The organism is Bradyrhizobium sp. SEMIA (genome assembly GCF_014844175.1).
Taxonomy (GTDB): domain Bacteria; phylum Pseudomonadota; class Alphaproteobacteria; order Rhizobiales; family Xanthobacteraceae; genus Bradyrhizobium; species Bradyrhizobium arachidis.
Genome location: NZ_CP046601.1, coordinates 5,053,105 through 5,110,775, shown reverse-complemented (window position 1 = coordinate 5,110,775; position 57,671 = coordinate 5,053,105). Strand labels below are relative to the sequence as shown.

The 57,671-nt window shown below is 64.8% G+C and carries 46 protein-coding genes and 3 pseudogenes (1 of these 49 running past the window's edge); 12 read left to right on the top strand and 37 right to left on the bottom strand.

Annotation, left to right across the window (positions count from 1 at the left end; genetic code table 11):
• Nucleotides 1–381, top strand: the 3' portion of a protein-coding gene (hpnH, locus tag FOM02_RS24900; protein WP_027558703.1) for an adenosyl-hopene transferase HpnH. 780 nt of this gene lie to the left of the window's left edge; the window shows 381 of its 1,161 coding nt (coding positions 781–1,161); its start codon lies off the left edge, out of view; it ends in the stop codon at nucleotides 379–381.
• A gap of 129 nt (nucleotides 382–510) precedes the next feature.
• On the opposite strand, the gene FOM02_RS24895 is transcribed toward hpnH, so the two are convergent.
• The 5 genes from FOM02_RS24895 to FOM02_RS24875 form a co-directional block, all read right to left on the bottom strand.
• On the bottom strand, nucleotides 511–780 hold the full coding sequence (locus tag FOM02_RS24895) for a hypothetical protein (protein ID WP_027558702.1): 270 nt from the start codon (nucleotides 778–780) through the stop codon (nucleotides 511–513).
• Between the two features lie 566 nt (nucleotides 781–1,346).
• The gene (locus tag FOM02_RS24890) at nucleotides 1,347–2,696 is read right to left on the bottom strand and encodes a carbohydrate porin (protein ID WP_027558701.1); all 1,350 of its coding nucleotides are present in this window, start codon (nucleotides 2,694–2,696) and stop codon (nucleotides 1,347–1,349) included.
• 148 nt (nucleotides 2,697–2,844) lie between these two features.
• Nucleotides 2,845–3,903, bottom strand: a complete 1,059-nt coding sequence (locus FOM02_RS24885; RefSeq protein WP_027558700.1) for an ABC transporter permease — start codon at nucleotides 3,901–3,903, stop codon at nucleotides 2,845–2,847.
• Entirely contained in the window at nucleotides 3,900–5,426 is a 1,527-nt protein-coding gene (locus FOM02_RS24880; RefSeq protein WP_027558699.1) for a sugar ABC transporter ATP-binding protein, read from the bottom strand. Before FOM02_RS24880 ends, FOM02_RS24885 begins: the two co-directional genes overlap by 4 nt.
• A gap of 60 nt (nucleotides 5,427–5,486) precedes the next feature.
• Nucleotides 5,487–6,449: a sugar-binding protein gene (locus FOM02_RS24875; protein WP_084334242.1), complete on the bottom strand. Its 963-nt coding sequence runs from the start codon at nucleotides 6,447–6,449 to the stop codon at nucleotides 5,487–5,489.
• Between the two features lie 257 nt (nucleotides 6,450–6,706).
• Here FOM02_RS24875 and FOM02_RS24870 point away from each other — a divergent pair, with 257 nt between their 5' ends.
• Complete coding sequence (locus tag FOM02_RS24870) at nucleotides 6,707–7,972, top strand: ROK family protein (RefSeq protein WP_265440062.1); 1,266 nt, start codon at nucleotides 6,707–6,709, stop codon at nucleotides 7,970–7,972.
• A 69-nt stretch (nucleotides 7,973–8,041) separates the two neighbouring features.
• Here the strand turns inward: FOM02_RS24870 and FOM02_RS24865 are convergent, their stop codons facing one another.
• From FOM02_RS24865 to FOM02_RS24840, 6 genes are all read right to left on the bottom strand, one after another.
• Entirely contained in the window at nucleotides 8,042–8,791 is a 750-nt protein-coding gene (locus FOM02_RS24865) for a phosphorylase (RefSeq protein ID WP_027558696.1), read from the bottom strand.
• Nucleotides 8,788–10,755 carry a squalene--hopene cyclase gene (gene shc / locus FOM02_RS24860; RefSeq protein ID WP_027558695.1) on the bottom strand — a complete coding sequence of 656 codons (1,968 nt, stop codon included), beginning with the start codon at nucleotides 10,753–10,755 and terminating at the stop codon, nucleotides 8,788–8,790. The genes FOM02_RS24865 and shc overlap by 4 nt, the downstream gene beginning before the upstream one ends.
• Before the next feature lie 64 nt (nucleotides 10,756–10,819).
• Entirely contained in the window at nucleotides 10,820–12,076 is a 1,257-nt protein-coding gene (hpnE, locus tag FOM02_RS24855; RefSeq protein WP_027558694.1) for a hydroxysqualene dehydroxylase HpnE, read from the bottom strand.
• Nucleotides 12,076–12,915: a presqualene diphosphate synthase HpnD gene (gene hpnD / locus FOM02_RS24850; protein ID WP_027558693.1), complete on the bottom strand. Its 840-nt coding sequence runs from the start codon at nucleotides 12,913–12,915 to the stop codon at nucleotides 12,076–12,078. Before hpnD ends, hpnE begins: the two co-directional genes overlap by 1 nt.
• A complete protein-coding gene (hpnC, locus tag FOM02_RS24845) occupies nucleotides 12,905–13,789 on the bottom strand; it encodes a squalene synthase HpnC (RefSeq protein ID WP_027558692.1) in 885 nt (294 codons plus the stop codon). The genes hpnD and hpnC overlap by 11 nt, the downstream gene beginning before the upstream one ends.
• A 191-nt stretch (nucleotides 13,790–13,980) precedes the next feature.
• Complete coding sequence (locus tag FOM02_RS24840) at nucleotides 13,981–14,220, bottom strand: hypothetical protein (protein ID WP_027558691.1); 240 nt, start codon at nucleotides 14,218–14,220, stop codon at nucleotides 13,981–13,983.
• 458 nt (nucleotides 14,221–14,678) lie between these two features.
• On the opposite strand from FOM02_RS24840, the gene FOM02_RS24835 reads away from it, so the two are divergent.
• Entirely contained in the window at nucleotides 14,679–15,176 is a 498-nt protein-coding gene (locus FOM02_RS24835) for a hypothetical protein (protein WP_027558690.1), read from the top strand.
• 90 nt (nucleotides 15,177–15,266) lie between these two features.
• Complete coding sequence (locus tag FOM02_RS24830) at nucleotides 15,267–16,100, top strand: hypothetical protein (protein WP_265440061.1); 834 nt, start codon at nucleotides 15,267–15,269, stop codon at nucleotides 16,098–16,100.
• Between the two features lie 18 nt (nucleotides 16,101–16,118).
• On the opposite strand, the gene FOM02_RS24825 is transcribed toward FOM02_RS24830, so the two are convergent.
• The 5 genes from FOM02_RS24825 to FOM02_RS24805 form a co-directional block, all read right to left on the bottom strand.
• Nucleotides 16,119–16,910 carry a class I SAM-dependent methyltransferase gene (locus FOM02_RS24825; protein WP_051377992.1) on the bottom strand — a complete coding sequence of 264 codons (792 nt, stop codon included), beginning with the start codon at nucleotides 16,908–16,910 and terminating at the stop codon, nucleotides 16,119–16,121.
• Nucleotides 16,911–16,983: 73 nt separating this feature from the next.
• On the bottom strand, nucleotides 16,984–19,350 hold the full coding sequence (locus FOM02_RS24820) for an efflux RND transporter permease subunit (RefSeq protein WP_027558688.1): 2,367 nt from the start codon (nucleotides 19,348–19,350) through the stop codon (nucleotides 16,984–16,986).
• Between the two features lie 205 nt (nucleotides 19,351–19,555).
• Nucleotides 19,556–20,338 carry an ethanolamine ammonia-lyase subunit EutC gene (gene eutC, locus FOM02_RS24815; protein WP_027558687.1) on the bottom strand — a complete coding sequence of 261 codons (783 nt, stop codon included), beginning with the start codon at nucleotides 20,336–20,338 and terminating at the stop codon, nucleotides 19,556–19,558.
• Nucleotides 20,335–21,921, bottom strand: coding sequence for a B12-binding domain-containing radical SAM protein (locus FOM02_RS24810; protein ID WP_027558686.1), 1,587 nt, complete (start codon nucleotides 21,919–21,921; stop codon nucleotides 20,335–20,337). Before FOM02_RS24810 ends, eutC begins: the two co-directional genes overlap by 4 nt.
• Before the next feature lie 156 nt (nucleotides 21,922–22,077).
• Nucleotides 22,078–23,460, bottom strand: a complete 1,383-nt coding sequence (locus FOM02_RS24805; RefSeq protein WP_027558685.1) for an ethanolamine ammonia-lyase subunit EutB — start codon at nucleotides 23,458–23,460, stop codon at nucleotides 22,078–22,080.
• Nucleotides 23,461–23,680: 220 nt separating this feature from the next.
• Between FOM02_RS24805 and FOM02_RS24800 the strand changes: the two are divergent.
• Nucleotides 23,681–25,418 (top strand): annotated as a pseudogene (locus FOM02_RS24800) (methyl-accepting chemotaxis protein).
• Between the two features lie 366 nt (nucleotides 25,419–25,784).
• Nucleotides 25,785–26,237 (top strand): low molecular weight phosphatase family protein, encoded by a 453-nt coding sequence (locus tag FOM02_RS24795; protein ID WP_027558683.1) that lies wholly within the window; start codon nucleotides 25,785–25,787, stop codon nucleotides 26,235–26,237.
• A gap of 443 nt (nucleotides 26,238–26,680) precedes the next feature.
• Here the strand turns inward: FOM02_RS24795 and FOM02_RS24790 are convergent.
• A pseudogene (locus FOM02_RS24790) lies at nucleotides 26,681–26,833 on the bottom strand (IS5/IS1182 family transposase); the annotation flags it as partial.
• Between the two features lie 255 nt (nucleotides 26,834–27,088).
• Between FOM02_RS24790 and FOM02_RS24785 the strand changes: the two are divergent.
• The 3 genes from FOM02_RS24785 to FOM02_RS24775 all read left to right on the top strand — a co-directional run bounded on the left by FOM02_RS24785 (nucleotide 27,089) and on the right by FOM02_RS24775 (nucleotide 28,621).
• Complete coding sequence (locus FOM02_RS24785; RefSeq protein ID WP_027558682.1) at nucleotides 27,089–27,295, top strand: DUF2892 domain-containing protein; 207 nt, start codon at nucleotides 27,089–27,091, stop codon at nucleotides 27,293–27,295.
• Nucleotides 27,296–27,300: 5 nt separating this feature from the next.
• The gene (locus tag FOM02_RS24780; protein ID WP_051378508.1) at nucleotides 27,301–27,846 is read left to right on the top strand and encodes an RNA polymerase sigma factor; all 546 of its coding nucleotides are present in this window, start codon (nucleotides 27,301–27,303) and stop codon (nucleotides 27,844–27,846) included.
• 277 nt (nucleotides 27,847–28,123) lie between these two features.
• Complete coding sequence (locus tag FOM02_RS24775) at nucleotides 28,124–28,621, top strand: methyltransferase family protein (protein ID WP_265440060.1); 498 nt, start codon at nucleotides 28,124–28,126, stop codon at nucleotides 28,619–28,621.
• Between the two features lie 133 nt (nucleotides 28,622–28,754).
• Here the strand turns inward: FOM02_RS24775 and FOM02_RS24770 are convergent, their stop codons facing one another.
• The 20 genes and pseudogenes from FOM02_RS24770 to hpaR form a co-directional block, all read right to left on the bottom strand.
• Nucleotides 28,755–29,018, bottom strand: coding sequence for a hypothetical protein (locus FOM02_RS24770; RefSeq protein ID WP_027558679.1), 264 nt, complete (start codon nucleotides 29,016–29,018; stop codon nucleotides 28,755–28,757).
• 297 nt (nucleotides 29,019–29,315) lie between these two features.
• Entirely contained in the window at nucleotides 29,316–30,758 is a 1,443-nt protein-coding gene (locus tag FOM02_RS24765) for a hypothetical protein (RefSeq protein WP_231164308.1), read from the bottom strand.
• Between the two features lie 617 nt (nucleotides 30,759–31,375).
• Nucleotides 31,376–32,590 carry an acyl-CoA dehydrogenase family protein gene (locus FOM02_RS24760; RefSeq protein ID WP_027558677.1) on the bottom strand — a complete coding sequence of 405 codons (1,215 nt, stop codon included), beginning with the start codon at nucleotides 32,588–32,590 and terminating at the stop codon, nucleotides 31,376–31,378.
• A 410-nt stretch (nucleotides 32,591–33,000) separates the two neighbouring features.
• Nucleotides 33,001–34,212, bottom strand: a complete 1,212-nt coding sequence (locus FOM02_RS24755) for an ABC transporter substrate-binding protein (protein WP_027558676.1) — start codon at nucleotides 34,210–34,212, stop codon at nucleotides 33,001–33,003.
• A gap of 111 nt (nucleotides 34,213–34,323) precedes the next feature.
• Nucleotides 34,324–34,548, bottom strand: coding sequence for a hypothetical protein (locus FOM02_RS24750; protein WP_027558675.1), 225 nt, complete (start codon nucleotides 34,546–34,548; stop codon nucleotides 34,324–34,326).
• A 21-nt stretch (nucleotides 34,549–34,569) separates the two neighbouring features.
• Nucleotides 34,570–35,145, bottom strand: a complete 576-nt coding sequence (locus FOM02_RS24745) for an HdeD family acid-resistance protein (protein WP_027558674.1) — start codon at nucleotides 35,143–35,145, stop codon at nucleotides 34,570–34,572.
• Nucleotides 35,146–35,272: 127 nt separating this feature from the next.
• Nucleotides 35,273–36,796, bottom strand: a complete 1,524-nt coding sequence (locus FOM02_RS24740; RefSeq protein ID WP_027558673.1) for an FAD-dependent oxidoreductase — start codon at nucleotides 36,794–36,796, stop codon at nucleotides 35,273–35,275.
• A 31-nt stretch (nucleotides 36,797–36,827) separates the two neighbouring features.
• The gene (folE, locus tag FOM02_RS24735) at nucleotides 36,828–37,454 is read right to left on the bottom strand and encodes a GTP cyclohydrolase I FolE (protein ID WP_027558672.1); all 627 of its coding nucleotides are present in this window, start codon (nucleotides 37,452–37,454) and stop codon (nucleotides 36,828–36,830) included.
• A gap of 241 nt (nucleotides 37,455–37,695) precedes the next feature.
• Nucleotides 37,696–38,589, bottom strand: a complete 894-nt coding sequence (locus FOM02_RS24730) for an alpha/beta fold hydrolase (protein ID WP_027558671.1) — start codon at nucleotides 38,587–38,589, stop codon at nucleotides 37,696–37,698.
• Between the two features lie 73 nt (nucleotides 38,590–38,662).
• The gene (locus tag FOM02_RS24725; protein WP_027558670.1) at nucleotides 38,663–39,490 is read right to left on the bottom strand and encodes an HD domain-containing protein; all 828 of its coding nucleotides are present in this window, start codon (nucleotides 39,488–39,490) and stop codon (nucleotides 38,663–38,665) included.
• Nucleotides 39,491–39,716: 226 nt separating this feature from the next.
• On the bottom strand, nucleotides 39,717–40,595 hold the full coding sequence (locus FOM02_RS24720) for a transglutaminase family protein (RefSeq protein WP_027558669.1): 879 nt from the start codon (nucleotides 40,593–40,595) through the stop codon (nucleotides 39,717–39,719).
• Nucleotides 40,592–43,092 (bottom strand): annotated as a pseudogene (locus FOM02_RS24715) (circularly permuted type 2 ATP-grasp protein). The gene FOM02_RS24720 and the pseudogene FOM02_RS24715 overlap by 4 nt, the downstream one beginning before the upstream one ends.
• A gap of 27 nt (nucleotides 43,093–43,119) precedes the next feature.
• Nucleotides 43,120–46,389 (bottom strand): DUF2126 domain-containing protein, encoded by a 3,270-nt coding sequence (locus tag FOM02_RS24710; protein ID WP_027558667.1) that lies wholly within the window; start codon nucleotides 46,387–46,389, stop codon nucleotides 43,120–43,122.
• A 205-nt stretch (nucleotides 46,390–46,594) separates the two neighbouring features.
• The gene (locus tag FOM02_RS24705; RefSeq protein WP_027558666.1) at nucleotides 46,595–48,118 is read right to left on the bottom strand and encodes a UxaA family hydrolase; all 1,524 of its coding nucleotides are present in this window, start codon (nucleotides 48,116–48,118) and stop codon (nucleotides 46,595–46,597) included.
• 99 nt (nucleotides 48,119–48,217) lie between these two features.
• A complete protein-coding gene (locus FOM02_RS24700; RefSeq protein ID WP_027558665.1) occupies nucleotides 48,218–48,994 on the bottom strand; it encodes an HpcH/HpaI aldolase family protein in 777 nt (258 codons plus the stop codon).
• Nucleotides 48,995–49,268: 274 nt separating this feature from the next.
• Nucleotides 49,269–49,997, bottom strand: a complete 729-nt coding sequence (locus FOM02_RS24695) for an ABC transporter ATP-binding protein (RefSeq protein ID WP_027558664.1) — start codon at nucleotides 49,995–49,997, stop codon at nucleotides 49,269–49,271.
• Nucleotides 49,997–51,775 carry an ABC transporter permease subunit gene (locus tag FOM02_RS24690; protein WP_027558663.1) on the bottom strand — a complete coding sequence of 593 codons (1,779 nt, stop codon included), beginning with the start codon at nucleotides 51,773–51,775 and terminating at the stop codon, nucleotides 49,997–49,999. The genes FOM02_RS24695 and FOM02_RS24690 overlap by 1 nt, the downstream gene beginning before the upstream one ends.
• Nucleotides 51,772–52,644, bottom strand: a complete 873-nt coding sequence (locus FOM02_RS24685) for a branched-chain amino acid ABC transporter permease (protein WP_014496848.1) — start codon at nucleotides 52,642–52,644, stop codon at nucleotides 51,772–51,774. Before FOM02_RS24685 ends, FOM02_RS24690 begins: the two co-directional genes overlap by 4 nt.
• A gap of 84 nt (nucleotides 52,645–52,728) precedes the next feature.
• Nucleotides 52,729–53,874 (bottom strand): ABC transporter substrate-binding protein, encoded by a 1,146-nt coding sequence (locus FOM02_RS24680; RefSeq protein ID WP_265440059.1) that lies wholly within the window; start codon nucleotides 53,872–53,874, stop codon nucleotides 52,729–52,731.
• Nucleotides 53,875–54,168: 294 nt separating this feature from the next.
• Complete coding sequence (gene hpaR, locus FOM02_RS24675) at nucleotides 54,169–54,687, bottom strand: homoprotocatechuate degradation operon regulator HpaR (RefSeq protein ID WP_027558661.1); 519 nt, start codon at nucleotides 54,685–54,687, stop codon at nucleotides 54,169–54,171.
• Between the two features lie 110 nt (nucleotides 54,688–54,797).
• Here hpaR and hpaH point away from each other — a divergent pair, with 110 nt between their 5' ends.
• Genes hpaH through hpaE form a run of 3 tightly spaced genes read left to right on the top strand, consistent with a single transcriptional unit; the run spans nucleotide 54,798 to nucleotide 57,563 of the window.
• Nucleotides 54,798–55,604: a 2-oxo-hept-4-ene-1,7-dioate hydratase gene (gene hpaH, locus FOM02_RS24670; protein ID WP_027558660.1), complete on the top strand. Its 807-nt coding sequence runs from the start codon at nucleotides 54,798–54,800 to the stop codon at nucleotides 55,602–55,604.
• A gap of 29 nt (nucleotides 55,605–55,633) precedes the next feature.
• Nucleotides 55,634–56,032, top strand: a complete 399-nt coding sequence (locus FOM02_RS24665; protein WP_027558659.1) for a 5-carboxymethyl-2-hydroxymuconate Delta-isomerase — start codon at nucleotides 55,634–55,636, stop codon at nucleotides 56,030–56,032.
• Nucleotides 56,025–57,563 (top strand): 5-carboxymethyl-2-hydroxymuconate semialdehyde dehydrogenase, encoded by a 1,539-nt coding sequence (gene hpaE / locus FOM02_RS24660; RefSeq protein WP_027558658.1) that lies wholly within the window; start codon nucleotides 56,025–56,027, stop codon nucleotides 57,561–57,563. Before FOM02_RS24665 ends, hpaE begins: the two co-directional genes overlap by 8 nt.
• Nucleotides 57,564–57,671 lie beyond the last annotated feature (108 nt).

Below are 57,671 nucleotides of genomic sequence, written 5' to 3'. Positions count from 1 at the left end.
CGCAACATCTTCGGTTGGCAGAAGCCCTGCTACCTGCTCGGTGAAGGTTACGCCAAGACCTTCAAGGAGCTGATGGACACCACCGACTGGGAAACCTACGGCACCGGCAAGTACGAGAAGTGCGCCGACTGTATGGCCCATTGCGGCTACGAGCCGACGGCGGCGACCGCAGCCCTCAACAACCCGCTGAAGGCGATGTGGGTGTCGCTGCGCGGCATCAAGACGACGGGCCCGATGGTGCCGGAGATCGACATGTCCAAGCAGCGCCCGGCGCAGTACATCTTCTCGGAGCAGGTCCAGAAGAAGCTCTCGGAGATCCGCAAGGACGAAGCCGCGGCGGCCGCGGAGAAGGCGGCGCGGAAGGCTTCGACGGCTGCGTAAGCGCACGAGTCGGCACGAACGAAAAGGCCCGGTCGCCACCGCGACCGGGCCTTTTGCTTTGTTCGCCGCGAGCGCCCGCGGAGGCCGGAATCAATCCGCGTGCTGTGCTCCCTGCCCCCTCGCTTGGCGCTATTTCAACCGCTCGACGTTCGCTGCCATATCGGGAGCGCGACCGACTCGGTAGGTCGCGTTGCTGCACTTCAGCACCCACACCTCGCGATCGGGCTTTGATCGTTTGCTGTCCTTGACGGCGCTGAGCGCCTTCTCGCACGCAAAGCCCTGCATCCGTATCTGCGCCGCGAGCATGGTCGGCACTGTTTCCTGGGCGGTTTGGGCGAGGCCGGCCGTCAGTCCGCTCATCGTGCTTGCCAGCACCAGTAAGCCAAGCGTCTTGTACATGTGATTTCCTTTCACTGAGGCACCTGCTCATCACCGGCGCTCGATGAACCAGAACGCTGCCGTTATTCCGATTGCATTGGTCGAGATCGACAGGGCTCGACGTTCGATCGCCGGCGGAAAATCAATGCGCTGTCTCCACCGTCAATCCGGCGGAGAGGAAGCTATCGTTGCTGACGGACCATGTCGAGTTGTTGCGCGCGGCGTTTCGTGAGATCCGCCAGAGCCATCCATTCACGATCGCGGCGAGATCGATTTTTGGCAACTATCCTCCCGATTGGGCCGGCGATCAGGCCAGCGATGGCCGCGATTACGGAGAACGGTGATCGGGACGCGATGGGTTTCGCAAGGGCTCAACCCATCCTGCGGAGTAGCGCTTCAAAGCCATAAGGCCCGGTCGCCACCGCGACCGGGCATTTTGTTTTGTCCCGCTCAAGCGCCAAGGAGAGGACCGGAGCGATGTGCGGGGCTACGCTCCCTCTCCTCCTTGGTTGGGCTTCCTTCATGCAAGAGGTGAACAACAACCCCATGCATGCCGCGGCTTTCGCATCAGACGTGTTGGCGTCACATCAGAAATGGACCTCGGTACGCATGCCGAGAACCACGGCATTGTCGGTCTTCACACCGGCGGCGTTATAGCCGCGGCCGCCGGGATTGATCACATACTGCGCGTCGAACTTGAGGTTCAGCCAGCCGGTCGCCTGCCAGCCGTACCAGACTTCGATCGGCACTTCGTTGCCGCCCGCGTTGGGGCTGAGGGCCGCCGAATTCACGTGGGTCGTGCCCACCGCGAAGCCGACTTCGTCCTGGGGACGCCAGCTGAACGTTCCGGTATGCCGGAAGCCCAAGGCGATCTGGTAGTCCTGGAACGACGTCCGATGATCGGCAACGGTCGTATTGAGGAAGGTATACCAACCCACCGCACCGGGACCGTCAACGGTCAACCGTTGCAGGATCGACTCGTAGACGCCGTACCGGCCGCGTCGATCTCCGAGATTTTGATCCGGGACGCCTCCAGTGCCGGGGATGGTGGAGATGATACCGGGAAGGCCGCCATCGATGGTCGATGCGCTGTCGTACCAGCCGCCAAATCTCCAGGTCCCGTTCAAGGGCCCCTTCGGCGCCCAGACCAACTCCACCGGCACCAGCACGCCGCTGGCGGGACTGGAGTGAGGGACGCCCGGCAAGTAGTAGACGGTCGGATCGTCCGTCGTCAGATAATTCGGATTGGCGTCGTAGACGCCGACCGACAATTGAAAATCCTTGGCGAAGTTGTAGTGGACGACACCGGCCCATTGGCTCACCGGCCAGTTATAGATGTAGCCGCCCTGGATGTTGCCGGGCTGGCCGCCGCAGAAGGTCAGGTTGATGAACTCGCACAGACCGAAGAAGAAGTCGGAGCCGACTGGAAGACGGCCGCCCTTGAGTTCAAGCTGATCATTGAAAAGCTTCTGCGAGTAATAGAGTTGGGTCAGGCGAAAGATATTTCCGCGGCCGAAAACTTCGTTGGTCAGCTGCAAGGCCGGAATGCCTGCCTCGGTATTCAGGTTGTCGCCGAAACGCTGGACCAGCGTGAGGCCGACCGTGCCGCCCGGGATGCCGGCAAGCTTCGCCATATCGAGCTTGGCACCGAACCACAATTGTCCAGCGTTGGCCGCGGTGTTCCTGTCTCCTCCCGACAGGTTGCCGACGGTTTCATTACCCAGCGTCAGGCCCAGATCGATGCCCTGCTCCTTCAGCCTCGTTCGGCCGAGATCGCCGAACAGATAAGGTCTCGTCCAGAAGTCGTCGGCGTCCACATAGGGAAGAGGCGCGGCTTTCGTTGGAAAATCGGCCGCGTGTACCGCACCGCCCATCAGCGATGACAAAGCAATCCCCACACCCCATGCACATGCGGTGTTCAAAAACCTGGGCAACATTTTTCTCGTCCTCCCGCCGTCTCAGGCTTTGTCATTCTTGCCTCACGTTCCCGCCAAGCCATCGAGCCTGGAACGCGCTCCTTCCCCAGCACACCGTCGCAGCCGCGCGCCCCCGAAGCTGCTTTGTGTCGACTGGAGCCTGGATCCGTCATGCCTGGTCGCCCGTTCTTGCCGGCAGCGCGTCCACGCCGCGCGGTGCTGCGCCCTGCTGTCCTTCAAATGCCGATCTCGGCGCCGTGCGGGCGAGGCCGGCCAGCGCCATCTTGCGCCGCCGTCGGGCCTGCAACTGATGATCCGCCAACACGCCGATCAAAATCACCGTCCCCATCACCGCAAAGTTCAGGGAATTGGGAATGCCCAGGATATTCACGAGGTTCTGCAGCACCTGCAGCAGCGCGGTCCCCAGCACGATACCGAGGATGGAGCCCTCGCCGCCGCGCAGGCTGCACCCGCCGAGGACGGCAGCCGCGATCGCGTAGAGCTCATAGAAATTGCCGAAGGAGCTCGGCGACACCGAGTTCGTGTAGAACACGAACAAGACTGTTGAAACTCCGGCGAGCCCGCCGCTGATGATATAGGCGGTCGCGATCACGATATTCGTGTTGATGCCCGAGAAGCGCGCCGCTTCCTCGTTCTTGCCGACGGCATAGAGCCAGCGCCCGTAGACCGAGCGGTGCAGCAGCACGCCGAGGACGAGCGCAAGGATGATCAGAAGGATAAAGGTGTTCGGGATGCCCGCGACATTGCCCGAGGCAATGCTGCTCAGCGTCCCGGCCTCGTCGCCGTAGCCGAAGCCGCGTGTCGAGTCGCTGGTGTAGTAACGGGCGGCGCCGCGGTAGATCAGCAACCCGCACAGCGTCACGATGAAGGGCTGCATCTTCAACCGGGTGACGAGGAAGCCCTGAATTCCTCCCAGCGCCAGCCCGCCCAGCAACACGGCCAGCAGCGCCAAGGGCCAGGGAACCTGATACGTCGTCAGAAGGTCGATGAATATGACGCCGAGCAGCGCGAACATCGAGCCAAGCGAGAGGTCGATGCCGCCGGTGATGATCACCAGCCCCTCGCCAAGCGCGAACACACCGAACAGGCCGATCAGATTGGCCATGTTCAGCAAGTTCACCAGCGATAGGAAGGCCGGATTGATCGCGCCCGTGACGGCGGAAATCACCAGCAGCAGCAGGCCCAGGCCGAGTTCTTTCTTGTTCATGGCGCGGCCGCTTCCATGGTGTCCGGCGCCTGGCCGATTGCAAGCTGCAACACGTTGTATTCGCTGAACTGCGGGCGCTCCAGCACGCCGCTGACGCGCCCTTCATGCATCACCGCAATCCGGTCGGAGACGCCAATGACCTCCTCCATGTCGGAAGAAATCATCACGATCGCGACGCCCTGGTCGGCGAGCTCGCGCATCAGCGCGTAGATCTCGCTCTTGGCGCCGACATCGACGCCACGGGTCGGCTCGTCGAAGAACATCACGCGCGGCTGCATCGAAAGCCACTTGCCCAGCACGACCTTTTGCTGGTTGCCGCCGGAGAGCGTCACGGCCTCCATATCGATGCTCGGCACCTTGATGGAGAGGCGCCTCACCTGCTCTTTCGCGACCTTGCGCTCGGCCGGGCCACTGACCAGCCACATCCGCGCATAATTCAGCAGGCTGGCTAGCGTCACGTTCTCCCGGATCGGCAGCTCCAGCACGAGCCCGGATTTCTTGCGATCCTCCGGCATCAGATAGATGCCTTGCCTGATCGCGTCCCGCGGCGATGCGACATCGACCGGCGCGTTGTCGATCCTGATCTCGCCGCCCAGCAGCGGATCAATGCCGAAAGCCGCGCGGGCCAGGGAGGTGCGACCGGCGCCCACGAGCCCTGCCAGTCCGAGGATCTCGCCATGCCGCACGGAAAGATCGATCTGCCGGTCGGGAAAGGCCGATGTCACGAGGCCGACGATGTCGCAGCCGCCCGGCTGCGGCGACTGCTTCGGCGGCGTATGCAGCGCTTTCAGGTCGCGACCGATCATCAGCCGGATCATTGCGGCGTGGCTCAGCCTGTCCCGCGCCAGCTCTCCCACCGTTCGTCCGTCGCGGAGCACCACGACGCGGTCGGCGCAGGTCATGATCTCGCTGAGCCGGTGAGAGATGTAGATCACCGAGATGCCGTGCGCCTTCAGATCGGCAATCACCTCCAGCAGCCGTTCAGTCTCCGAAATCGTCAGGCTGGAGGTCGGCTCGTCCATGATGATCACGCGGGCGTCGATCGAGAGCGCCTTGGCGATCTCCACCAGCTGACGCTCGGCGATCGACAGGTTGTCGACGAGCGTGTCAGGGGTGAAATCGGCGCCCAGCCGCTCCAGCAGCGGCGTCACGCGGGCGCGCATCTCCGCGCTATCCACCAGCTTCAGCGGACCGCCGACAAGCCTCTCGCGTCCAATGAAGACGTTCGCGGCGACGTCGAGATTTTCGAAAAGGTTCAGCTCCTGATGCACGAAGGCGATGCCGGCCTGCGTCGCTTCGTTCACGGTCATGCGGACGTGCTCGGTGCCGCCGATGCGGATCACGCCCTTGCTCGGCGCGATCACGCCACCCAGCACGCGCATCAGCGTCGACTTGCCGGCGCCGTTCTCGCCGATCAGACCCAACACCTCGCCGCGGTACACACGCAGGCTGACATCGTCGAGGGCCATGACCCCGGGATAGGACTTGCTGATCCCGGCGAGTTCGAACAGGATTTCCGCCATTCATCTCCTCCCGCACGACGCCCGACGGCCGTGCCGCCGGGCGTCGAAAGGCGCTGAAAGTCACTTCTTCAGCAGGCCCTTCAGATTTGCGGTGAACTCCGCGACGTTGGATTTGCTGATCACTTGGGTCGGCACGATCAGCTTGCTGTCAGCCGGAATCCAGGACTTGTCGCCGTTCAGCGTCTTGATGATGTTGGTGGCGGAGAGGTATCCGAACTCGTACGGTTGCTGCACGACAGTGGATTCGATTGTGCCGTCGGATATTCCCCGCAGCGTGCGCTGGTCCTCGTCGAATCCGACGATCTTCACCTTGCCGGCCTTGCCCGCCGCCTTGACCGCGTCATAGATCAGCGGTGTCTCGTAGCTCCAGAGGCCGGACAACAGCGCAATGTCGGGATATTTGACGAGCACGTTCTCCATGTTCGCCTTGGCCTTGGCGAAGTCGACCTGGTCGGTGAACACGTCGACCAGCTCGACCTTGGTGCCGGCGATCGCTTCCTTGATGCCTTGCACCCGCTCGCGGGCATTGTCCGCGTCCATCGTGCCGACGAACAGCGCGATCTTGCCGCCGTTCGGCAGCGCCTTCTTGATCTCTTCGCCTGCTTGCCGCCCGGCCGCGACGTTGTCGGTGCCGATATAGGCGAGACGATTGCTCTGCGGCGCGTCGCTGTCGGTCGTGATCAACACGGTCTTGGCCGCAACCTTGTTGAGCTGTTCGGTCGCGTGCGGCGCATCGTCGACCGAGATGGAGATGCCGGCGACGCCGCGCACCAAGAGGTCGTCGAGCTCGCGCCGCTGGCCCGCCGCCGTGCCTTCGTTGGTGACGATCAATTCGATGTTGTATTCCGGGTGCTCCTTCTGCGCCTTTTCGAGCCCGCGGCCGGCGATGGTCCAGAAGTCGGCTGCAACGTTGGTGACCAGCGCGATGGTCTTCTTCTGCTGGGCCTGCGCCACACCCGTCGCCATCGCGAGCGCCGCGGTCGCAAGCAACGGCACTAGCAATTTCTTCATCGATCCGTTCATGTTTCAGCTCCCTTTGGCCACCCCGGATGAGGGGCTTCAGACGCTTTTGCGCCTTATTTTCTTTACGAAGCGAAGAAATGTCGCAGAGCAAAAACATCGAAATTGGGATGTACTGCCCCCTTCTTCACGCGGAAATAGTACATGAGGCATGACATTAGTAAATATGACTCTCCATCGTCACCCATTAGCTGTGTTTTTTCGATCACACTACCCTTTCACTCATTCATTAACTTCACTTAATGAATTAAAGAGGCAGCATGGTTGACCAAATTGAGCAGCCGAGACGAATTTCCAGCACCGCCCGCGGCTCGAATCGCGGCCGCCTCGTCGAGGTCTTGCGACGTCAGGGGCCGTTGCCGCGTGTGGAGCTCGCCCGAAGCACGGGATTGAGCTTCGCCGCCGTTTCCGGCCTGACGTCGAGACTGATCGCGGAAGAGTTGCTGTGCGAGACCGAGACGGCGGCGACCTCATGGTCCGACGACACGGACGAAGACGATGCAGAGGGGCTGAACGGCCGCCGCCGCGGCCGGCCGGCCGTGCTGCTGACCCTGAACCCGGAGTTCGGCCGCATCATCGCGGTCTCGCTCCGCATGAATCTGATTGAAACACTGATCGCGGATTTCAGCGGCTCCGGCCTGGCGCAATCGCGGCTCGAAATCGCGACGCGGGCTCTCGATCCGGGCGCGCTGTGCGATCTGGTGATAACGCAGATCGATGCGATGCTTGAGGCGACGGCCACGCCGCGCCATCGCCTGTTGGGAATCGGGATTGCCCTGCAGGGGATCGTGAACGCGGACACCGGCCGGCATCTGTGGAGTCCGGCGCTCTCCGTCACCGATGTCGATCTGGTGAAGCCGGTGCGCGAGGCCTTCAACGCCGAAGTCGTGATGGCGAATGACGCTGTCGCCGTTGCGCTCGCCCTCACCGCCGCGGAGCCGCCACTGGCGCAGGGCCTCTCGGCCACGATCATGGTCGGCCACGGCGTCGGCATGGGCGTCGTTGTCGACGGCGAAGCGCGCTGGGCGCCGGCGCCGGCAGCGACGATTGGCCATATCAAACTGGGATCGAACGGGCCGCAATGCCGCTGCGGCCAGCGCGGCTGTATCGAGGCCCATCTGGCCGACTATGCGCTCTACCGCGACGCCCGCACATTTCTCGACCTGCCGCCGGCGGCGGCGCAACAGCCTTCCGAGGCGCAGATGGCCCTCCTGCGCGAGCGAGCGCGGGGCGGCGATCCCCGTCTCGAGCACGTATTTCAGCAGGCGGGCCGCGCGCTTGCCGAGGCGGTCGCGGCAACGATATCCGTGCTGCGCCCACACCATGTGATCCTGGCGGGACCCGGGCTGCAGGCATTTGACATGATGCGCCGCGCCTATGAGGAGCGGCTCGAGCAAGCGGTGCTGCCATGGCTGCTCAAGTCCACGGCGATCTATCTGCGTCCCAGCGAGTCGGCAGCAATTGTCGAGGGCATGATGCGGCGGACGCTGTGGGTCGTGGACCGGAACCACGTGGCGACCGAGTGAGCATGCACCAAAACGCAAAAGGCCCGGTCACCAATGGTGGCCGGGCTTTTGTTTTATCGCATCAGGAGGTCAGGCCGCCTTGGACACCAGGACCTCGCTCTCGATGAGCTCCGTCCCGATCAAATAGTCGCGGCAGCCGCGAAGTGAGCGCAGCGCGCGGTTGAAGTCGATGCCGGTCGAGACCAGCGCATGCAGCGTCGTGGGGTTGCGCACGATGCCGCGCAGCACGGCCGGAAGGTCGATCTGGCCGTTCGGCTTGATCGCGGCGCGGGCGATCGCGGGCAGCGCACGGTGGGCGGGATCGCTGATGACGCGGACCGCGGCAAAGGGCAGCCCGGCCTCGGCGGCATAGGCGGCCGCGATGTGGCTTTCCATGTCGACGGCCGCAGCCCCGGTCTCGGAATGCAGCGCCGCCTTGCAGGACCGTTTCGTGACCACCTCCTCGGCGCCGGCGAGGCTGCCGCGCACCACGCGGCGGCGGCCCGACGTCAGGCGGTCGATCAGGTCGTCGCCGAGCGACAGGCCAGCCGCCCAGCGGGTATCGCCGGACAGCACCTCGGTCGCCAGCACGACGTCACCGGAGCGCAGCGTCGGGTCGAGCCCGCCGGCCACGCCGAACGAGATCACACCGCGAATCGTATCAGGATCGACCACCGTCAGCAGCGCTCGGAGCTGGCTGGGGCTGCTGGACGAGCAGATCACAGCCATTCCAGGCCCGGCCGCGATACGGGCCTCCTGAACCAGTCCAGTCACGATCAAGATCGGCCGCGGATCAATGGCATTGCCCGCGGTAAAATAGTCCCCCGTCCCCAAAGTCACATTCCGACCCCTACCACCCTGCTGTTGGTGTTCCGCAAGTTCCGATACCGCGCCAGCGCCCACAGCGGAAAGAACTTTGGGTAACCATGATAACGTAGATAGAACACGCGGGGGAAGCCCGTGGCGGTGTACCGCTGCTCGTCCCACAGTCCTTTTTTGTTCTGTGTTGCAATCAGGTACTCCACCCCGCGGGCGACGGCCGGGTGATCAACCTCGCCTGCCGCCATCAGGCCAAGCAAGGCCCATGCCGTTTGCGAGGCGGTCGAGGGGGCGGTTTCCCAGCCCTTGTAGTCCAGGCGGTAGCTGACGGCGTCCTCGCCCCAGCCGCCATCCTTGTTCTGGATCGAGGCCAGCCAGGCGGCAGCCTTCCGCATCATGGGGTCCTTGTGGTCGACGCCGGCCATGTTGAGGGCGCAGAGCACGGACCAGGTTCCATAGATGAAGTTCATGCCCCAGCGACCGTACCAGGAACCCTCCGGGTGCTGGGTCTTGCGGAGATAGGCCACGCCGTCGGCGACGTGCTTGCTGGTCTTCTCGGTCTCGCCGAGCTGGGCCAGCATCGAGATGCAGCGCGCGGTGACGTCCTCGGTCGGCGGATCGAGCAGCGCGCCGTGGTCCGAGAACGGGATGTTGTTCAGGTAATATTCGAGGTTGTTGACGTCGAAGGCGGCCCAGCCGCCATCGTCGCTCTGCATGCCCTCGATCCATTCCCGGCCGCGGGCGATCGCCGCGTCGTAACCGGTCGCACCGTGCTCCCGGCGCATGCGGTCCATCGACATCACCACCACGGCGGTGTCGTCGAGATCAGGATAATGGGCGTTGTTGTACTGGAAGGCCCAGCCGCCCGGACGCACGTCGGGCCGCTTCACCGCCCAGTCGCCCTTCACCTCGAGCTCCTGCTTCGGGATCAGCCAGTCGAGGCCCTGCTTGGCCGCAGGCACCGCCTTGTCGCCGCCGGCTTCCAGCAGCGCATGCGCGGTCAGCGTCGTGTCCCACACCGGCGAGACGCAGGGCTGGCAGTAGGCTTCGTCGTCGCGGATCACCAGCAGCTTGTCGATGCCCCGGCGCGTCACCGCACGCGGCGGATAGTTCTCGTCCTTGCCGAGCGCGTCGTACATCATGACGATGTTGGCCATGGGCGGATAGATCGCGCCCATGCCGTCCTCGCCGTTCAGCCGCTCCTCGGTGAAAGCGAGCGCCGCATCGATCGCGCGCTGGCGCAGGCTCTTCGGAAACATCGGTTCGATGACGCGCAGGATCGCATCGAGCGAACGGAACAGCAGGAACCACGCCATGCTCTGATGCGGCGCCTTCGCCGTCATGCCGATCGAACGCGGATCCTGCAAGAACAGCTCGTCGATGCCGACGCCCTTCGGATTCTTCGCGCGCGGCTTGAGCGCAGCGATCACCATCAGCGGCACCATGGTGGTGCGCGCCCAGTAGGAGATCTTGTTGAGGTGGAACGGCGACCAGAACGGCAGCAGCACGATCTCGATCGGCAGCACCGGCACCGCGCGCCAGGTCACGACCCCGAACGTCGCGAGCAGAAAGCGTGTGAAGACGTTGCTATGGATCGCACCGCCGCGGGCATGGATCGCCTCGCGCGCACGCACCATATGCGGGCTATCTGTGGAATCGCCGATCATCTTCAGCGCGAAGTACGCCTTCACGCTGGCGCTCATGTCGAACTCGCCTTCATGCACCAGCGGCCAGCCGCCATGGGCGCCCTGGACGCGGCGCAGATAATTGCCGATCTTGGCCTCGAGCGCGGTGTCGACGGGCTCTGCGAGATAATGGCGCAGCAGGATGTACTCGGCCGGAATCGTGCAGTCGGCCTCGAGCTCGAACACCCAATGGCCGTCGGACTGCTGGAAGCCGAGGACGCCCTGCGTCGCCGACGCAATGCTCGATTCCAACACCCTCGATTCCACCGCCTCGCGGCGGGTCGCGTTCAAGGAATCCATGTCGCTCGATTGCTCCGATAGTCGATTGAAAGTGACCGGGACATTCGCCCGTCAGGGCCGCTTTTCAGGATCCTTTGGCGGCCAGCACCAGATCGGCGGCGCGATCACCCGACCGGACCGATCCCTCGATGGTTGCAGGCAACCCCGTAGCAGTCCAATCGCCGGCAAGGAACAGGTTTTTCAGCGCGGTCGCCGGCCCCGGACGCAGGGCATTCTGGGCCGGCGTCGCCGCAAATGTGGCACGGCGCTCGCGCACGATCTGCCACGGTGGCAGCTCGCCGGACACGCCGGCCGCCTCGCAGACATCGTTCCAGATCGCCTGCGCCAGTTCCTCGCGCGGCATGTCGACCAGACGGTCGCCATTGCTGATGGTCACCGAGAGGCGGTTCGGGAACGCGAACAGCCATTCCACGACGCCGCCGATCACGCCGAGGATCGGCGCCGAACCGGGCGGCGGCTCAAAGCGGAAATGCGCGTTCACGATGGCGCGGAATTCGGTCGGCGTCTTCAGGCCCGGCAGCAGGCTCGCTGCCGCGCGCGGCGGCACCGCCATCACGATGACGTCGCCCGCACCGAGCTGGACCACGTCCTCGCCGCCGAAATTCAATGCGGTCACCTTGCCGTCGCTGCTGACGAACGAACGCAGCTCATGGCCGAGCTGAACGGAGTGGCCACGCTCCTGCAGGAAGTTCACGGCCGGCTCGATCAGCACGGCGCTGAGGCCATCGCGCGCGATCAGCGGGCGGCAGGCCTGCCCGCCCGCAAGCAGCGTCTCGCGCACGATCGCGCCGGCAAGCCCGGCCGAGCCCTCGGGCGGATCGACATTGAGAGCTGCGAGCAGCAGCGGCTGCACCAGGCGCTGATAGAGGATGCCTTCGCAAGGAATCGACTTGCCGACCAGCGTGTCTTCCGAGGCCCAGATCAGCGGCGCCAGCTTCAGATAATCGGTGAGCCCGGTGTCGGGCACGCGGCGGCTTTCGTCGAGCACCCAGGTCGGCAGCCGGCCGTTGCCGAGATCGATCTGCCAGCGCTGGCCGGTCTTGATGTCGACGAAGGGAAACTGCGCGCTGTCGGGGCCGACGAGACCCGCTTCGGTGCCGATCGAACGCGCATAGGCGCGCGCATGGCCGTTGCCTGACAGCAGCAGGTGATTGCCATTGTCGATGGTGAGATTGGTGGCGCCGTCGAAATAGGAGCGGCAGCGGCCGCCGGCCTGATGCGTCGCCTCGTGCACGGCGACCTTGAAGCCGGCATTGGCGAGCCGCACGGCGGCAGAGAGGCCGGAAATTCCGGCGCCGATGATGTGAGCTGTCATTTGCATCAGATGAAAGCGTAACGGAGCAGGATCAGGATGCGTGTGACCTTCGACACACGCACCGGCTCGCGCGGCGCGTTGAAACCGCGCGCGATCAGGAGGTCCAGAATGGAATGGTAGTACTTCGACATGATCCGCGGCGCGCGCACGGCGCGGCGCTTGTTGCGGTTCATGATCTCGTCCGACTTCTCGAAATGCGCCTTCGCGCGCTGCGTCAGCGGTGCGCAGACCTTCGGCAATGCGCGCTCGGCGATCACGCGGTTCGGATCGTTGGAGGTGATGCCGGCATGCAGCAGCGCCTCGCGCGGCAGATAGAGCCGGCCAAGACCTGCGTCCTCGTCGATGTCGCGCAGGATGTTGGTGAGCTGGAGCGCGCGCCCGAGATGGTACGCGAGCAGGATGCCATCCTCTTCCGGCAGGCCGAACACGCGCACCGACAATCGACCGACAGCGCTCGCGACGCGATCGCAATAGAGATCGAGCGTTGCCATGTCAGGCGCGCGGATGTCCTGCGGCACGTCCATCTCCATGCCGTCGACGATGGCGAGGAAATCCTCGCGCTTCAGGCCGAAGGTCTTCACCGAGGCGACGTAGTCCTTCAGCCGCGGCGGCGGATTGCCCTGATAGAGCGCATCGATGTCGTTGCGCCACTCCTGAAGCGCGGCGAGACGCTCGTCGCGCGGGCCGTCGGAATCGGCGATGTCGTCGACCTGGCGGCAGAAGCTGTAGATCTGGAACATCGCTTCGCGCTGGTCATGCGGCAGGATGCGCATCGCGGCATAGAACGAGCTGCCGGATGCGGTCGAGCCATAACTGGCGCCGGGCGTGGCCGCCTCAAGCGTCATGTGCAGTCCCCGGTCTGGAAATGGCCTTGCGCCCGATCGCGCGGCGGCCGACTTCGCCGATCATGCCGGCGAGGCTGAAGGTGAGCAGCTCGAACTTGTTCAGATGCACGCGCTCGCGCAGGGGATCGCGGACCTTGAGCAGGCGCACGATGCGATCTGCATAGGCCTGGATCACCGCGACGTCGACACCGAGGCGGAAATCCCGGATCTCCGCAGCTAGCGACCTGCCCTCGTCGAGCAGGGCCTCGTTGCGCGCGGCAAGCGACTGAAGGCAGGCCAGCATCGCCGGCGGCGACTGCGCCAGCCCAAGCTGCTCCACGGAAGCACCGCTCGCCGCCAGCGCGTCGCGCGGCAGATAGACGCGGTTGAGCTCGCGGAAATCCTTGCCGCAATCCTGCAGGTGGTTGTTGATCTGAAGGCCAGCACAGAGCGCATCCGACGCAGCCCAGGTCGAGGTACTCTCGCCATGAACGTCGAGCATGAAGCGGCCGACCGGCATCGCCGAATAGCGGCAATAGTGGATCACCTCGTCCCAGGTCTCGTAGCGCAGCTTGGTCACGTCCATGCGGAACGCGATCAGCACGTCGAGCGCGTGCCGCGGCGTCATGCCGCGCTCGGCCAGCGCACGCCGCAGCGTGACGGCCTCGGCCTGGGTGTCGCCTTTGCCGAGCAGTTCCGCCTCGAGCAGGTCGAGATAAGCGAGCTTCTGGTCGGGGGGCAGCGTGGCGTGGTCTGCGATGTCGTCGGCGGTGCGGACGAAATTGTAATAGGCCAGGATCAGGGCGCGATGACGCGGATGAATGATCCAGGACGCGACGGGAAAATTCTCGTCGCGGTCACCCTTGCCGGATCGCAATTCGCTCGCAGAGGTCATCGAGGGCTGGTTTACAATCGTTTGGACAGGAAGAGCTTTTTCGCTCGCGCGGGCTCGTGCCGGCGATGCCGCCGCGGCCCCCATATAGGGGAATACGGCCGCAAAACCAATCCTGTCTCTCGATGGCAGCCCTTCCGGATCCGGCCTGAAAAGGCGGCTCCGCGGCCGCCTTTGTGGGCCAGTGGCCGAGCTTACTGGTTATGGTTCTTCAGGACCTGGTCGCAGGCCTGCGAGATCTTGGCCCGGTTCTCCTTGAGGCAGGCCAGGATGGTGAAATCGCCCTGGTCGATGACCGGACGGCAGAACTTCTGCACGTCGCGCGTGCAGGCCTTTTGCTCGGCGTCCGTGCCGCGCCCACCTTGCTGCTGGGCGAATGCTGCCGTCGAAAGAGATGCGGACACCAGGGTGAGAGCGACGAGAAGCTTACGCATTGTATTCCTTCATTCTGACGGCAGAATCGCACCGATCCCGGACAGCACAGGGCGGACGGCCGGAACGGATTGTTCTGATGGCAAGTCGCCGCGGAAGTAGCGGCCTCGGAGAAGGCACAAGCACTGGCAAATGCGGCCAAATTGGCGCCACCCTGCCAAATCAGGTCTTCCCTGCGCTTTCATTGGCAGATGTAAGAGATTGATACTACGTCATAATTCAGAGGCGTCGCGTTTTGCTTGGCACCTGTTGCACACCTGCATCTCTCCGCCCGGCCATTTCGGCCAGAAACACGCGGAAACACGGGGAATTGCGATATCGGGGGCGGCGCAAGCCGTCGTGAACCACCATCTCTGGCGGCCAAGCTTTGAACCTGACACGGGCTCAAGGCACTAAACTTTCGATGTGGCGAGACGTTCTTAATCGTAAGTGAACGTCGTTCCAAAACGGGATATTTGAGATGAAATTCTTTGGGCGATCTGGACTGGCAATCAAGGCGGCCGGCATCGGGGCTGCGCTGCTCTTCTCAGTTACGGCAAGCCACGCTCAGTCGTCCGGACCCTTTGCCGGTTTCGACGGCGCGTGGACCGGCACCGGCACGGTGTCGCTGTCAGACGGCTCCACCGAGCGCATCCGCTGCAAGGCAGACTACAAGGTCGCCGGCAGCGGCCTCGCGCTCAAGCAGGCCCTGCACTGCGCCTCCGACAGCTACAAGTTCGACCTCACCAGCGATGTCACGAGCCAGGGCGAGCGGATCTCCGGCAACTGGAGCGAGTCCAACCGCAACATCTTCGGCAATCTGCAAGGCACCGCCGGCGGCGGCCAGATCGACGTCTTCGTCGAGGCCAACGGCTTCGCCGCCAATCTGTCGCTGCGCACCAACGGCACCAAGCAGACGGTACAGATCTCCTCGAAGGGCGAGATCCGCGGCGTCAACATCACGATGACGAAGGGCTGATCCCTTCCCGATCGATGTGGAACACGCCCCCGGTTCTCGCGAGCCGGGGGCTTTTTGCTGACGTGAACGTGTTCTGACGGGCTTGCTGAGATGGACCCAGTTCGCAGACATCTGCTCAAGGCGATCGGGCTGTTCGCAGCTACCCGCGCGTTCGCCGATGACCAGCGAGGACCGAACATGCAGCCGTCGCCCGTGAAGCCGCGTCACGTGCTCTGCTTTCTTGGCAAGGACGATAACCTGCTGCATCCGCCGAAGGCGGTGGCAAAGACGATCGCCGATTTCAATTTCGAGATCGACCGCACCTATTCGCAAGCCAAGCCCGACCCGCACATGGAGCGGTCGTTCGGCGTGTGCTGGGACCGGGTCTTCCCGAAAGCATGGTCTGCTGCCGACGAAGCCGCCGTCGCCAACCATAAAGCCGTGCTCTATTTGCTGAGCCCGCCGCTAGAGCAGCAGAAGGCGGTCGCCTATTCGGCGGCGGCCTTGCGCATCGTCGAGGAGATGATCGAGGCCGGCGCCACCGCCGTGAAGGGCGAAAGCGCGGGCGTCGCCCACGGGCTTGTGCGGTGGCGCAATCTCGCTGATCAGGCACGCACGGGCGCAAAGACCAGCCAGGGCCTTGGCATGACGCTCGGCCTCGCCAAGGCCTGTCGCCTTGCCTTCGCCAAGCGCCCGCTCGGCGGCGATCGCTATTACGAGACCGTCGGCTATCACCTCGTCGGCCTGCCGGAGGTCTATGTCGCGAAATCGCGCGGCAACGAGTGGTCCGCGGTGATGCTGATGGAGGAGATCGCCAACGCGATGGCTGAGCACGGCATCGAGGCGACGCTTCGCGATCGCAAGCTCACGATCTCGCGGGAGCAGGACTACGCCGAGGACGACTTCAAGTTCAATCCGTACGGGATCGTCCGCGTAGAGGCGTGAGCGCCGCACGCGGCCCGGTCAGTCCTTGCGCGCGACGCATTCGCACCGGCATCTGAAATAGACCGCATCCGGATCGCGCCCCCAGGCGTCCCATCCGGCCAACGCGGTCTGAATTTCATCATCCGTGGCGAGCCCCTTGCGCAAAAGCTGCGGCCCGAGACCGAGCAAGCTCCGCCGCGCATCGGCGACGGCTTCGCTGCGGCTCGTAGCATCGGCGCTATGATTGACATAGCTCGCACCGGTCCAAACCGGCGTAAAACCGTGAGCACGCAAAATCGAGCTCTGCCGCCGGCCGAAGCGAAGCGCGTCCGGATCGTCGTGCTCGTACCAGCGCTGCCAGAGATCGAGCGCGAGGCGCACGCCGTCGATGTCAGGATGAAGGACGTTGCCGCCGACATCGGCGTCACGCGTCGCAATGAGGCCACCGGGCTTCAGCACCCGCAAGGCTTCGGCCAGCGCTCGCGCCAGCGCCGCCTGGCTCTGATGGTAGAGCACCGCATGAAAAAACACCGCATCAAACGCCTCGTCCTCGAACGGAAGCGCGGTCATGTCGGCTTCGACGAAGGACAGGTTGGTCAAGCTTTCCGCCGCTGCCAGCCGATCGGCGGCGGCGATCGCGTTCGGCTCGATGTCGACGCCGACCGCCTTTGCGACCAGGCCAGCGAGCGCCGCCGTAATCGTCCCGGGCCCGCAGCCGGCGTCGAGCAGGATCATGCCCGATGTCAAGAACGGGACGAAAAAGGCGGCGCAATCGCCGCCCCGCTTCCGCTGAAACTCCACGATCGAGCTGTCGTGCCGTATCGGCCGCATGAGCTATCCTCGGAACGAAAACCGGCGCAGTCGTCCAGACTGCGCCGATTCCATGTCCGGTGGATGAAGGCGCTCAGATCGCCGGCTTGTCGGGCCCCTGAAGCCTGGCGTGCAGATTGATCAGCCACATCGCCGTCGGCCTGAGGATGAAGAGGTCGGCGACGAGCGCCATGACCATCGAGAAGGCGCTGAGCCAGCCGAACAGCCGCAGCGACGGCAGGTCCGAGAACACGGTGACGACGAGGCCGCAGGCCAGCACCACCGTGGTCAGGATCAGCGCGGGGCCGACCAGCACGGTCGCCCGCTCCACCGCGAGCGCCGAGCCGACGCCGGGCTTGCTCTCGAGCCTCAGGCGATTGAGGAAGTGGATGGTGGCGCTGAGGCCCAGGCCGAACGAGACGGTGAGCGCGACGACGCTGGCAAATTGCAGCCCCTCGCCCATCGCCCACAGCACCGTTCCCGACATCACGACGGGGAAGATGCCCGGCAGGATGCAGGCGAACATCACCACCCATGAGCGGAAGGCCAGGCCGATGAAGAGCGCGACCAGCGCGAATTCAACCGTGAGGCCGCGGTTCAGCTTCTCGATCATGCTGGCCGAGTTGCGCGCCGCGATAGCGGCGAGGCCCGTCACCGCGATCTCGTAACCCGGATGCTTCTTGCGGACGGCGTCGAGCTCGGAATCGAGCTTGTCGACGATCGGCAGCAGCTGGCTGGAATCCTTGTCCGGAACGCGGCCCGCGACCACGACGGCATCCTGCTCGGCGTCGATGAAGCGGCGCACCAGATGCTCGGGGATGACGTTGACATATTCCTTCAGCGTCGCGACGTCGGCGCTGCCGGCCTTTGCCGCCAGCCAGCGCCGCAGGGTCTCGAGCGACCAGACATTGCCGACACCGGCCGCCTTCTCCACGGTCGCGTGCACGTCCGCGATGGTCTGCAGCGTCTCCGGCGAATACAGTGTTTCGCCCTTGGGGAACTGGATCAGCACGTTGACCGGGTTGGCGCCGGTGAGCTTGGCGTCGAGCCGGTCGCTGGCGGCAACGGCCTGACGCTTGTCCGGCACCTGGTCGGCGAGCCGGTAGCGCGGCTCCAGATTGGCGTAGATGACGCCGAGGCCGCCGACGAACAGCACCGCGATCAGGCTGAACAGGCCGGGGCGGCCCACCATGCGCACCGCGATCCAGTAGCAGAAATTGCGCAGCGCCTGCACGCCAGCATCCGCGCTCTGGAATTTCACGGCAAAGATCTTCTCGTTGCGCACGAACAGCACGCCGAACACCGGCACCAGCGACAGCACCGCGACCAGCGCGATGATGGTGGCGGCGAGGCCCGCCTCGCCGAACTTGCGGATCAGGTCGGAGTCGGAGAATTGCAGCGCGATGAAGGAAATGCCCGCGGTGCCGTGCGTCAGCACGCAGGCCGGGCCCACCACCAGCACGGCGTTCTTGAACGCGGTGAACTTGTCCTGGCCTGCGATCAGCCGGTCGCGCGCGGCGAAGGTGAGCTGCATCGAGTCCGAGAAGCTGATCACCATGATGAGCGGCGTCATCACGTTCAGGAACATGTTGAGATTGAAATTGGCCCAGCCGAGCGCGCCGAGCGCCAGGAGGATCGCGATCATCGGCGGGAACGCCGCCGCGATCATGAACGAGATCTTGCGGAAGAAGATGATGGCGATGACGCAGCCGGCGAGGATGCCGAGGATGTTGTAGGTCAGCCCGTCGCGCTCGACGGCGTTGCGGATCTCGAGCTGCATCACCGGCACGCCGGAGAGCTGCACGTTGAGGCCGGTGTCGCCGAGATCCTCCTTCATCAGCGCGCGAATGTCGCCGACGGTCTTGGTCAGCTTGCTGGACGCGACCACCTCCGGATCGAGCGACAGCACGACCAGCGCCAGCGTGCCGTCCTCCGACAGCAGCTTGCCGCGGATGATCTCATTGTTTTTGACGGTCTCGATGAACTTGTCATAGGCCTCGCCCTCGGGGAGCTCGGCCGGGAATAGCGCCGCCGGCAGCTTGCCCGGCGCCGGCGCCTGACGCGCCGAGAACAGCGAGACGAGGCCGCGCGTGCCTTCGACCAGTTGCATGTCGGTGATGAAGTCGCGCAGCTTCTCGAGGTTGTTCCGCGCCAGGAGGTTCTTGCCCTCGACCACGACGAGGACGTCGAATTCCTCGGCCGGGAACTTCTTGGTCACCTCTTCATACTGCTTGAATTCGCGGGTATCGGAGCGGAACAGCTGCGACAGCGAATCGTCGATCTTGATCCGGTGGATGCCGAACACGGCGCCGACGATCAGCGCGAGGAGGATGATGCAGGAGACGATCGGCACCCGGACCGCGATCAGGCCGATGCGCTCGAGCCCGAAGGCGATCGAGGACGCAGGTCCCTGCTCGACCTTGTCGACATGAACCTCACTCTCGCTGTGCTTTTCGAGCATGCCTTATCCAGTTCCTAAATCGGCTCAAGTTGTGAGCTTATGGCGTCCCGCGAACGGCTTGAAAATGCCATACCAATGGGAGGCTTGCCCTTTGAAAATGCGCGGAAAATCGCCGGCAGCGGTTTAGCAGGTCAAAAGGCCTTTTCGCAAGGCGGCGGAAGGTGGCCGAATCGATCAAGATGCGGCGATTTTGCCGGAATGCCCGTCATTCGGGCTGCGCCGTGCCGATTCGACGCGGCGCCCGGTCCCCGCTCTCGTCCTTCAGCGCCACCCCGGTGACCTCCCGGGCCAGCCCCTCGCGGACCAGCCAGGCGATCTTGAAGGCGGCCTCGTCATAGCTCAACCCGGCCTTGTGGATGTTCGAGACGCAATTGCGCTCGGCATCGCTGCGGCCGGGCTTGGGCGCGAAGGTCAGATAGGCGCCGAGGCTGTCGGGCGCCGACAGGCCGGGCCGCTCGCCAATCAGCATCACGACCATGCGCGCACCGAGAATCGCGCCGATCTCGTCGCCGAGCGCGACGCGCGCGCCTGAGGCGACGACCAAATGGCCGATCGCGACATCCCCTTCCGCAAGCAGCGGCAGCAGGCTGGCCACCAGCGCCGCCGCATGGGCGTGGACCGCCGCCGCCGAGAGGCCATCGCCGATGACGATCGCGAGCTGGCAAGGCTCGGAAGCACTTCGCGCCAGAAGCTCCGCCGAGCCGGCATCGAGCTGTCGTCCGAGATCCGGCCGGCGCAGATAATCCCTACGATCGACCGCCTGGCTGCTCGCCTCGGTGACGGCGAGACCGAGCGCGCGGAGATCGGCAGCGAGCCGCGACGCATCGAAGGCGGCATGCACGGCATCGCGAGCGCGGGCATGGTCCAGCGTGAAATCGAGCAGCGGCTTGGTCGGCACGCTCGCACCGCTGCGCCCGAGCGCAACGCGCGCGGGTGTGAGCGACCGCAGATCAATGGTCGGCCGAGCCGGAACGGACTTATCACTCATTCGGCGGGAACGGCAGCCTCGCGCAGCCGGATCGAGTAGTTCGAGGCATTCTGCTGGCCGCTCGACGCCGCGCGCGCGAAGGTGATGAGATGGTGCGCAATCAGGGTGCAGCCGATCAGGCCTTCGAGATCGCCGCGCTTGATGCGGCCCAGCGCGAACTTCCAGAACACGCGCCTGTAATTGCCGAGCACGCCGACCTTCCAGAAGATGTTCCTGACCATGACGAGGCCGCGTCGGATATTAGCCCAGGTCTTCATCTCGTCCGGCACCGGCATCTTGAGGCGGTGGGGATAGACTTGGTCGCACTGATACTGGAAGCGCGCGTAGACCTTCTCGGGCTCGTAGGCGACGGCCATGGCGTGCTTCCAGGACGCGACAACGTCGTCATAGGGCAGCAGGAAGTCGACGTTGGAATCGCGCCCATCGTCCTCGATCAGGCGTCCTTCCTTCTCCAGCCGGTCCCAGAGCGGCGTCTTCGGCAGCGCCTGGAGCAGGTTGATGGTGAGCAGCGGAATGCGCGATTCCTCGACGAAGGCGAGCAGCGCTTCGGATGTATTCGGCTTGTCGGTGTCGAGCCCCATGATGATGCCGGACACCACCTCCATGCCGTAGGAGTTGATGGTGCGCACGCCCTCGAGGATCGGGACCATCATGTTGTGGTCCTTGTGCATCGCCTTCAGCGCATCGGGATCGGGCGTCTCGATGCCGCAGAAGATGGTGATGAAATAGGCCTCGCGCATCTTCTCGAGGATCTCGGGGCGCTTGGCGATATTGAGCGTAGCCTCGCAGGCGAGCCGCACCACATAGCCGGTCTTCTTCTGCCATTCGATCAGGTGCGGCAGCAGATCCATCGCCGCCTTGCGGTTGCCGATGAAATTGTCGTCGACGAAATAGACCGTGTCCGTCATGCCGCATTCGCGCAGGCGGTCGAGCTCGGCGATGATCTGCTCCGGCGTCTTGATGCGCGGGTTGCGGCCGTAGAGGCCGGGGATGTCGCAGAACTCGCACTGATAGGGACAGCCGCTGGAATACTGGATGCTGCCGAGGAAGTATTTCTTCACATCGGCGAGCTCATAGGCCGGGATCGGAAACTCCGTCATCGGCACGCGGTCCTTGGTGGTCAGCACCACCTGCTCGCCAGGACGCGCGGTGTCGCGCGACAGAATCTCGATCAGCTGGTTGGTGGCGTCGCCAAGCTCGCCGACATGGAGGTAGTCGAACGACGGATAATAGTCCGGGCAGGCGCTGACGGAGGGACCGCCGAGCGCGACCGGCAGATCAAACTCATGGGCGCGGCGGCAGATGTCGTTCATCTGCTGGCGTTGGATGTGCATGCCGCTGACGAAGACGGCTTCCGCCCATTCGAACTCGTCCTTCGTGGCGCGGCGGAGATTCTCGTCGACGAATTTGACCTGCCAGTCCTCAGGCAGGTAGGCGGAGATCAGCAGCAGGCCCTGCGGCGGCATGAAGGCGCAGACGCCGTCGGTCAAGGGATAGGAGTGCTCGAAGGTCCCGAACGACGACGTGTAACGCGGAAACACACACAGGATCCGCCGGGCCGTACCGTTGCTTTCAGCTCGCATCAAAGCTCCCCCAGCCACGCTCGACAGATGGTGCGGAAATTGCCAGCAGACACATAGCGTAACGCTGCCGCCGGAATTTCTCAATATTGTGGCAGCATCTTAATTCGCGAAGCCCGCCAATGGTTTCCTCTCGGGGATCTGGGCGCTTCAGCGCCCTCATGCGATCAGCCGCGAGGCAAAATCGGGCAGCAGGCCTGCATCGCCGGCAAGGCGGAAATCGGCGCCCGCAATGCCTGACTGCACCAGCCAGTCGTCGAATTCCGGCGCACGGCGCAGTCCGAAGACGTCGCGGACATAGAGCGCGTCGTGAAAAGACGTGGACTGGTAGTTCAGCATGACGTCGTCGGCGCCGGGGACGCCCATGATGAAGGTGACGCCGGCAGCCGCGAGCAGCGTCAGCAGATTGTCCATGTCGTCCTGGTCCGCCTCGGCATGGTTGGTGTAGCAGATGTCGATGCCGAGCGGCAGGCCGAGCAGCTTGCCGCAAAAATGATCCTCCAGCCCGGCGCGGATGATTTCCTTGCCGTCATAGAGATATTCCGGGCCGATGAAGCCGACCACGCTGTTGACCAGCAACGGCGCGAAGGCGCGGGCGACCCCATAGGCGCGCGCCTCGCAGGTCTGCTGGTCGACGCCGTGATGGGCATTGGCCGACAGCGCCGAGCCCTGCCCGGTCTCGAAATACATCACGTTCTCGCCGACCGTGCCGCGCTTCTGCAACAGCCCGGCTTCTCGCGCCTCCTTCAGCAAGGCGAGGTCGATGCCGAAGCTGCGGTTGGCGGCCTCGGTGCCGGCGACCGACTGGAAGACGAGATCGACCGGCACGCCCTGCCCGATCAGCGACAGCGTCGTCGTGACATGGGTGAGCACGCAGCCTTGCGTCGGGATCTTCAGCCGCGCGATGATCTCGTCGAGCAGCCGCAGCAATTGTGCGATCACGGCCGGATCGTCGCTGGCCGGATTGATGCCGATGCAGGCATCGCCGGCCCCCAGCAAAATGCCGTCGAGGATCGAGGCGGTGATGCCCCTGGCATCGTCGAACGGATGGTTGGGCTGGAGCCGCGTGCTCATCCGGCCCTTCAGGCCGATGGTGTTGCGGAAGGCGGTGGTGACCTCGCATTTCCGCGCCGCCAGGATCAGGTCCTGGTTGCGCATCAGCTTTGACACCGCAGCGGCCATTTCCGGGGTGATGCCGCCCGCCAGCTTGCGCAGGACCTCGGGCGTTGCCGCATCCGACAGCAGCCAGTCGCGGAAGGCGCCGACCGTGAGCGAGGAGACCTGCGCAAACGCTTTTGCGTCGTGGCTGTCGATGACGAGGCGGGTGACCTCGTCGGCCTCATAGGGGATGACGGCTTCCTGGAGGAACTGCCCGAGCGGGACATCGGCCAGCGTCATCCGCGCCGCGATCATCTGCTCGGCGCTAGCGGCGGCGATCCCGGCCAGCCGGTCGCCGGAGCGCGGCGGGGTCGCCTTGGCGAGCAGATCGCGCAAGTCGGGGAAGGTGTAGGTCGTGGCATCGATCGTGTGGCGGTAGACCAAGGGCCTCTCCGGGGCTCGTCGGCCAGCGGCCGACACCATGGACTATCCTGAAACTATACCTTCGGATCAAGACGCTGAAATATCTTACCTTTCCTTCGACTAAGGGCGAAGGGGCCGAAGCTGCGCGTTAACGCTGCATCCACCTTCGTTCTGCATAGTTTTGCATCAATTTTAGACGACCGCACTTTCCGGCCGCTCCCGGCCATTCGGGCCCCGCACCATGACATCAGACCGATCTGGGAATGCCGCCAGCCAGGCGGGCCGTTTCACGCTGACCGTCAAGCTCTATGCGATCTTCGCGCTGTTCGCCCTGCTCACGGCGGCGATCGCGATGCTGTCCGACTACAACAGCCGGCGCAGCGCCGACCTGACCAGCGCGATCGAGACCGCCAACGCCGCCGCGCTGAACGTCGAGCGGGTCAACTCGCTGGTCTACGCGGTCGTGATGGAGTCGCGCGGCGTCTACATGTCGACCGAGCCCGCCGTCGTGAAGAAATTCGGCGACGGCCTGCTCAAGTTCAACGTGCAGATCCTCGAGGTCGTGAAGCGCTGGGAGACCATCGTCAAGGCCGACGATGCCGAGCAGTTCGCCACCTTCAAGAAGCGCATCGAGCAGTTCGTCGACTTCCGCAAGGAGCTGGTGCGCCGCGGCGTCGAGATCAATGCAGCGGCAGGCCGCGAATGGGGCGACAACGACGCCAACCGCGCGGTGCGCTCGGCGCTGAACAAGGACCTCGAGGCACTGTCCAAGGTCTATGCCGAGCGCGCCAAGCAGATCGCGCAGGAGACCGAGACCAACCGCACCCTGTCCTTCGTCCTGACCTGCCTCGGCGGCGTGGCGCTGGTGCTGGTCGTGATCGGCATCGTCATCATCGCTCGCTCGATCGCGCGGCCGCTCTCGGCCATCACCGCGACCATCAAGCAGGTCGCCGACGGCGCCGAGGATGTCACGGTGCCGCACACCGAGCGCGCCGACGAGATCGGCGCGCTGGCCCGCGCGATCCAGGTCTTCCAGGAGGCCATGGACCGCAACCGCAATCTGGCCTCGCAGGTCTCGCAGGACTCTGCGACGCGCGATGAGCGCGCCCGCCACATCGAGACATCCGTCGAGGCGTTCCGCGAGGCGATCGGCGCGATCATGCGCGGCCTCGGCGACAACGCCACCGTCATGCGCGAGACCGCGCAGACCATCACGCGCGCCACCGCCAACGCCAGCGCGCGCCGGCACGGCAGCCGACGCCACCGCGCAGGCTTCAAACAACGTCACCGCGGTGGCGGGCGCGGCCGAGGAGCTGTCGGCGTCGGTGGAGGAGATCGGCCGCCAGGTGCGGCAGTCCGCGAGCGCGGTCGAGCAGACCGGCCAGCGCACCGAGAAATCCATTGCCGAGATCGAGAGCCTTGCGGCCGCCACCCAGCGCATCGACGGCGTGCTCAATCTCATCCAGGCGATCGCCGAGCAGACCAACCTGCTCGCGCTCAACGCCACCATCGAAGCCGCCCGCGCCGGCGATGCCGGCCGCGGCTTTGCCGTCGTCGCCCACGAGGTGAAGGCGCTGGCGGGCCAGACCGCCAAGGCCACCGCCGAGATCGGCGAGAACGTCTCGATGATCCAGAGCTCCACCCGCAACGCGGTCGATGCGGTGCGCGAGATCGGCGGCGCGGTGCGCGAGATCAACGAGGTCACCTCGGCGATCGCGGGCGCCATCGGCCAGCAGGACCAGGCCACGCGCGAGATCTCCTCCAACGCGCAAAGCGCCGCCCAGGGCAACGAGACGCTGGTCGCCAACATCACCTCGCTGCGCGACGCCATCGGCGAGACCGACACGGCCGCATCCTCCGTGCTGACGGCCGCGAGCAGCCTCACCGCAACGGCCGAGACGCTGTCGCGGGAGGTGGAAAAATTCTTCCAGAACCTGCGCTCGGGCGCGGCGGACGGCCGCATCGCCAAGGCGGGATGACAAGGCGGGATGATCAGTGCATCCGCCGCTGCAGAGGCGGCGGTGGGCCTGCTCCAAACAAAATATCGAAAACAACCCCATGCACAGTAGCCGGGGTGAGCCTTATCAATGGATTGGCTGTCCGCGCAGGATTTATGCGGATTTTACGAATTCTCTTTGACACGTCGGGCAAAACACTGGCATGATGTCAGCATGCCGATCCGGACCCGTGGCCGCGCGATGCTTCCATTCCCGATCCCATCATCCCTGCGCTGGGTAGGCATTCGGTCGCAATTGCCGCCCTCGCGGGCACGGTGATTTCATTCGTCGCAAACCACGCGGGCTGCCGCAAACGGCAAAGACAGTCATCCCTGGAAGTACAACTCAATGAACAAGAACAATCGCGTGCTGTTTCTCTGCACCGGCAACTACTACCGCAGCCGCTACGCCGAAGAGATCTTCAACCACCGCGCCAGGCGCGAAGGGCTGGACTGGCTCTCCTTCTCGCGCGCCGTGGCCGAAAGGCTCTCGCCTGAAAACGTGGGACCGATCTCGCGCCACGCATTGGAAGCCCTGCAAGCGAAGGGCATCGCGCCGGGAGGCGGTACGCGGCATCCGGTGCTCTGCACGCTCGACGATTTTGCGCAAGCTGGGCTTGTGGTCGCGCTGAAGGACGCCGAGCATCGCCCCATGATCGAGCGCCGCTTTGCCGGCGTCGCCCATCGTGTCGAATACTGGGACGTGGATGATATCGAGTATCTCGATGCGGCAACGGCGCTGGGCAAGATCGATGAGCACGTTGGGCAGCTGATCGGGAGCCTGCAAAGCCGCTCCCGATAGACGGCGCCCTGCTCCGCCGTCACACCGTCAGCAACGTCTTGATCGCGCGGCGCTGGTCCATGCGCGCAGCTGGTCGATGCGCGCATAAGGCGCTTGCGCGCCGGTGGCAGCCCTAGAGCATCATGGAAGCGAGGACGATCAGGCCGATCGCGGTCAACCCCCAAGCCAGCGAATGCATCGCCCACGGCCGCATCGTTGCACTCCGTCCGGGTGTCCTGCCCGCAGCATGAAACGCCTGGGCGACACGCACGGCTTGAGATAGATCAATGATTAAAGATGAGTGCAGAGACGGCGGCCACAGTGAAAGCACCGGCCGCAATGGCGATGACACGCAGGAGAAGCTCGTTGCTCATGCCCAAGACTAACATGGGTTAGGCCGGTCAATTTATGCAGTTTGTGCCAGAATGGACCGTACGGACAATGCGCCACCTCGACAGGCCAGGCTAGGGCGTGGACTCATAACGCGCGGCCAGCCATAGCCGGATAGATGCGAGTTGGACGAGCACAAGGTAGTTTCCCGCAAGCCTGTCGTAGCGCGTCGCCACACGACGACATTGTTTGATCCTGTTGAAGAATCGTTCGACCTGGTTGCGCTTTGCCGTGGCGCTATGATGCAGCGGCCCGCCGATGCGATCCGGCCGGATGACCTGCGACAGACCGCGATTTTGCGCTACGCCTCATGGGCGGCCGCCTTCCGAATGTCGCGGGGCCCGCGCCCGACGCCCACGACAGCCTGCTGAAGCTGCCCCCCCTGAAAATTATTTTTTCGGCCGCGACCCCGGCGCCGGGTTGCGCCCTCTTGTCTGGGTGAGTGCGCCATAGCGGCGCGTCACGAACCGGAGCACAGAACCATGTGGTATAGGAAGAATGTTGGCGGGTGGGAGCGCGCGGCCAGGCTGATCGGCGGCGGCTTGATGCTCATCTGCGGCGTGGTCGCGCTGCACGCTTCGCCGCTCGGGCTACTGCTCAGCGGTGCGGGTGTGGTGACGCTGGTCACTGGCGTGTTCGGCTATTGTCCTGCTTGCGCCGTCGCCGGGCGCGAGCCGCTGAAGGGGTGACCGCCTTGGCGCGCGTATCAGACGATCTCTTGCTCGCGGCACAGTCGGGCGACCGGCACGCGCTCACACAGCTCTTGGTGGCGCTGCAGCCGGACATTCGACGCTACGCCCGGCGCCTTTGCTACCGCGCCTCGGTCATCGAAGATGTGGTGCAAGAAGCACTCATCGTCGTCTACCGGCGCGTGGGCACGATCCGCAGTCCAGCCGCACTCGCTGGCTGGCTGCTAACCGTCATCGCGCGCCTTTGCATGCTGCCGGCGCTGATGCTGATGCGCGGTGTCGAGGAGCTCGCCAGCCTGGAAGAGGCACGCGAGCTCGCAAAGGTCCCGCCGGACGAGTTACGCATAGACTTGGTCAATGCGATCGAGTCGCTTTCGCCGTCGCATCGCGAAGTGCTGCTGTTGCGAGATCTCGAAGATCTGACGATTGGGGAAATCGCCCGGCGGCTCGGCGTGACGCGCGAAGCGGCCAAAAGCCGCCTGCGCCGCGCCCGCACATTGGTGCGCGAATACCTGCTCGGCACAAAGAACAGCGGACGAGAGAGCACATGAATTACTTTCGTGGAATCGGCATGTTCGGGAGCGCTTTCCTGGGCGCACACCTGATGCGCGGCGCAGCGGCGGCGGCGCTACTCGCTTGGGCCATCGTCCACCAGACCGCGCACCCTTGGCTATCCCTGGGCGCGGGCGTTGCAGCCCTCGTCGCGTTACGCGGATGCCCGATGTGCTGGACTGTGGGCTTGGTCGAGACGCTTTCGCAAGGCCGTCGCGATTCAACCGATGCTCTTTCAATAAATAGCGCCGCCAGCGAAAGCATCAGGGGGTCACCATGCAAAGGGTGAGTGCCGTCTTGGGCTCTGCACTATTCTTCCTGGTTGCGCCGTGCGTGCTCGCAGGGCTGATCCCGTGGTCGATGACTCGCTGGGAGTTTAGGCCTGCTTTTTTCGGTCTTGAGGGCGCGCGCTCAGTCGGCGTCCTCCTCATCTTGGTCGGTTTGCCGGGACTCGTGGACTCCTTTGCACGATTTGCGCTTCAAGGACTCGGCACACCTGCGCCCGTTGCGCCAACCAAGAACCTGGTGGTCACAGGTCTCTACCGGCATGTGCGCAATCCGATCTACCTCGCCGTCGTCGCAATCATCCTTGGTCAGGCTATGTTGTTTGGCGATGGGCGCCTCGTTCTGTTTGGCGCACTGCTCTGGCTCGCCTTCCACCTGTTCGTCGTTGCCTATGAAGAGCCGACTTTGCGGGACACGTTTGGTTCAGAGTACGAGGCATATCGCGCGAACGTCCGCCGCTGGGTTCCGCGGGTGCCCGCAAAGCAATGAGGTCAGGCGGTTGTGTTCCCTACGGCAAATTTCGGCCCCACGAACCTGGTCGCTATTGGAGCAAAGCAGACGTAGTCACCCGGCACATGACGCCGCCGGGTTTATAGGTACACGGCCTGGTCCGCCGCTGCGCCTATTTCGGCAGACATTCCACATTGTAGGCGATGATGATCTGGCTGGGGTCGGCCTTTCCCAGGCTCTTCAAGTCTTCCAGGCCGCTCTTCAGCCTCGCGCCCGCCTGGCCCAGGCTGGACTCGAGCGTCGACTTTGCCGCCCTGCATCGCTCTTCGCTCGAGAACTCCTGAAACACGACGGTCGGCAGCAGCCGCCATTCCGCCCTGTCGTTCGTTGCGGCTGGACTGACCGAATAGGAGAAGACGTACATCAGGACCCACATTGTGGGGCTCCGGTGAAATGCGATACGGGCCGTATCGCGCCACGCGGCGCCGTGTCCTGCTTGATCCAGATCAACGAATGATGGTGCGTCTCGCGCGGCCTGCGCAGCCATTCCCGTGGCGAAGGCCTCAACAACGAAAAGCCCCGGCATGCGGGCCGAGGCTTGCGATCCAGCCCGCGTACATCCGGCGAACCGTATCGTCAATGCAGAGACTAGCCGTGAATTTTGAATAGATCATGACGATGTTGCATCGACAAAATGTCGCGCCGGGTCGGAACCGGATCATGCGTCGCGGGACTATCGTTCCGAAATCGCTTTTTGATCGACGAAGATTCGAACGCGGCCGACATCCTCGACCTCACGATAGTGGCTCAACTCGAGCTTGAGCTCGGGATCCGAATTGGCCCAGGCCAGCCAATCGAACGGAACCGAGCTCAACATGTAGGTGTCCACCAGAATCACATCGGGGCGGCCGCTTCGCAGGTCGGCCAGGAGTTGCCGCCGTTCGAAATCGATGATGCCGTCCAGCTTTGCCCGTTCGCCCTGACTGAGCTGCGCGTTTTTCTGGATCATCATCGCGCCGGCCGCCAGCATCTGCACACAGGAATTGCCCGCCCAGGTGCCATTGATCTGGCGGACGAGCGGATGCCCGAGAGCGACGTGATCGGTGATCGTGAGCAGCCGCGGGTTTTTGACGAGGGCCTCGATACGCTCTTCCAGCGGAGGAAAGTGCCGGACCGGCACGGACAGGCAGAACCCGATGAACACAATGGCCGCGAGGCCGCCGATCATGACCGGCAGGCGCAACGTTCTCGTGCGAACATGCAGCAACGGCGCGGCGACCGCGAACATGCAAAGCGCGAACGCCGTATAGGTCCAGCCCTTGCCTTGCAGAACGAAACTCGCGGCGCCGCCGACGGCTGCGGCGAGCCACGGGGTTGCGTCGCCGTCCAGCTTGAAGTGTTGCGGAGCCACAAGGCGCAGAAACGCGATGGACGCGAAGATCACGATGGCCGGAAAATACAGCAGATCGCCCAGATTCATCCTCAACGGCACATAGGTGGCCGCGACCATCGGAGCATAGGTGAACAGATAGTCGGGAAAGGCGAGAACGAGCACCGCGCCGTAGCCGGTGACGACGGCAGCGGCTGTGCACGCTTCAGCGGTGAACAAGGCCCTGAGCGAGCGCTGGCGCAAGGCGGCAAGGATGATCGGAACGCCTGCCACGAGCGCAAGATGCGGCTTGAGGCTCATGGCGAGTCCTGCCCCCAGTCCCGCCACGACCGCAACCGGTCCCGGACCAAGGCCGCGCCAGCGGATCGCGGTGATCGCGACGAAAGGGGTCAGGGCAATGACGGCAATGTGCTCGCGTTGGCCGAAGACGGCGCTGGAAAGAATTGCGAACAGGAACGCGAGCAGGCACGTTGCAAGATTTCTCTCGCCGGCTTCCAGCCCTGCCGCCACACCGGCGCGGTCGATCACGACGAGCGCGCCGACGATCTCGATCATCACCAGGATGATCACGACGATCTCGGGTGCGAGGCCGGTCGCGCGCGCAAACATCAACGCGGGCATGTAGAGGTAGACCGAGAGCGGCGGATTCACCTCGAAGACGTCGACCCCGAGCTTGCCGCCATCCAGGACCTTCTCGCCTTCGGTCAGCAGGCAGCCCAGATCCGCGTTGAGAACGACGGGTATCTGAACAAGCAAGGCCGTCAGCAGGATCGCGGCCACGATCATCCAACGGTGATTCATGCTGAAATTGCTTCCTGACAGATCCGGGGCGCGGCCGCCCCTTGTGAGGCCGGCAAAAAGCGCTCTCCGCGGGCGGAAGCGGTCTATTCCCTTCACCTGCGTGAACCTGCGGTAGAGCGCGCTCAGCGCCACTCTCAACGGCAGTCGTTACTATTGTGCTACAATGATCTGAAACAATGCCGCAATGGCCTGAAATAATGCCAAGTCATTGCCGGAGGCAGGCCAGGGGCAGCCTTCCGATTCTCATAAATAACACAAAACATAACATATAATGTTGCGCCGGCATCCTGCGGTGCCCGGCTGCGCATCCGTCACGGCCGGCGGCTAAGCTCCTTGCGGCTTAAAGCGCGATGAGATGAGACTTGATCGCTGCAACGGCGGAGGTGCGCGCCCTCTCCCGCTTGCGGGAGAGGGTTGGGGTGAGGGTGCATCCGCAATGGGACACTCCCTAGAGGAGAAAGCCTCACCCGGCGCCATAACCGATGCAAAGCATCGGCGTTTTTAAAGGACGGCGGCCAAGGGCCGCCTATGCCGACCTCTCCCGCAAGCGGGCGAGGTGAACCGAGCCTGCGGCACCCGATTCAACCCAACGCCATTCGGCCCTAACCCATCACCCCGCCGCGCTTGATCAGCTCCTTGCCGACCGCGGCAAGGTGCACCTGATCCGGCCCGTCGCCGATGCGGATGAAGCGGGCGTAGACATAGGCGCGGGCGAGGAATGTGTCCTGCGAGACGCCGGCGGCGCCGTGGATCTGGATGGCGCGGTCGATGACGCGGGCGGCCATGCTGGGCACCACGATCTTGGCCGCGGCGATCAAATCGCGCGCGGCCTTGTTGCCTTCGCGGTCCATCTTGTCGGCGGCCTGCAGCGTGAGCAGCCGCGCCTGCGCGATCTCGCAGAAGGAGTGCGCGATGTCCTCGCGCACCGATCCCTGCTCGGCCAGCGGCTTGCCGAAGGCGACGCGCGACACGGAGCGCTGGCACATCAATTCCAGCGCGCGCTGGGCGCAGCCGATCAGGCGCATGCAATGATGGATGCGGCCGGGGCCGAGCCGCCCCTGCGCGATCTCGAAGCCGCGGCCTTCGCCGAGCAGCATGTTCTCGGCGGGCACCCGGACATTGTCGTAGACGATCTCGGGGTGGCCGACCGGCGCGTCGTCGTAGCCGTAGGTGAGCATGTCGCGGACGATGCGCACGCCGGACGTCGCCTTCGGCACCAGGATCATGGATTGCTGGCGATGGCGATCGGGATCATCGGGCGCGGTCTTGCCCATCACGATCAGAATCTCGCAATCCTCGTTCATGGCACCGGAGGTGAACCATTTGCGACCGTTGATGACGTAGTCGTCGCCGTCGCGTTTGATCGCGCACTGGATGTTGGTGGCATCGCTGGAGGCGACCTGCGGCTCCGTCATCGAGAAGCCGGAGCGGATGCGCCCTTCCAGCAGCGGCTTCAGCCAGCGCTCCTGCTGCGCCTTGGTGCCGTAGTTTGCGAGCACCTCCATGTTGCCGACATCGGGCGCCGAGCAGTTGAACACCTCGGGCGCCCAGAGGATGCGGCCCATGATCTCCTTCACCGGCGCGTATTCGAGGTTGGAGAGCCCCGGACCGTGCTCGCCTGACAGGAACAGATTCCAGAGCCCCTGCTCCCGCGCCAGCCGCTTCAGGTCCTGCAGGATCTGCGGCGTCTTGTAGCGCGCGGCCTCCGGCTTCACCTGCTCGTAATAGAGCTCCTCGACCGGCTCGACATGGGTCCGCATGAACTGCCGGACGCGGTCCTGCAGCTCCAGCGAACGGGCGGAGTGTTGAAAGTCCATGGTGGTCTCCTCTTTCCTTCTCCCCTTGTGGGAGAAGGTGGCATAGGCGGCCTTCGGCCGCCGTTCTTAAGAACGCCGAAGCAAAGCTTCGGCTATGGCGCCGGATGAGGGGTTGGCTCCGCAAACTCAAACGCAAATTTGACTCGCGGAGAGATACCCCTCACCCGGCTGCGCTTCGCGCATCCACCCTCTTCCGCAAGGGGAGAGGGTGCACCGCGTCTGTGGCATTCGTCAGTCTCGTAGGGTGGGCAAAGCGACCTGTCCGCCGTAGCTCGAAGAGCGAAGGCGGAAGCGTGCCCACGCTCCTGTTTCCGTATTGATAGGTGGCGGGCACGGCGCAAGTGCGCCTTTGCCCACCCTACGATACCGAGTTCGCGGAGAGGCCGGCTGACCCGACCCGCCGCCTGCCCTCACGTCCCTCGCAGCAGCTCGCTCGCGACGACCCAGTCGTTGCCGTCGAACTGGAGCATGTAGCCGTCCTTGATCGGGCGGAAATCCTGCGGCGTGGTGTTGAGGGTGATGCCGGGCATCAGCAGCGACAGCGGCACGTTCTTCAGGTTAGCCGCCTGCGCCATGATGTTCTCGCGCGTCAGATTGTCCTTGCATTGCTTGAGCAGCACCACCAGCGCCTCGGCGACGGTGTAGCCGTAGAGGCCGGCGACGTTGTTGATGTCGGCATTGGGCAGGCGCTTCTTCATGAACTCGATATAGGCCGCCATCGCCGGATCGTCCTTGGGCTGCTCGACGAAGGGTTTGAGCGAGCCAAGCGAGAGCACGCCCTTGCCGGCATCGAGGCCAGCAGGCGTCATCACCGTCGCCTTGTTGGCGCAGCCGGAGGCGAGGAAGCGCGTCGGCTGCCAGCCGACCTCATGGGCTTTCCGGATCGCCTGCGCGCAGGCGCGCGGCGTCACCGAATAGATCATGAAGACGTCGGCCTTGGTGTTGGCGAGAGTCAGCACCTGGGAATCGACGGTGGGATCGGTGACCTCGAAGCTCGAAGCCATCGCGATCGCCTTGTCGGCGTCAGCGCCGAGCGCCTCCTTGACCCCGCGGAAATATTCCTTGCCCGCGTCGTCGTTCTGATAGAGCACCGCGAAGCGCGCATTCGGGTTCTTGGCGCGGGCATAGGCGACGTCGATCGCGGCCTCGCTGGTGTAGTTCGGCGCCCAGGGCAGCGCCATCGACCACGGCATGTTGGCCGGATCGTTCCACTTCGAGGCCGAGCTGATCAAGAAGAGCTGCGGCACCTTGTTGCTGTTGAGATATTTCGCGATCGCCGAGCTCGGTGCGGTGCCCATGGTTGCGAAGATGAAGGCGACGCCGTCGCCCTCGACGAGGCGCCGCGCAGCTTCCATGGTCTTGGGCGGCGAGAAGGCGTCGTCGAGCGAGATCAGGTTGAGCTTGCGGCCGTTGACTCCGCCCTTCTCGTTGACCTCGTCGAAATAGGCGGAGATCACCCGGCCGGTGATGCCGAGCGGCGATGCCGGGCCGCTATAGGGCATGGTGTTGCCGATCTTGATCTCGGTGTCGCTGACACCGGGACCGTAGGATTTCTGCGCGAACACGGGCGTCGACAGGCAGGCTGCAGCCAGCGCTGCGGCCAGGGCCAAAGCGGCTTTCATGGTTTCTCCCCGATGATTATCGCCGCGCGAGGCAACCACGCGGCGCGCTGCTTCTTGTCAGCGCGTCAGCTCAGCGGAGTTCCGCAAGATGGTCTTGCGTCGAGTTGCTGGTCACTCGGCGCTTCGTTTCGAGCCTGCGTAGGAGCGGCGCAGCAGGGCAAACAAGCTACCTCCCGTCGCCGCGCCGAGCAGATAGACCACGACGGTCTGGACTGCGAGCGGCAGGCTGAAATTCATCCTGAAGAAGGAGATCGTGACCGTCTCAAAATTCTGCGCGGCGAAGATCACCGTCGCCGCCGCGATGAGAACGATGATCGCGAGATAGAGCCAGCGCATCAGGGTCCCCCGGCGATCGCCCTAGCCGCGCCGCTTCAGGGCGAAGCCGAGGCTGATCCAGCCGGCGCCGGCCATGATCAGGTCGATGCCGAGGAACAGGCCGAGGATGTAGACGCTGTTGACCGGCCAGCGCGCCACGATCAGGAGGCCAAGCAGCAGCGTGATGGCGGCGGAGAGCGCCACCCACACCCACGGGCTTTCGCGCTTCATGCTGAAGGCGAGAAACAGCCTGACGGCGCCGGAGGCGATCAGCGATATGCCGAGGAAAAGCGTCAGCAGGACTGCCGCAAACAGCGGGTTCTCGAAGGTGAGGAAGCCGGCGATGACGTAGAGCACGCCGAGCAACGCCCAGATCAGGAATTTGCCCCAGCTCTTCATCTGGAACGCGCCGATGATCTCGGTGGCGCCGGCGACGATCATCATGGCGCCGACCACGATCACGCTCGCGACCGTCGCCATCACCATGCTGCCGAGCGCGATGAAGCCGGCGATGAGATAGACGACGCCGAGGGCGACGATCCAGCCCCATTTGGCGTGAAGCGCCGTAATGCCCGAGCCGAGGCCTGAAGGATGAGTCGTATCCGAAGCACTTGTCATGGCGGCTACTCCTGCATGCAAGCCCGGAGGCACACGCCAGGATAGCACGGGCCGGGCCGGGGCGACAGCCAGCAGAGCACCCTCAGCGGCAGCAACATTGACGCAAATCAAGATCGAATGCGGCGCGTCAGGGGCGCGACCGCTCCATCTCGAGCTCGGCCTTGAGGTTGTCGAGGTCGCGATAAATTGAGGCGACCGCCAGCACGCGGCCGCCCTTGCGGTACTTCAACAAGCAGTCCTTGCCGGAAATGCTGCCGTCGATCGCGATGTCGTCAAAGCTCTCGGCATGGCCGACATAGTTGATCGGCACGTCGTAATGCTGGCTCCAGAAGAACGGCACGGCGTCGAAGCGCTCGCGCCTGCCGAGCATGTTGCGCGCCGCGGTCTGGCCCTGGCGCTCCGCCACCACCCAGTGCTCGACGCGGATGGTGTGCCGCGAATGCGGATCGGGCCAGCGCGCGATGTCGCCGGCTGCGAAGATGCCGGCGATGCTGGTCTCCAGAAATTCGCTGACGCTGACGCCGCGATCGGCGGCAAGGCCGGCCTGCTCGGCCAGCAAGAGGCGCGGCTTGACGCCGATTCCGACCACGACGAGATCGGCCTCGATGACGGCGCCGCTCTTCAATGTGGCGCGGGTGCCGTCGAGCTTCTCGACGGTGTCCTTGAGATGGAAGTTGACGCCGTTCTCCTCGTGCAGCGCGCGCACGAAGTCGCCCATCTCGGGGCCGAGCACCTTCTGCATCGGCCGCTCCTCGGGCGCGACGACATGCACCTCGATCTTGCGCGCACGCAGCGATGCCGCAACTTCCAGGCCGATGAAGCTGGCGCCGATCACCAGCGCGCGCTTGGCGCTGCCGGCCGCCTTGATGATGGCACGGCTGTCGGCGACGGAGCGCAGGGTGTGGACATGCGGCTGGTCCGCGCCGGGAATCCGGAGCTTGACCGGCTCGGCGCCGGTGGCCAGCAGCAGCCGGTCGAACGGGAGCTTGTCGCCATTGCCGAGCGTCACGCTGCGCGCCTTCGGATCGATCGCCGAGACGTCCGTGTTCAGCCTGAGGTCGATGCCGGCGTCCTGATAATAGTCCTCGCCGCGCAGCGGCAGCCAATCCTCCGGCGCGTTGCCGGCGAGGTAATCCTTGGAGAGGTTGGGACGGTCGACCGGCATCGCGGCGTCATTGCTGAGCATGGTGATGGCGCCGCTAAAACCCTCGCGCCGGAGCGTCTCGGCCGCCGCAAAGCCCGCCGCACCGCCGCCGACGATGACGAATTTTTCCGGCGTCGGCGCGCTGCGATGAGCCGTTGATGGTTTCGGCGCCTCACGCTTGCGCTGAACGACGATCCTGTCGCCATCGCGGGCGACGTCCCATACCGCGAGTGCATTCAGCGCCGGCGGGCGGGTCGCCTCGCCCGTGCGCAAGGAGAAGCAGGCGTGATGCCAGGGACAGCGGATGGTGTCATCGACCACCAGCCCCTCGGCGAGTGGGCCGTGATAGTGGCTGCAGGCCGGCTCGATCGCGAAGATGTCGCTGCCGGCCTGCACCAGCAGGACATCCTCCTCGCCGACATGGCCGAGCAATTTGCCGTCCTTGAATTCGGTCAGCGACACGCCGCCGGTGAGGTCGGGTCCGCTCGGCTTCTTGTCCTCGGTCATGATCGTCTCCTTGGCGTCGTCTCCTTGCGGATCAATCGTCCGAATTGGCCAGCCCCAGGAGTTCCTGGCGGGTCAGCGCATTGTCGCGGAACACGCCCAACATGCGGCTGGTGACGAGATCGGTGCCGGGCTTGTGCGCGCCGCGCGTCGTCATGCAGTGATGCGTCGCCTTGATGATGACACCGACGCCTTCGGGCCTCAACACATCGTTGATCGTGTTGGCGATCTGCGCGGTCATCTTCTCCTGGATCTGGAGGCGCTTGGCGTAGACATCGACGACGCGCGCAAGCTTGCTGATGCCGACGACGCGCCCCTGCGGGATATAGGCGACCCAGGCGCGGCCGACGATCGGCGCCATGTGATGCTCGCAATGGCTCTCGAAGCGAACGCCGCGCAGCACGATCATCTCGTCATAGCCCTCGATCTCCTCGAAGGTCTTTTGCAGGATTTCGGTCGGATCCTGCGCATAGCCGGAAAAATACTCCTCGAAAGCGCGCGCGACGCGGTCCGGCGTCTCGCGCAGGCCGTCGCGCGCCGGATCGTCGCCGGCCCAGCGGATCATGGTCCGGATCGCCTGCTCGACCTCCGCCCTGTCGGGCCGGTCGCTCGGCGCCTGCGCCACCGCAACCCGTTCCAGCTTGCGCGCTTGCAACTTCATTCAAAACCTCCCCTGCAACGAGCCGCGGACAGAAGCGGCCCCACAGCTTGGACGGCGGCAGCTGCAAAAGGTTCCCGGAATCGGGAAAAATCGCGAAGGGTGGCGGCTTAGTTGGGCGCAGGCGCTCCAAGACCCTCATGGTGAGGAGCGCGAAGCGCGTCTCGAACCATGCAGGCCCAGCCGTGGCCTTCATCCTTAGACGCCCGCTTTGCGGGCTCCTCAGGATGAGGAGCTAGGCTGTCTATGCCGCAGCCGCCTTCCGCGCGTCGAGCACGGCCTGCGCCCATTCGGCAGGGCGCTCCTGCGGCAGATTGTGACCGGCGCCGGCGAACACGCGGCGCTCGAAAAAACCTTCGAACTTGCGCGCGTGGTGCGCGGTGCCGGGATTGACGCCATCGCTGTCGCCGTCGATCGCGATGGTGGGAACGCGGATCTGCGGCTGCGCGGCGAGCTTCGCCTCGATGCCCGCATAGGCCGGATCGCCCTCGACCAGCGCGTAGCGGTGGCGATAGGAGTGGATCACGACATCGACGAAATCAGGATTGTCGAACGAGGCTGCGCTCTTCTCGAAAGTCGCGTCATCAAACGTCCATGTCGGCGACCACATCGACCAGAGCTGTCGCGCAAAGCCACGGCGGTTGCGCTCCAGCGCGCGGCGGCCGCGCTCGTTGTGGAAGAGATATTGATACCAGAACGCCGCCTCCTCCGGCGGCGAGGCCGGCTCCATGGAGCGCGCGATGTTCTGGATGTTGTAGGAATTGCCGGAGACGAGCGCGACGACGCGCTCGGGATGCAGCGTCGAGACGACGCAGGCCGCGCGTCCGCCCCAATCATAGCCGCCGACGACGGCGCGCTCGATGCGAAGCGCGTCCATGAAGGCGAGGAGATCGGCCCCGAGCGCCGCCTGCTCGCCGGAGCGCAAGGTCGACGCGGAGCGAAACCGCGTCGGCCCGTAGCCGCGCAGCCAGGGCACCAGCACCCGCGCGCCCGCCGCCGCGATGAGCGGCGCGGTGTCGGCATAGGCGTGCACATCGTAGGGAAAGCCGTGGCCCATGATGCAGGGCCAGCCATCCTCAGCGCCGTAGTCGAGATAGGCGATGTCGAGGATATCCGTGGTGATGGTTTTTTGTTGCATGATTTTCTCACGGATGCGCGGGGTATCGTAGGCCGATGACAGGCTCCGCGATATCCGGGCTACGAGCGCGCCGTTACTTCTGCGGGCCGGACAGCGAGATGTCGCGCTCGGCGCGGAAGACGTTGCTGTAGAGGTTGGCGATCCACTGCCGGCCGATCTCGGTCTTGTTGAGATAGCCGATCTCGGTCTGGATGTGTGGTGCGACGCTGTTCCAATAGAATTGTGGATAGCGGTTCACGATGTCGGCGGGCGAGTCGTAGCCGAGCTGGCGGTTGATGCCGACCTCCTCGAACTCGTAGTACAGCGCGTTGGCCTTGCGCAGATAGTTGGGATCGCCGAGCTGGCCGATGAAGTCGGCGGCGCGCAGGATCGAGGCCTCGTCGTCATATTCCTGCCCCTCGCGGGCCGGGAAGCGGGTGCCCTCGATGGCGCGGGCGACGCGCTCGCTGTCGACGCCGCGGATCGGCGGGAGCCGCCGCCTCACGAAAAGTTTCGAGCGATCAACGTGATACATCATCAGACTGGCATCCGATGCGCCGCGCGGCAGCGACACTTTGGTGCCGGCCTCGTCGATCACGAAACCGTCCTCGTCATCCTCCGGAAACAGCCCGCGAACATAGCCGATATCGTGCGCAAGGCAGGCGATCAGGACATGAATGTAGTCCTCGGCATCGATGTGCGCGTGCAGGTTGCGGCCGAGCATGATCGCCTGGGCCGCCAGCGTCACCAGCATCGTATGTTCGATGTTGTGATAGAGCGCATCGCTGTTGCCGATGCATTCCATTGCGGTGCGCGTCGAGGCCTCCACCACCCTGGCATAGGACTCGTCGTACCTGCGACGCATGAACGAGCCCAGCAACTTCTCCAGGGATTCAGCCGCCAGTCTCGGTAACGTCATCATGGATGCAGCCCCGTTCGATGCAGCCCCGCTTGCCGGTGGTGTCTCACGCCAACTCCCGACGTTTCATTCTTGCCCTCGACGCAGGCGGCCAGCATAGCCCATCTTGGGCCAAGTGACCAAACCCCCGGCAACGCGATGACGGAAATATGTTACCGTTGTGCTCTGCGACATCAGGCTTGCGGGAACGGATCGACACGCCCGGGCGACCGCAGTGAGAACACGGCATTCACTCTACCAGCAGCACGTCGACGGCGACGCCGAGCTTCTGTTTCGGCGAACCGACGATGATGCCGTCGACCGGCGAGACGTCGGAGAAGTCGCGGCCGACCGCGAGCATGATATGGTCATTGGCGACCAGGAGATCGTTGGTCGGATCGAAATCGACCCAGCCGAGCTCCGCCCCGCACCACAGCGACACCCAGGCATGGGTGGCGTCGGCGCCCTGCAAGCGCGGCTGACCCGGCGGCGGAATGGTGCGCAAATAGCCGCTGACATAGGCCGCCGGCAGACCGAGGCCGCGCAGCCCTGCGATCATCACATGAGCGAAATCCTGACAAACGCCGTGGCGCTTGTCGAAGACCTCGTTGAGCGGCGTGGAGATCACGGTGGCCTTGGGATCGTAGCGGAATTCGGTGCGGATGCGATGCATGAGATTGACCGCGCCAGCGAGGATACCCCTGCCTGACGCAAAACTCTCTGCAGCATAGGCACTGACGGGACGCAGCACCGGCACCAGCGGGCTTGCAAAGACATAGCCGACCGGCGAGGACGGCCCGAGGCTGGTTGCTTCGAAGGCGACGTCGCGAACGCTCTCCCAGGGCGGGCTCGAGGCATCTCGCGCCGGCGGCTGCCGCTCGACGGAGACACGCGAACGTGAATCGATCCGCAAGTTGCGATGCGCGGCCTCGATCACGATGCTCTCGGTCAGCGTGCCGAAGAAATCGCGCCGGACATGACGCTCGGCCGGACGCGGACGGATCTCGACGCGATGCGAGATCAGCTCCTGGCCATTGCCGGTTCGCGGCTCCAGTCGCAGCGTGCAGCGGGCGAAACTGACCGGACTTTCATACTCGTAAGTGGTGACGTGACGGATGTCGTAGATCACGCCAGCCCCGTCAGCTTTTCCGGCCGGCTGGCATTGGGGCCGTGCGGGAAGTAGTGCAAGCCCACCGCCTCGGCGAGGCTGAGCAGATCCTGCTCCAGTCCGAACAGCGTCTTGACCTCGAGCTTCTCGGCTTCTGCGGTGGCGAGCATCGCCTGCACCGCCACCGCAAGCCGCTGCGGCTGCTCGATCAGGCCGTGCTCCTTCAGGCTCGGCAGCGCGGCGATGTGCTCGTTCAAGGTCGCGACCTGGAACGCGACGGACCGCGGGTTGTAGGTGTCGAGCACGGCGAGGTCGCGCACGGGCGCGAGGATCGGCGCCAGCAGATAGCGCGAGCGATAGGTGATCTGGGAATCCACCAGCGTCAGCAGGATGTCGAGATCCTCATCGCCCGCCTCGTCATATGCAAATTGACGTGCAAAGCGCGTGGTGTTGATGGCGCGCTCGGCGCGGCGGCCAATGTCGAGGAAGCGCCAGCCGGCCGCGCGGTTCATGTTCTCCTGCGCAAGGCCGGCGAAGCTCGCGAGCTCCTGCAAGGTGAGCTCGGCCGCGCTCAGCACGTCGTCGTCGTCCTCGACCTCGAGCGCGAGGCGCTCGGCCATCTCGGTGATGACCTGCCAGGCATCGGGCGACAACCGCTCGCGCAAGGAGGTCGCGGTGCGCTGTGCCGCGCGCACCAGCGACAGCGCCGAGCCAAAGCGCTCCGCGCTCTGCAACGCTTCGGCGACGATGCGCCCCGGCGCCGCGCGCGAGGCCTGCGAGATCGCGCCCCAGGCCACCAGCAGACGCTGGATGCGGTCGGCCGATTGCAGCGAGGCCGCTGTGCCCTTGTTGGGTCCGCTCGGCGAGCCCAGCGCGCGCACGAGGCGCAGCGTCGCCTCGGCGCGTTCGAGATAGCGGCCGAGCCAGAACAGATTGTCGGCGGCGCGGCTCGGCAGCACGCCGGCGATGCGGCGGATGCGGACCTTGTCAGTCGCCGGCAGCAGCGTCGCGGTCGAGACCTTCTTCTCGGAGACCACCCAGACGTCGGCCGCGCGCGCGCCGTCGCCCATCGACACCGCGCGCGCATCGGCTTGCTCGGCGATCCGGCAGAAGCCGCCGGGCATGATGGCCCAGCCGTCCGGGGTTGCGGCCGCGAACACGCGCAGCACGAAGGGGCGCGGCGTGAGCTGTCCCTGCTCCCACACCGGCATGGTCGAGAGCCGCACCACCTCCTGACCGACATAGTCCATGCCGCGCGCGCTGATGGCGTCGACCAGGCGCTGGCGACCGCTGGCATCGAGCTCGCTTGCGAGCACCGGACCTTTGCTGTCGAAGCCGGGAACGCCACGGCGGTAGGCGCCCTCGATCGCGACCTCCTCGAGCCGCGACAGCACCTCATCGCGCGCGTTGCGCTGGCCGCACCACCAGGTCGCGATGTGCGGCATCTTCAACTCTTCGCCGAGCAGGCGGCGGCTCAGCGCCGGCAGGAAGCCGAGCAGCGCCCTCGCCTCCAAGACGCCCGAACCCGGCATGTTGGCGACGACGACGCCGTCCTTGCGCAGCACGTCGATCAGGCCGGGCACGCCGAGATGCGAGGACGCATCGAGCTCGAGCGGATCGAGCGAGTTGGAATCGACCCGGCGCAGCAGCACGTCGAGCCGCTTCAGGCCGGCGACGGTGCGTATGTGGATCCGGTTGTCGCTGACGGCGAGATCGTCGCCCTCGACCAACAGGAAGCCGAGATAGCGCGCCAGCGTGGCATGCTCGAAATAGGTCTCGCTGAAGCTGCCGGGCGTCAGCACGCCGATGCGCGGCTCGTCGCGGTCGGCGCGCGCGCGAAGACTGTCACGGAACGCCTCGAAGAACGGCGCGACGCGCGGCACGTTCATCGACTTGTAGAGATCGGAGAAGGCCCGCGACTGCACCAGGCGATTCTCCAGCGCATAGCCCGCGCCCGACGGCGCCTGGGTGCGGTCGCCGAGCACCCACCAGCGGCCGTCGGGGCCGCGGCCGACATCGGCGGCATAGAGCGACAGGTAACGCCCGCCCGGCGGCGGCACGCCGCCTGCCGGCGACTCGCGGCCGCCGGCAAAGCGCCCTCGGCGACCAGCCGGCCCTCGCCATAGATGTCGCGTAGCACGAGCTCCAGAAGCTCGGCGCGCTGGGTGATGCCGGCGGAGAGCTGCTGCCAGTCGGCCTCGTCGATCAGGAGCGGCAGTTGGCTGAGCGACCACGGCCGGTCGGCGCTGTCGCCGGGCGCGCGGTAGGTGACGCCGGCCTCGCGGAGGTGACGGTCGGCCATGGCGAAGCGCCGCTCGGCCTCGTCGGGCGCCAGCGCGCCGAAGGCGTCGAAGAAGCGGCTCCAGACCGCGCGGGGGGCACCATCGGGCCCCAGAAACTCGTCGGGGATGCCGGGCAGGCGGCTGTAGTCGCGGACCCATTGGGCGAGACGGCGCTGGCCTTCACGCTGGCCCTGCGCCTGCCCCGCTCTGTCATCCTCGGCTGCGCCCTCGGCCATGCCCCTCTCCCTGCCCCACCATCATACTCATTGCAGGAGCGGGGTCCGCAAGTCGAGGGTCAGCGGAAACTCATTTGTGCGTTCCTCGGGCGGCGGCTGCATCGGACCCGGTGTATGACCATGGTCCTGGAAGCGCGCCAGCCGCCGCGCCTCGGCCTCGTAGGTGTTGACCGGCTTGGTGTCGTAGCTGCGCCCGCCGGGATGGGCGACGTGGTAGACGCAGCCGCCGAGCGAGCGGCCGTTCCAGGTGTCGATGAGATCGAAGGTCAGCGGCGCATGCACCGGGATAGTCGGGTGCAGGCCGGAGGCCGGCTGCCAGGCCTTGAAGCGGACGCCAGCCACGGCCTCGCCCGAGCGGCCGGTCGCGGTCATCGGCAGGCGGCGGCCATTGCAGGTGACAATGTGGCGGCCTTCGACGAAACCTTCAGCTTTCACTTGAAGTCGTTCAACCGACGAGTCCACGTAGCGCACGGTGCCACCGGCCGAGCCCTCCTCACCCAAGACATGCCAGGGCTCCAGCGCCTGACGCAATTCCAAGGTCACGCCGCCATGATGAACGCGGCCGAAAGCAGGGAAACGGAATTCGAGCTGGGCCAGATACCATTCCGGCTCAAAGGGATAGCCTGACTGCTTCAACTCAGAAATCACATCAACGAAGTCTTCCCAGATGAAGTGAGGCAGCATGAAGCGGTCGTGCAGCGCCGTGCCCCAGCGCACGAACTTGCCCTGTTGCGGCTCGCGCCAGAATTTTGCGATCAGCGCGCGGATCAGGAGTTGCTGCGCCAACGACATGCGCGGATCCGGCGGCATTTCGAGCGCGCGGAATTCGACGAGGCCGAGGCGGCCGGTCGGCCCTTCCGGCGAATAGAGCTTGTCGATGCAGATCTCGGCGCGATGGGTGTTGCCGGTGATGTCGACCAGCAGATGGCGGAACAGCCGATCGACCAGCCACAGCGGCGTCTGGTAGCCGGGCGGCGGCACGTGCGAGAGCGCGATCTCGAGCTCATAGATGCTGTCGTGACGGGCTTCGTCGATGCGCGGCGCCTGGCTGGTCGGGCCGATGAACAGGCCGGAGAAGAAATAGGACAGCGAGGGATGTCGCTGCCAGTACAGGACCAGACTCCTCAGCAGATCGGGCCGGCGCAGGAACGGCGAGTCCTGCGGGCTCGAGCCGCCGACCACGACGTGGTTGCCGCCGCCGGTGCCGGTGTGGCGGCCGTCGACCAGGAAACGGTTGGCGCCGAGGCGCACCTTGCCGGCGTCCTCATAGAGGCCGGAGGTGATCTCGACCGCGTCGCGCCAGCTCTTCGCCGGCTGGATGTTGATCTCGATGACGCCGGGGTCAGGCGTCACCTTGATGACCTCGATGCGCGGGTCGAACGGCGGCGGATAGCCCTCGACATGGACGGGAAGCTGCATCTCCTCGGCGGTATCCTCCAGCGCCGAGATCAGCTCGAGATAATCCTCGATGCGCTCGACCGGCGGCATGAAGGCGCAGATCACGCCGTCGCGGATCTCCACCGCCATGGCGGTGCGCACCGGGATCGCAGTGTTCAGCTGCTCGGGCGCTGTCCGCGCCGGCGATGCCGGGCGCGCCATGCGGGTGAACACCGGGAGCTTGCCGCGCGGCTCCATCGGGTCCTGCTCGACGATGTAGGGATACTGGTTGGGCGGGACGTAGCCGAGCGAGCCGATCGGCAGGCGCAGGCCGAGCGGTGAATCGCCCGGCGACAGGAACAGGTGATTGCGCCGGAGCGGCCAGCGCTCGCTGCGCCAGCGCGGCGGTGCATTCCAGCGTTGGATCGGCAGCACGAAGCCGCGCGGCGTGGTCAGGCCCTGGTCGAACACCCGGGCCATGCGGGCGCGCGCTTCGGGATCGGACAGCTTCGAGTCCGTCGGATCGACGTTGACCGGAAGCTCGGCCTCCTTCTGCAGCCAATAGGCCGGGTCCTCATAGGCCGGCATGATGTAGCCGAGGTCGAGACCGAGCCGCGCCGCCGTGCCTTCCATGAAGGCCTGCGCGTCCCTGACCTCCGGCCGCCGCGGATTCTCGATCTTGGCAATGAGATCGGCGTTCTTCCAGATCGGCACGCCGTCCTTGCGCCAGTAGAGACCGAAGGCCCAGCGCGGCAGGCTCTCGCCCGGATACCATTTGCCCTGGCCGTAATGCAGAAGGCCGCCGGGCGCAAAGCGCGTGCGCAGGCGGCGGATCAGGTCGTCGGCGAGCGTGCGCTTGGTCGGGCCGACGGCGTCCGTATTCCACTCTGCCGCTTCGAGGTCGTCGACCGAGACGTAGGTCGGCTCGCCGCCCATGGTGAGCCGCACGTCTTGGGCAACGAGATCGCCGTCGACCTGCTCGCCGAGATCGTTGAGGCGCGCCCAGGATTCGTCGGAGAATGGCTTTGTGATGCGCGGCGCTTCGCGGATGCGCTTCACGCTCATGTCGAAGGCGAACTCGACCTCGGCAAAGCCGGCGCCGCCGGAGATCGGCGCGGCCGAGCGATAATGCGGGGTGGCGGCGACCGGGATGTGCCCCTCGCCCGCCAGCATGCCGGAGGTCGCGTCGAACCCGACCCAGCCCGCGCCCGGCAGATAGACCTCGGCCCAGGCGTGCAGATCGGTGAAGTCGTTCTCGACTTCCGGCGGGCCCTCGATCGGATCGATGTCGGGACGGATCTGAACCAGGTAGCCGGAGACGAAGCGCGCAGCGAGGCCGAGATGGCGCAGGGTCTGGATCAAGAGCCAGGCGGAGTCGCGGCATGATCCGGCACCGGAGGCGAGCGTTTCCTCCGGCGTCTGCACGCCGGGCTCCATGCGGATGATGTAGCGGACCTTCTTCTGGAGCCCCCGGTTGAGCTCGACCAGGAAGTTGACCGTGTTCGGTGCTTCATGCGGGATGGTGTCGAGATATTTCGCGAACAGGCGATCGGGCTTGATGGTCTCGAGATAAGGCGCGAGCTCCGTCTTCAGATCCTTCGGATACTCGAACGGAAAGCTGTCGGCATAGGGCTCGACGAAGAAGTCGAACGGATTGACCGTGGTCATCTGCGCCGTGAAGTCGACCTCGAATTTCAGCTCGGTGGTCTTCTCCGGAAAGACGTAGCGAGCGAGCCAGTTGCCCTGCGGGTCCTGCTGCCAGTTCACGAAATGATTTGATGGCGTGACCTTGAGCGAATAGCTCAGGATCGGCGTGCGCGTGTGCGGCGCCGGCCGCAGGCGGATGGTCTGCGGTCCGAGATCGATCGGGCGGTCGTATTTGTAATGCGTGACGTGATGCAGTGCGACGTAGATCGACACGGGGTGCGGTGCTCCAGCAGCTTTTTTGAGCAGAACACCGCTGGTGACATCGATCAAGCACTAACAACGGGCACGGTGTGCCTACGGCACGGGCGAGTGGTGAGTAGCGAAGCCAGGCGAATGGCGAGTAGGGAGTGGCGAATGGGGGCAGAATGCTCCACTCGCTACTTCCTATTCGCTACTCGCCACTCCCCATTCGCCCCTCTCACATCGTCGCGCCCAGCACCCAGGGCGCGAACTCGGCGCCGCCGAAATCGAAGCTCTCGCTCTTGGTCGGCTGGCCGGATGCGGTCTTGAGGATGAGATCGAAGATGCGCTGGCCGCACTCCTGAACGCTCTCCTCGCCTTCGAGGATGGTGCCGCAATTGACGTCCATGTCCTCTTCCATGCGCTTGTACATGGGCGTGTTGGTGGCGAGCTTGATCGACGGTGCGGGCTTGCAGCCGAACACGCTGCCGCGGCCGGTGGTGAAGCAGACGAGGTTGGCGCCGCCGGCGACCTGGCCGGTCGCAGCGACAGGGTCGTAGCCGGGCGTGTCCATGAAGACAAAGCCCTTCTTGGTGATGGGCTCGGCGTAGCGCAGCACCTCGACGAGATTGGTGGTGCCGGCCTTGGCCATCGCACCGAGCGACTTCTCCAGAATGGTGGTGAGGCCGCCGGCCTTGTTGCCGGGGCTCGGATTGGCGTTCATCTCGGCGCCTTCGCGCTCGGTGTATTCGTCCCACCAGCGCATCAGATCGACCAGCTTCTCGCCGACCTCGCGGCTGACGGCGCGGCGCGTGAGCAGATGCTCGGCGCCGTAGGTCTCGGGCGTCTCCGAGAGGATCACGGTGCCGCCGTGGCGCACGATGAGATCGCTCGCAGCCCCCAGCGCCGGGTTGGCGGACACGCCGGAATAGCCGTCCGAGCCGCCGCACTGCAGGGCCACGGTAAGCTCGCTTGCAGGCACACTCTCGCGCTTGACCTTGTTGGCGTCAGCAAGTGCCTCGCGCACGAAGGCAATGCCGGCCTCGACCGTCTTGCGGGTGCCGCCGACCTCCTGGATGTCCATCGCGCGCAGACGGCCGGCGAGCTTCTGCTCTTCCATGAGCCCGCCGATCTGATTCACCTCGCAGCCGAGGCCGAGCACGATGACATGGGAGAAATTGACGTGACGCGCATAGCCGCCCAGCGTGCGGCGGAGCAGCGCGAGCGGCTCGTTCTGGGTCATGCCGCAGCCGGTCTTGTGGGTCAGCGCGACCACGCCGTCGACATTGGGGAAGTCCGCCAGCGGATTGTCGCCGGTGAAGGGGTTCTTCTTGAAGACGTCGGCGACGAGGCTTGCGACATGCGCGCTGCAATTCACCGAGGTGAGGATGCCGATATAGTTGCGCGTGGCGACGCGGCCGTCGGGGCGGCGAATGCCTTCGAAGGTTGCCGGCAGGTCGAAATTCGGCGTCGGCTTGACGTCGGCGCAATAGGCATAGTCCTTGGCGAAGTCGCCCATGCCGATGTTCTGCACGTGCACATGCTGGCCCGGCGCGATCGGTGCGGTCGCAAAGCCGATGATCTGGCCGTAGCGGATGACAGGCTCGCCGACCGCGATCGGCTTGATCGCGACCTTGTGGCCGGAGGGAATGCGATCGACGGTGGTGACGCCGTCGGCGACGACCGTTCCCGGCGGCAGGCTGGCGCGCGCGATCAGCACGCCATCATCGGGATGCAGGCGGATGACGGGGCTGATGGTCATGGCGAATCTCCTTCGGAGGCGAATAGCGAGTGGTGAGTGGCGAATGGAAAATGGGGAGCAGCACTATTCGCTCCCCCCCATTCGCCATTCGCAAGTTTCTTAGGCCTTGCCGCCGGACTCCTTGCGGGTCGCGTTGACCTGCATCTTGGCGTAGGTCGTCATCAGGCCGACCTCGTTCGAGAGCGTTACGAGCTTGAAGCCCATGTTGATGGCGCGCGCCGCGCCTTCGGCGCCGCTGCAATGAATGCCGGGGTTGAGGCCGCGCTTGCCGCACTCCTTGATGATCTTCTCGTAGATCGCGAGGATCTCCGGCTCGGTGCGATCGAGCTTGGGCTCGAGACCGTAGGAGAAGCCGAGGTCGGACGGGCCGATATAGACGCCGTCGATGCCTTCGACGTCGAGGATCGCTTCCATGTTCTCGACCGCGGTCTTCGTCTCCATCATCGGCAGCAGGATGGTGTCGGCATTGGCGGTCTTCTGGTAGGAGCCCGCGGTGCCGTACATGCCCGCACGGATCGGACCGTTGGAGCGGACGCCCTGCGGAGGATACTTGGAATAGGAAACGAGGTTCCGGGCTTCCTGCGGCGTGTTGACCATCGGGCAGATCACGCCATAGGCGCCGCCATCGAGCACCTTGCCGATGATGCCGGGCTCGTTCCAGGGCACGCGGACCATCGGGGTCACCGGATGCTTGTCCATCGCCTGGAAGCACTGCACCATCGACAGATAATCCTGCACGCCATGCTGCATGTCGACGGTGACGCTGTCGAAGCCGCATTGCGCGATCATTTCGGCCGAGAAGCCGGAGGGAATAGCGAGCCACGCGTTGACCACGGCCTTGCCCGACTTCCAGATTTCCTTGACCTTGTTCGCCACGTTGCCTTCCTTCTTTGTTGTTTGGACCGTGTTGTTTGGACCTTCGTCACCACGCCGAGCGCCGCCATGGCGCACCCTCGCTGTTACCGCGAACCGGGTCGCGGCGCTACGCTCGCAATGACGCAAGACCTATGCAATCGCCCTCTGGATGCCGGCCTTGCGGGCGACGGTCACTATCGCCGCCCGGGTGCCGCCCGGCAAGGGGATGCCTCGATACCTTCACCGGCGGATTTTTCCGCCCGGAATCAGTATCCCGGTGACGGAACCGGCCCCGCTACGCGCTCACCTTGGCATGGCCGCCGAGATACGCCGCGCGGATGGCTTCGTTGCCCCAGAGCTCGTCGGGCTTGCCTCCGAGCACGATACGGCCGGTCTCCAGCACATAGCCGTAATCGGCCACCGACAGGCCCATGCGCGCGTTCTGCTCGACCAGCAGCACGGTCGTGTTGCGCCGGATCTCGGAGATGATCTTGAACACCGCCTGCACGATGACGGGCGCAAGGCCGAGCGAGGGCTCGTCCAGCAGCAACAGCCGCGGCTTGGCCATCAGCCCGCGCGCAACCGCGACCATCTGCAACTGGCCGCCGGACAGCGTCCAGCCGAGCGCATTGCTGAACTTGCGGATATCCGGGAAGAGGTCGAACATCGCGTCCGCCTCGCGCGAGATCTCCGAGGTCGAGGCCTTCCGGTTGGAGGCGCCGAGCATGATGTTCTCTTTCACGGTGAGACCCGGGAAGACGCGGCGTCCTTCCGGCACGTGGCTGATGCCCATGCGGACGATCGCCTCCGGGCCGAGCCCCGCGATCGAATTGCCGTCGAACAGGATGTCGCCGGAGGTCGGCTTGGCGAGACCGGAGATGGCGCGCAGGGTCGTAGACTTGCCGGCGCCGTTGGCGCCGAGCAGCGTCACCACCTGGCCCTGCTCCACGGCGCAGGTCACGCCGCGCAGCGCTTCGATCTCGCCGTAGCGCACCACGAGATTGCGGATTTCGAGCAACGGCATCATTCGCTCCCGAGATAGGCGGAGACGACGTCGGGATGACGCAGCACGGCCATGGATTCGCCGTCCGCGATGCGGCGTCCGAAGTTGAGCACGGTGATGTGCTGGGCCGCTTCCGAGACCAGCGTCATGTCGTGATCGATGATCAGAATGGTCAGTCCCTGCGCGGCGATCCGCTTGAGCAGCTCGTGCAGCTCCAGCTTCTCGGTCGAATTGAGGCCGGCCGCGGGCTCGTCGAGCAGCAGCAGCGTCGGGTTCGAGGCCAGCGCACGCGCGATCTCGATCAGGCGCTGATGGCCGTAAGAGAAGCTCGAGATCAGCTCGTTGGCACGGTTGCCGAGACCGACGAAGGTCAGCGCCTCCATCGCACGCTCGGTGAGAGCGTCATCGCCCTTCCCGACCATGGTATTGCCGGGCCGCTCCGCGCCGATCTCAACATTCTCCAGCGCGGTCATCGAACGGAACAGGCGGATGTTCTGGAAGGTGCGGCCGAGACCTGCGGCCGTGCGCTGATGCGGCGGCATGTGGGTGATATCGGTGCCATCGAGCACGATCCTGCCTGACGTCGCTTCATAGAGGCCCGAAAGCACGTTGAGCGTGGTGGTCTTGCCCGAGCCGTTCGGCCCGATCAGCGCATGCACGCCGCCGCGCTTCACGGCGATATCGACGCCATCGACGGCCTTGAGGCCACCGAAATGCTTCGACAGGCCGGTAACTTCCAACACCGTGTCACCGCCGACGGTTGCCGGCTTCAACTGCAGTGCGGCCGCAGCGGGCGGCGCCTTGGTTTTGGCGCGCCAGCGCGTGAAAGCATCGGCGACGAAGCCCCAGATGCCGTCGGGCATGAAGCGGATGATCAGGATTACGAACAGGCCGTAAATCGCGAGGTACAGCCCTGGCACGCTCTTGAGGAAGCGCAGCCATTCCGGGATCAGGATCAAAAGACCCGTGCCGATGGCCGAGCCGATCGGCGACGCGACGCCACCGAGCAGCGACATGGTCAGGAACACGATCGATTCCGCGAAGGAGAACTGATCGGGGCTGACATAGGCAAAGCCGCCGGCGAACAGGCCGCCCGCGAGACCGCCGAGCAATGCGCAGAGCGCAAAGGCGTAGATCTTGGTGCGGAAGACGTCGATGCCATTGACGCCGGCCGCCAGCTCGTTGTCGCGCACCGCGCGCATGGCGCGGCCAAGCTTGGTATCGGCGAGATGCCAGACCAGATAACCGACGATCGCCAGCATCGCGACGCAGAAGGCGAGATAGCTCTGCGACGACTGGAACAGCTCCGGGCGCTTGATGTTGGGAACGCCGTCGGGACCGTGCGTCAGCCAGATTGCGTTGATCATCACCAGCGTGACGATCTGCTGGAACGAGATCGTCACCATCGCGAGATAATGACCGCCGAGCCGCAAGGTCGACATGCCGAGGAACGCGCCGGCCAGCAGCGAGATCAGGCAGCCGCCGACGAGACAAACCCAGAAGCTGACATGCAGGTCCGTCGTGCCGATGCCGACCGCGTAGGCGCCGAGCCCGAAGAATGCGGCCTGCGCCAGATTGATCTGGCCGCACAGGCCGAGCACGACCGAGAGGCCGAACACCGCGATCGAGAACGTGGTGGCCTGCAGCAGGATGTTGTGGACATATCCGTCGAAGCGCATGGTCGCGGCGAGCGCGACGATGATCGCGGCGCCGATGAAGTACGGCAGATGCCGGACCAGCAGCGGCTTCGAGTGGATGGCGGGCGCCGGAATCGGCATGTTGTCGCTGGGGGCGCTCATGCTTTTTCCGCCACGCGTTCGCCGAAGATGCCCTGCGGCCGGAAGATCAGGAAGGCGATCAGCACCAGGAAGGCGAAGCCGTCCTTGTAGGGCACCGAGACATAGGCGGCGCCAAACGTCTCGATCACGCCGAGCGCAAGGCCGCCGATGATGGCGCCGGCGACATCGCCGAAGCCGCCGATGATGGTGGCCGCGAACGCCTTCAGCGCGATGGTCGAGCCCATCTGGATCGAGACGAACAGCACCGGTGCGACCAGGATGCCGGCGAGACCGCCGAGCACGGCCGAATAGATGAACGTGATCATGATCATCGTGGAGACGGAGATGCCGAGCAGCGAAGCCATCTCCTTGTCCTGCGAGGTCGCCTGCAGCTTCTTGCCGAGCAGCGTCTTCTCGAAGAACCAGAAATTGAAGATCACGAGACAAATCGTGACGCCGATGATCAGGAGATACTGACTGTCGAGATAGACCGGGCCGACCTGAATGCCCGGGGTCTCAAACCAGCCTTCCAGCACCTGGGGCTGAGGGCCGTAGATCGCGAGCACGGAGTTCGCCAGCAGGATCGAGGCGCCGATGGTGGCGATGATCACGGGCAGATAGGTGCGGTGGCGCAGCGGATAGTAGACGCCGAGATTGAAGATGACACCAAGCAGCGCCATGCCGAGCAGCGCGACGATGAAGGCCGCCCAATAGGGCAGACCGGCTTCGATCGCGACGACCATCAGATAGGCGGCGACCATGGAGAATTCGCCCTGGGCGAAGTTCACCACGTTGGTGGCACGGAAGATCAGCACGAAGCCGAGCGCAACCAGCGCGTAGACGGCACCGATACCGATGCCGGTAAACAGGAGTTGTAGGGCGAGATCCATGACAAGCGTTCTGTTGGAGGTCAGATTCGTCCAATGAAAGACGTTTCGACCTCCCCGACTGGAATCGAGGAGGTCGTTTCAACGTCAGTCGTTGAACTCGATGTGCTTGTCGAAGACGATCTTGCCCTTGTCGTTCTTCACGATGTTGTAGCCGTGAAGACCATCGCCGTTCTGGTCGAAATTGTATTCGCCCTCGGCGCCGGCGAACTTCTTGATCGCGAGGATGGCTTCGCGAACCTTGCCGGGCTCGGTTGTGCCGGCCTTGTTGATGCCCTGCGCGAGCACGTTGATGGCGTCGAAGGTCCAGGAGCTCTGGTTGTCGGGCGCAACCTTGACCGCGTCGCGGTAGATCTTGCCGAACGCCTTCGAGCCTTCGCTGGAATCCTCGGCATAGTCGGCGACGCCATAGGTGTTGTAGAGCGCGGGACCTGCGAGCTTCAGCGCGGTGATGTTGACGATCGAGGGAGAGCCGACCCAGGGAATGTTGACGCCGAGTTGACGGAGCTGGCGGGCGAAAATGCCGAGATCGTTCTCGAAGGTGAAGTAGGAACCGAGGATGTCGGCGCCCGACTGCTTGATGGCAAGCACGACCGGGGTGAAATCCTGGCTCTGGTTGGCGTAGCCCTGATCGAGCACGGGCGGCGCGCCCAGCTTGGTCAGCGCTTCAGTCAGCGCCTTGCCGCCCGCGGTGCCGAACGCATCGGTCGAGCGCAGCACGGCCCATTTCTTCTTGGCGAGCGTGTTGACGCCGTATTCGGCGATGACGCGGCCGGAATAGCTGTCATTCGGACGGCAGCGGAACAGCCACTGATTGCCCATGTGAGTGAGATTCGGATCGGTGCCGCCGATCATCACGGGCTTGCCGAGCTTGATCACGTCGGGCGCCATCGCATGCACCTGGGTCGAACGGATCGAGCCGAGGAAGCCGACGATGTCGGACTGCGCGGCGAGCTTGGAGAACGCGAGCACGATGCCGGGATTGGTGGTCTGGTCGTCCTCGACGATCAGTTCGCCCTGCTTGCCCAGGATACCGCCGGCCTTGTTGACGGCTTCGAGCGCGAGCCTGGCGCCCTTGATGGCGTAACCGCCGGATTCAGCGGCCGGACCCGTGACGGGCGCGCACATGCCGATCTTGATGGTGGCGCTTTGCGCATGTGCGCTCTTGATGAGGTAGGGCGCGGCAATGCCGGCAGCAATTCCGGCAGTGAAGTCGCGTCGCGTCAGTTTCATTCATTCCTCCCTGGGGCCGGGCATCCTTGTCGGCCCTTCTTTGTTTGGCTTCGTTACTGAATACAGAGCCGGATGCTACTTACGGATTCTCCCGGCGTGAGTAAATTGATATTGAGACATCATCAACTAAGTGCGGAGAGCGCACGCTCCCGAGGTGATTAACACCTGCGGCCGCCATCTATTCTCAGCTTGTTTTCCAGGGGATTTCGCGCATTTCACGTGGCGCGCTCTGCCCACGCATTATGCAATGATATCAGTCATGCGTGACGGGAACGTCATCATGCAAATTTGCCGCTACGTTTCGTCCGTGAAATCGTCACGCGCATCCGTGGAAGCGAGGCACGTTTCCAACTCGCCGAGCATGTCCTGCAATTCGGCGAGCTTGTGGGCGCCGAAGCGCCGCGTGATCTCGGCATAGATCGCTTCCGACGTCGGCGCGACGGAGGCCATCAGCTTCACGCCCTCCTTCGAGATCGAGACCATGCTGCGGCGCTGGTCGTTCTTCGCGGTCTTGCGCTCGATCAGATGGCGCGCCTCGAGATCGCGCAGGATGCGCGACAGGCTCGGCCCGAGCAGGAACGCGGTGCGCGCGAGTTCCGTGACCTCGACCGCCTCGATGGCCGCGAGCGCGCGCAGGATGCGCCATTGCTGCTCGGTGAGGCCGTGTTCCCGCAGCGAGGGGCGAAACTGCCGCATCACGGCCTCGCGCGCCCGCAAGAGCGACATCGGCAGCGAGCGCGAGAAGTCGCGCATCGGCACCTGCCGCGCGGCAGGCGTACCACCGTTTGCCGGATCACCCGGTCTCTTCGTCATGGCGTCCTTTCACCCCGCAAAAGTTTGCAGTGCAACAAAGCCAGATTCCGTTTGACGCATTCACTTAACATGTTAAATATCTCCAGGCACCACGATTTGTAAGATCACAAATGGCGCTTTCCAACGACGATATCCAAGCTTGCGCGAACCGTCTGCACCAGGCGGAGAAGACCCGCACGCAGATCCGGCAGCTCTCGCAGGATTTTCCTGAGATCACCATCACTGACGCTTACGCGATTCAGAAGGCCTGGGTCGACGTCAAGATCGCGGAGGGGCGCATCGTCAAAGGCCACAAGATCGGCCTGACCTCGAAGGCGATGCAGAGCGCGCTCAACATCGACGAGCCGGATTCCGGCGTGCTGCTCGACGACATGTTCTTCGCCGATGGCGGCCTTGTCCCGACCGAGCGCTTCATCGCGACGCGCGTCGAGGCCGAGCTCGCCTTCGTCATGAGCAAGCGGCTCGCTGGGCCCAACTGCACGATGTTCGACGTGCTGAATGCCACCGACTTCGTGGTGCCGGCGCTGGAGATTTTGGACACGCGGATCGAGCGCGTCGATCCCAAGACCAAGGCGACGCGAAAGATTTTTGACACCATCGCCGACAATGCGGCGAATGCCGGCATCGTGCTCGGGGGACGGCCGATCCGTCCGCTCGATGCAGACCTGCGCTGGATCGGCGCGCTGTGTTTCAGGAACGGCCAGTTGGAAGAGACGGGGCTCGCCGCCGGCGTGCTCAATCATCCCGCCACTGCCGTGGCCTGGCTCGCCAACAAGATCGCGCCGCTTGGTCTTGCGCTGGAGCCAGGACAGGTCGTGCTCGCCGGCTCCTTCATCCGTCCGATCGAGACCCGCAAGGGCGACACAATTCAGGCCGATTATGGCGCCTACGGCTCTGTCAGCTGCTACTTCGCCTGAGCGATAAAAATACAGGGAGTGAAACCGCGATGCCGCATTTCACGATCGAATATTCGGCCAATCTCGATCGCCGCCTCGACATCGCAGCGGTCTGCGAGGTCGTGCGCAAGGCCGCGGTCGAGACCGGCATCTTCCCGCTCGGCGGCATCCGCGTCCGCGCGATCAAATGCGAGCACTACGCGATTGCGGACGCGCGGCAGGATTACGGCTTTCTCGACATGGTGCTGCGCATCGGCGAGGGCCGGGATCTGCCGACCCGCCAGAAAGCCGGCGAGCACGTGTTTCAGGCGCTGTCGAAGCATCTCGATCCCGTCTTCGCCGCCAGCAAGTTCGCCCTGTCGTTCGACATGCAGATCAACGACAAGGACACCAGCTGGAAGCGCAACAACATCCACGACGCCCTGAAAGTGGAGGCCGCACATGGATAAGCCCATCCCGAAAGCCGATGTGTTCCAGGCCAATCGCGACCGCGTCGCGCCGCTCCTAAGGAAGCTGCGGGCCGACGGCATCGGCCACATGATCGACGGCAAGACCGTCGCCTCGATCTCGGGCGAGACCTTCGAGACCAAGTCGCCGGTCGATGGCGCTGTGCTCGCCAGCGTCGCGCGCGGTAATGCCGAGGACATCGATGCAGCCGCGACCGCCGCTGCTCTCGCCTTCAAGTCCTGGCGCGACATGGGGCCGGCGATGCGACGCAAGCTGCTGCATCGTGTCGCCGACGCGATCGAGGACAACGCCGAAGACATCGCGGTGCTCGAATGCATCGACACCGGGCAGGCCTATCGCTTCATGGCGAAGGCCGCGATCCGCGCCGCCGAGAATTTCCGCTTCTTCGCCGACAAATGCGCCGAGGCCCGCGACGGCCTCAACACGCCGAGCGACGAGCACTGGAATATCTCGACCCGCGTGCCGATCGGCCCGGTTGGCGTGATCACGCCGTGGAACACGCCGTTCATGCTCTCGACCTGGAAGATCGCCCCTGCGCTGGCGGCCGGTTGCACCGTCGTGCACAAGCCGGCCGAATGGTCGCCGGTGACGGCGAGCATTCTGGCAAGGCTCGTCAAGGAAGCCGGCGTGCCCGACGGCGTGCTCAACACCGTCCACGGCTTTGGCGAGGAAGCCGGCAAGGCGCTGACCGAGCATCCCGCCATCAAGGCGATCGGCTTCGTCGGCGAGAGCGCGACGGGCTCCGCCATCATGGTTCAGGGCGCGCCGACGCTGAAGCGCGTGCATTTCGAGCTCGGCGGCAAGAACCCCGTCATCGTCTTCGACGACGCCGATCTCGACCGCGCGCTCGATGCCGTCGTGTTCATGATTTACTCGCTCAACGGCGAGCGCTGCACGTCTTCCAGCCGCCTGCTGATCCAGCAGAGCATCGCGGACAAGTTCGTGGAGAAGCTGACCGCGCGCGTGAAGGCGCTGAAGGTCGGCCATCCCCTCGACCCCGCCACCGAGATCGGGCCGCTGATCCACGAACGGCATCTCGCAAAGGTGTGCTCCTATTTCGACGTCGCGCGCCAGGACGGCGCCACGATTGCGGTCGGCGGCAAGGCCTATGACGGCCCCGGCGGCGGACATTATGTCGAGCCCACCCTGGTGACCGGCGCACACGGCAAGATGCGCGTGGCGCAGGAGGAGGTGTTCGGCCCCTTCCTCACCGTGCTGCCGTTCAAGGACGAGGCGGACGCGATCGAGATCGCCAACGACATCCGCTATGGCCTCACCGGCTATGTCTGGACCAACGACGTCGGCCGCGCATTGCGCGTCGCCGACGCGCTGGAGGCCGGCATGATCTGGCTGAACTCGGAGAACGTCCGCCATCTGCCGACGCCGTTCGGCGGCATGAAGGCCTCCGGTATCGGCCGCGACGGCGGCGATTACTCGTTCGACTTCTACATGGAAACCAAGCACGTCTCGCTGGCGCGGGGCACGCACAAGATTCAGAAGCTGGGAATTTGATCGTCATTCCGGGGCGCGCGTAGCGCGAGCCCGGAATCCATTCATCCACCGACACTGCTGCACGATGGATTCCGGGTTCGGCTCTTCGAGCCGCCGGAATGACAGGAC

Excerpts from the sequence above, each read along its gene's own strand:
- FOM02_RS24765 (WP_231164308.1), bottom strand. The coding sequence starts at position 30,758 with ATGATCGTGGCCGCGATCCTGCTGACGGCCTTGCTTGTTCAGATACCC.
- folE (WP_027558672.1), bottom strand. The coding sequence starts at position 37,454 with ATGAAGTTGCAAGCGCGCAAGCTGGAACGGGTTGCGGTGGCGCAGGCG.
- FOM02_RS24695 (WP_027558664.1), bottom strand. The coding sequence starts at position 49,997 with ATGCCGTTGCTCGAAATCCGCAATCTCGTGGTGCGCTACGGCGAGATC.
- FOM02_RS24740 (WP_027558673.1), bottom strand. The coding sequence starts at position 36,796 with ATGACCGAGGACAAGAAGCCGAGCGGACCCGACCTCACCGGCGGCGTG.
- FOM02_RS24665 (WP_027558659.1), top strand. The coding sequence starts at position 55,634 with ATGCCGCATTTCACGATCGAATATTCGGCCAATCTCGATCGCCGCCTC.
- FOM02_RS24785 (WP_027558682.1), top strand. The coding sequence starts at position 27,089 with ATGTGGTATAGGAAGAATGTTGGCGGGTGGGAGCGCGCGGCCAGGCTG.
- hpaH (WP_027558660.1), top strand. The coding sequence starts at position 54,798 with ATGGCGCTTTCCAACGACGATATCCAAGCTTGCGCGAACCGTCTGCAC.
- hpnD (WP_027558693.1), bottom strand. The coding sequence starts at position 12,915 with ATGACGCTTGAGGCGGCCACGCCCGGCGCCAGTTATGGCTCGACCGCA.
- FOM02_RS24705 (WP_027558666.1), bottom strand. The coding sequence starts at position 48,118 with ATGACCATCAGCCCCGTCATCCGCCTGCATCCCGATGATGGCGTGCTG.
- FOM02_RS24875 (WP_084334242.1), bottom strand. The coding sequence starts at position 6,449 with ATGAACGGATCGATGAAGAAATTGCTAGTGCCGTTGCTTGCGACCGCG.
- FOM02_RS24750 (WP_027558675.1), bottom strand. The coding sequence starts at position 34,548 with ATGCGCTGGCTCTATCTCGCGATCATCGTTCTCATCGCGGCGGCGACG.
- FOM02_RS24690 (WP_027558663.1), bottom strand. The coding sequence starts at position 51,775 with ATGAGCGCCCCCAGCGACAACATGCCGATTCCGGCGCCCGCCATCCAC.
- hpnE (WP_027558694.1), bottom strand. The coding sequence starts at position 12,076 with ATGCAAATGACAGCTCACATCATCGGCGCCGGAATTTCCGGCCTCTCT.
- FOM02_RS24725 (WP_027558670.1), bottom strand. The coding sequence starts at position 39,490 with ATGATGACGTTACCGAGACTGGCGGCTGAATCCCTGGAGAAGTTGCTG.
- FOM02_RS24840 (WP_027558691.1), bottom strand. The coding sequence starts at position 14,220 with ATGCGTAAGCTTCTCGTCGCTCTCACCCTGGTGTCCGCATCTCTTTCG.
- eutC (WP_027558687.1), bottom strand. The coding sequence starts at position 20,338 with ATGAGTGATAAGTCCGTTCCGGCTCGGCCGACCATTGATCTGCGGTCG.
- hpaR (WP_027558661.1), bottom strand. The coding sequence starts at position 54,687 with ATGACGAAGAGACCGGGTGATCCGGCAAACGGTGGTACGCCTGCCGCG.
- FOM02_RS24885 (WP_027558700.1), bottom strand. The coding sequence starts at position 3,903 with ATGAACAAGAAAGAACTCGGCCTGGGCCTGCTGCTGCTGGTGATTTCC.
- FOM02_RS24835 (WP_027558690.1), top strand. The coding sequence starts at position 14,679 with ATGAAATTCTTTGGGCGATCTGGACTGGCAATCAAGGCGGCCGGCATC.
- FOM02_RS24770 (WP_027558679.1), bottom strand. The coding sequence starts at position 29,018 with ATGTGGGTCCTGATGTACGTCTTCTCCTATTCGGTCAGTCCAGCCGCA.
- FOM02_RS24825 (WP_051377992.1), bottom strand. The coding sequence starts at position 16,910 with ATGCGGCCGATACGGCACGACAGCTCGATCGTGGAGTTTCAGCGGAAG.
- FOM02_RS24880 (WP_027558699.1), bottom strand. The coding sequence starts at position 5,426 with ATGGCGGAAATCCTGTTCGAACTCGCCGGGATCAGCAAGTCCTATCCC.
- hpaE (WP_027558658.1), top strand. The coding sequence starts at position 56,025 with ATGGATAAGCCCATCCCGAAAGCCGATGTGTTCCAGGCCAATCGCGAC.
- FOM02_RS24795 (WP_027558683.1), top strand. The coding sequence starts at position 25,785 with ATGAACAAGAACAATCGCGTGCTGTTTCTCTGCACCGGCAACTACTAC.
- FOM02_RS24890 (WP_027558701.1), bottom strand. The coding sequence starts at position 2,696 with ATGTTGCCCAGGTTTTTGAACACCGCATGTGCATGGGGTGTGGGGATT.
- FOM02_RS24730 (WP_027558671.1), bottom strand. The coding sequence starts at position 38,589 with ATGCAACAAAAAACCATCACCACGGATATCCTCGACATCGCCTATCTC.
- FOM02_RS24755 (WP_027558676.1), bottom strand. The coding sequence starts at position 34,212 with ATGAAAGCCGCTTTGGCCCTGGCCGCAGCGCTGGCTGCAGCCTGCCTG.
- shc (WP_027558695.1), bottom strand. The coding sequence starts at position 10,755 with ATGGATTCCTTGAACGCGACCCGCCGCGAGGCGGTGGAATCGAGGGTG.
- FOM02_RS24775 (WP_265440060.1), top strand. The coding sequence starts at position 28,124 with ATGCAAAGGGTGAGTGCCGTCTTGGGCTCTGCACTATTCTTCCTGGTT.
- FOM02_RS24680 (WP_265440059.1), bottom strand. The coding sequence starts at position 53,874 with ATGAAACTGACGCGACGCGACTTCACTGCCGGAATTGCTGCCGGCATT.
- FOM02_RS24870 (WP_265440062.1), top strand. The coding sequence starts at position 6,707 with ATGGTTGACCAAATTGAGCAGCCGAGACGAATTTCCAGCACCGCCCGC.
- hpnC (WP_027558692.1), bottom strand. The coding sequence starts at position 13,789 with ATGACCTCTGCGAGCGAATTGCGATCCGGCAAGGGTGACCGCGACGAG.
- FOM02_RS24820 (WP_027558688.1), bottom strand. The coding sequence starts at position 19,350 with ATGCTCGAAAAGCACAGCGAGAGTGAGGTTCATGTCGACAAGGTCGAG.
- FOM02_RS24745 (WP_027558674.1), bottom strand. The coding sequence starts at position 35,145 with ATGACAAGTGCTTCGGATACGACTCATCCTTCAGGCCTCGGCTCGGGC.
- FOM02_RS24895 (WP_027558702.1), bottom strand. The coding sequence starts at position 780 with ATGTACAAGACGCTTGGCTTACTGGTGCTGGCAAGCACGATGAGCGGA.
- FOM02_RS24810 (WP_027558686.1), bottom strand. The coding sequence starts at position 21,921 with ATGCGAGCTGAAAGCAACGGTACGGCCCGGCGGATCCTGTGTGTGTTT.
- FOM02_RS24760 (WP_027558677.1), bottom strand. The coding sequence starts at position 32,590 with ATGGACTTTCAACACTCCGCCCGTTCGCTGGAGCTGCAGGACCGCGTC.
- FOM02_RS24685 (WP_014496848.1), bottom strand. The coding sequence starts at position 52,644 with ATGGATCTCGCCCTACAACTCCTGTTTACCGGCATCGGTATCGGTGCC.
- FOM02_RS24830 (WP_265440061.1), top strand. The coding sequence starts at position 15,267 with ATGGACCCAGTTCGCAGACATCTGCTCAAGGCGATCGGGCTGTTCGCA.